General features: G+C 74.3%; 54 protein-coding genes, 1 tRNA gene and 1 pseudogene (1 of these 56 cut by a window edge). 24 read left to right on the top strand and 32 right to left on the bottom strand.

What is annotated here, in order from left to right; genetic code table 11:
* Positions 1-209, top strand: partial view of a sphingomyelin phosphodiesterase gene (sph, locus tag ACFYZY_RS22850; protein WP_388697098.1) — the 3' end only. 820 nt of this gene lie to the left of the window's left edge; 209 of the gene's 1,029 nt are visible here — the last part of the coding sequence; the start codon falls outside the window, past its left edge; it ends in the stop codon at positions 207-209.
* A gap of 18 nt (positions 210-227) precedes the next feature.
* On the opposite strand, the gene ACFYZY_RS22845 is transcribed toward sph, so the two are convergent.
* A complete protein-coding gene (locus tag ACFYZY_RS22845; protein WP_388697096.1) occupies positions 228-713 on the bottom strand; it encodes a hypothetical protein in 486 nt (161 codons plus the stop codon).
* A 302-nt stretch (positions 714-1,015) separates the two neighbouring features.
* Here ACFYZY_RS22845 and ACFYZY_RS22840 point away from each other — a divergent pair, with 302 nt between their 5' ends.
* The gene (locus ACFYZY_RS22840; RefSeq protein WP_388697093.1) at positions 1,016-1,753 is read left to right on the top strand and encodes a MerR family transcriptional regulator; all 738 of its coding nucleotides are present in this window, start codon (positions 1,016-1,018) and stop codon (positions 1,751-1,753) included.
* A gap of 92 nt (positions 1,754-1,845) precedes the next feature.
* Here the strand turns inward: ACFYZY_RS22840 and ACFYZY_RS22835 are convergent, their stop codons facing one another.
* Genes ACFYZY_RS22835 through ACFYZY_RS22820 form a run of 4 tightly spaced genes read right to left on the bottom strand, consistent with a single transcriptional unit; the run spans position 1,846 to position 7,633 of the window.
* Entirely contained in the window at positions 1,846-4,038 is a 2,193-nt protein-coding gene (locus ACFYZY_RS22835) for a 3-hydroxyacyl-CoA dehydrogenase NAD-binding domain-containing protein (RefSeq protein ID WP_388697090.1), read from the bottom strand.
* A 39-nt stretch (positions 4,039-4,077) separates the two neighbouring features.
* Positions 4,078-5,292, bottom strand: a complete 1,215-nt coding sequence (locus tag ACFYZY_RS22830) for an acetyl-CoA C-acetyltransferase (protein ID WP_388697088.1) — start codon at positions 5,290-5,292, stop codon at positions 4,078-4,080.
* Positions 5,293-5,348: 56 nt separating this feature from the next.
* On the bottom strand, positions 5,349-6,491 hold the full coding sequence (locus tag ACFYZY_RS22825) for an acyl-CoA dehydrogenase family protein (protein ID WP_388697086.1): 1,143 nt from the start codon (positions 6,489-6,491) through the stop codon (positions 5,349-5,351).
* Positions 6,488-7,633, bottom strand: a complete 1,146-nt coding sequence (locus ACFYZY_RS22820; RefSeq protein WP_388697083.1) for a CaiB/BaiF CoA transferase family protein — start codon at positions 7,631-7,633, stop codon at positions 6,488-6,490. The genes ACFYZY_RS22825 and ACFYZY_RS22820 overlap by 4 nt, the downstream gene beginning before the upstream one ends.
* Positions 7,634-7,811: 178 nt before the next feature.
* Here ACFYZY_RS22820 and ACFYZY_RS22815 point away from each other — a divergent pair, with 178 nt between their 5' ends.
* Positions 7,812-9,089 carry a saccharopine dehydrogenase family protein gene (locus tag ACFYZY_RS22815; protein WP_388697081.1) on the top strand — a complete coding sequence of 426 codons (1,278 nt, stop codon included), beginning with the start codon at positions 7,812-7,814 and terminating at the stop codon, positions 9,087-9,089.
* Positions 9,090-9,150: 61 nt separating this feature from the next.
* On the opposite strand, the gene ACFYZY_RS22810 is transcribed toward ACFYZY_RS22815, so the two are convergent.
* Positions 9,151-9,519: a VOC family protein gene (locus ACFYZY_RS22810; protein ID WP_388697078.1), complete on the bottom strand. Its 369-nt coding sequence runs from the start codon at positions 9,517-9,519 to the stop codon at positions 9,151-9,153.
* Positions 9,520-9,746: 227 nt separating this feature from the next.
* Positions 9,747-10,451, bottom strand: a complete 705-nt coding sequence (locus tag ACFYZY_RS22805; RefSeq protein ID WP_388697076.1) for an endonuclease V — start codon at positions 10,449-10,451, stop codon at positions 9,747-9,749.
* Positions 10,452-10,531: 80 nt separating this feature from the next.
* Between ACFYZY_RS22805 and ACFYZY_RS22800 the strand changes: the two genes are divergently transcribed.
* Positions 10,532-10,840 (top strand): YciI family protein, encoded by a 309-nt coding sequence (locus tag ACFYZY_RS22800; RefSeq protein ID WP_388697073.1) that lies wholly within the window; start codon positions 10,532-10,534, stop codon positions 10,838-10,840.
* Positions 10,841-10,936: 96 nt separating this feature from the next.
* Here the strand turns inward: ACFYZY_RS22800 and ACFYZY_RS22795 are convergent.
* Together ACFYZY_RS22795 and ACFYZY_RS22790 are read right to left on the bottom strand one after the other, a co-directional pair.
* Positions 10,937-11,344 (bottom strand): annotated as a pseudogene (locus ACFYZY_RS22795) (RidA family protein); the annotation flags it as partial.
* A 78-nt stretch (positions 11,345-11,422) separates the two neighbouring features.
* On the bottom strand, positions 11,423-12,565 hold the full coding sequence (locus ACFYZY_RS22790; RefSeq protein ID WP_388697071.1) for a WD40/YVTN/BNR-like repeat-containing protein: 1,143 nt from the start codon (positions 12,563-12,565) through the stop codon (positions 11,423-11,425).
* Positions 12,566-12,915: 350 nt separating this feature from the next.
* Here ACFYZY_RS22790 and ACFYZY_RS22785 point away from each other — a divergent pair, with 350 nt between their 5' ends.
* The 3 genes from ACFYZY_RS22785 to ACFYZY_RS22775 all read left to right on the top strand — a co-directional run bounded on the left by ACFYZY_RS22785 (position 12,916) and on the right by ACFYZY_RS22775 (position 16,506).
* On the top strand, positions 12,916-13,332 hold the full coding sequence (locus tag ACFYZY_RS22785) for an SsgA family sporulation/cell division regulator (protein WP_388697069.1): 417 nt from the start codon (positions 12,916-12,918) through the stop codon (positions 13,330-13,332).
* A gap of 316 nt (positions 13,333-13,648) precedes the next feature.
* Positions 13,649-15,292 (top strand): ABC-F family ATP-binding cassette domain-containing protein, encoded by a 1,644-nt coding sequence (locus ACFYZY_RS22780; RefSeq protein ID WP_388697066.1) that lies wholly within the window; start codon positions 13,649-13,651, stop codon positions 15,290-15,292.
* A 239-nt stretch (positions 15,293-15,531) separates the two neighbouring features.
* Positions 15,532-16,506 carry an acyl-ACP desaturase gene (locus tag ACFYZY_RS22775; RefSeq protein WP_388697064.1) on the top strand — a complete coding sequence of 325 codons (975 nt, stop codon included), beginning with the start codon at positions 15,532-15,534 and terminating at the stop codon, positions 16,504-16,506.
* Positions 16,507-16,549: 43 nt separating this feature from the next.
* On the opposite strand, the gene ACFYZY_RS22770 is transcribed toward ACFYZY_RS22775, so the two are convergent.
* Positions 16,550-16,807 (bottom strand): WhiB family transcriptional regulator, encoded by a 258-nt coding sequence (locus tag ACFYZY_RS22770; protein ID WP_388697298.1) that lies wholly within the window; start codon positions 16,805-16,807, stop codon positions 16,550-16,552.
* A 579-nt stretch (positions 16,808-17,386) separates the two neighbouring features.
* Here ACFYZY_RS22770 and ACFYZY_RS22765 point away from each other — a divergent pair.
* Positions 17,387-17,581, top strand: a complete 195-nt coding sequence (locus ACFYZY_RS22765; protein ID WP_388697296.1) for a hypothetical protein — start codon at positions 17,387-17,389, stop codon at positions 17,579-17,581.
* A 76-nt stretch (positions 17,582-17,657) separates the two neighbouring features.
* Here ACFYZY_RS22765 and ACFYZY_RS22760 read toward each other — a convergent pair whose 3' ends face one another.
* Complete coding sequence (locus tag ACFYZY_RS22760; RefSeq protein ID WP_388697061.1) at positions 17,658-18,095, bottom strand: YchJ family protein; 438 nt, start codon at positions 18,093-18,095, stop codon at positions 17,658-17,660.
* 110 nt (positions 18,096-18,205) lie between these two features.
* Between ACFYZY_RS22760 and ACFYZY_RS22755 the strand changes: the two genes are divergently transcribed.
* Positions 18,206-19,549, top strand: a complete 1,344-nt coding sequence (locus ACFYZY_RS22755; protein ID WP_388697058.1) for a 6-phospho-beta-glucosidase — start codon at positions 18,206-18,208, stop codon at positions 19,547-19,549.
* A gap of 73 nt (positions 19,550-19,622) precedes the next feature.
* Here ACFYZY_RS22755 and ACFYZY_RS22750 read toward each other — a convergent pair whose 3' ends face one another.
* From ACFYZY_RS22750 to ACFYZY_RS22740, 3 genes are all read right to left on the bottom strand, one after another.
* Positions 19,623-20,441: an SAM-dependent methyltransferase gene (locus ACFYZY_RS22750; protein WP_388697055.1), complete on the bottom strand. Its 819-nt coding sequence runs from the start codon at positions 20,439-20,441 to the stop codon at positions 19,623-19,625.
* A 73-nt stretch (positions 20,442-20,514) separates the two neighbouring features.
* On the bottom strand, positions 20,515-20,751 hold the full coding sequence (locus ACFYZY_RS22745) for a DUF397 domain-containing protein (protein ID WP_030215754.1): 237 nt from the start codon (positions 20,749-20,751) through the stop codon (positions 20,515-20,517).
* The gene (locus ACFYZY_RS22740; RefSeq protein ID WP_388697052.1) at positions 20,752-21,627 is read right to left on the bottom strand and encodes a helix-turn-helix domain-containing protein; all 876 of its coding nucleotides are present in this window, start codon (positions 21,625-21,627) and stop codon (positions 20,752-20,754) included.
* Positions 21,628-21,891: 264 nt separating this feature from the next.
* On the opposite strand from ACFYZY_RS22740, the gene ACFYZY_RS22735 reads away from it, so the two are divergent.
* From ACFYZY_RS22735 to ACFYZY_RS22715, 5 genes are all read left to right on the top strand, one after another.
* Complete coding sequence (locus tag ACFYZY_RS22735) at positions 21,892-22,329, top strand: ATP-binding protein (RefSeq protein WP_388697050.1); 438 nt, start codon at positions 21,892-21,894, stop codon at positions 22,327-22,329.
* Positions 22,330-22,334: 5 nt separating this feature from the next.
* Positions 22,335-22,850: a hypothetical protein gene (locus ACFYZY_RS22730; RefSeq protein ID WP_388697048.1), complete on the top strand. Its 516-nt coding sequence runs from the start codon at positions 22,335-22,337 to the stop codon at positions 22,848-22,850.
* 34 nt (positions 22,851-22,884) lie between these two features.
* A complete protein-coding gene (locus ACFYZY_RS22725) occupies positions 22,885-23,607 on the top strand; it encodes a class I SAM-dependent methyltransferase (RefSeq protein WP_388697047.1) in 723 nt (240 codons plus the stop codon).
* Between the two features lie 206 nt (positions 23,608-23,813).
* Positions 23,814-24,239 carry an ATP-binding protein gene (locus tag ACFYZY_RS22720; RefSeq protein ID WP_388697044.1) on the top strand — a complete coding sequence of 142 codons (426 nt, stop codon included), beginning with the start codon at positions 23,814-23,816 and terminating at the stop codon, positions 24,237-24,239.
* A 199-nt stretch (positions 24,240-24,438) separates the two neighbouring features.
* Positions 24,439-27,978 (top strand): AAA family ATPase, encoded by a 3,540-nt coding sequence (locus ACFYZY_RS22715; RefSeq protein WP_388697041.1) that lies wholly within the window; start codon positions 24,439-24,441, stop codon positions 27,976-27,978.
* Here ACFYZY_RS22715 and ACFYZY_RS22710 read toward each other — a convergent pair whose 3' ends face one another.
* The 8 genes from ACFYZY_RS22710 to ACFYZY_RS22675 all read right to left on the bottom strand — a co-directional run bounded on the left by ACFYZY_RS22710 (position 27,979) and on the right by ACFYZY_RS22675 (position 33,542).
* Complete coding sequence (locus tag ACFYZY_RS22710; RefSeq protein ID WP_388697039.1) at positions 27,979-28,278, bottom strand: NIPSNAP family protein; 300 nt, start codon at positions 28,276-28,278, stop codon at positions 27,979-27,981. It lies immediately after the preceding gene.
* A 59-nt stretch (positions 28,279-28,337) separates the two neighbouring features.
* Positions 28,338-28,472, bottom strand: a complete 135-nt coding sequence (locus ACFYZY_RS22705) for a hypothetical protein (protein ID WP_388697036.1) — start codon at positions 28,470-28,472, stop codon at positions 28,338-28,340.
* Between the two features lie 745 nt (positions 28,473-29,217).
* Positions 29,218-29,305, bottom strand: a tRNA-Leu gene (locus ACFYZY_RS22700).
* 425 nt (positions 29,306-29,730) lie between these two features.
* Positions 29,731-30,381, bottom strand: a complete 651-nt coding sequence (locus ACFYZY_RS22695) for a class F sortase (protein WP_388697034.1) — start codon at positions 30,379-30,381, stop codon at positions 29,731-29,733.
* A 143-nt stretch (positions 30,382-30,524) separates the two neighbouring features.
* Entirely contained in the window at positions 30,525-31,274 is a 750-nt protein-coding gene (locus ACFYZY_RS22690; protein WP_388697033.1) for a hypothetical protein, read from the bottom strand.
* Between the two features lie 164 nt (positions 31,275-31,438).
* Positions 31,439-32,386 carry a beta-ketoacyl-ACP synthase III gene (locus ACFYZY_RS22685; RefSeq protein WP_388697031.1) on the bottom strand — a complete coding sequence of 316 codons (948 nt, stop codon included), beginning with the start codon at positions 32,384-32,386 and terminating at the stop codon, positions 31,439-31,441.
* A 254-nt stretch (positions 32,387-32,640) separates the two neighbouring features.
* Complete coding sequence (locus ACFYZY_RS22680; RefSeq protein WP_388697029.1) at positions 32,641-33,024, bottom strand: (2Fe-2S) ferredoxin domain-containing protein; 384 nt, start codon at positions 33,022-33,024, stop codon at positions 32,641-32,643.
* The gene (locus ACFYZY_RS22675; RefSeq protein ID WP_388697026.1) at positions 33,021-33,542 is read right to left on the bottom strand and encodes an isochorismatase family protein; all 522 of its coding nucleotides are present in this window, start codon (positions 33,540-33,542) and stop codon (positions 33,021-33,023) included. The genes ACFYZY_RS22680 and ACFYZY_RS22675 overlap by 4 nt, the downstream gene beginning before the upstream one ends.
* Positions 33,543-34,074: 532 nt before the next feature.
* Here ACFYZY_RS22675 and ACFYZY_RS22670 point away from each other — a divergent pair.
* Both ACFYZY_RS22670 and ACFYZY_RS22665 read left to right on the top strand, forming a co-directional pair.
* Positions 34,075-35,898, top strand: a complete 1,824-nt coding sequence (locus ACFYZY_RS22670) for an AMP-dependent synthetase/ligase (RefSeq protein WP_388697024.1) — start codon at positions 34,075-34,077, stop codon at positions 35,896-35,898.
* Positions 35,899-36,158: 260 nt separating this feature from the next.
* The gene (locus tag ACFYZY_RS22665; protein ID WP_388697295.1) at positions 36,159-36,953 is read left to right on the top strand and encodes an aldo/keto reductase; all 795 of its coding nucleotides are present in this window, start codon (positions 36,159-36,161) and stop codon (positions 36,951-36,953) included.
* Positions 36,954-37,019: 66 nt separating this feature from the next.
* Here ACFYZY_RS22665 and ACFYZY_RS22660 read toward each other — a convergent pair whose 3' ends face one another.
* The gene (locus ACFYZY_RS22660) at positions 37,020-37,937 is read right to left on the bottom strand and encodes a class I SAM-dependent methyltransferase (RefSeq protein ID WP_388697021.1); all 918 of its coding nucleotides are present in this window, start codon (positions 37,935-37,937) and stop codon (positions 37,020-37,022) included.
* Between the two features lie 105 nt (positions 37,938-38,042).
* Positions 38,043-38,348 (bottom strand): 4a-hydroxytetrahydrobiopterin dehydratase, encoded by a 306-nt coding sequence (locus tag ACFYZY_RS22655; protein WP_388697020.1) that lies wholly within the window; start codon positions 38,346-38,348, stop codon positions 38,043-38,045.
* A 91-nt stretch (positions 38,349-38,439) separates the two neighbouring features.
* Here ACFYZY_RS22655 and ACFYZY_RS22650 point away from each other — a divergent pair, with 91 nt between their 5' ends.
* Complete coding sequence (locus tag ACFYZY_RS22650; protein ID WP_388697018.1) at positions 38,440-39,273, top strand: helix-turn-helix domain-containing protein; 834 nt, start codon at positions 38,440-38,442, stop codon at positions 39,271-39,273.
* On the opposite strand, the gene ACFYZY_RS22645 is transcribed toward ACFYZY_RS22650, so the two are convergent.
* From ACFYZY_RS22645 to ACFYZY_RS22630, 4 genes are all read right to left on the bottom strand, one after another.
* Positions 39,267-39,707 carry a hypothetical protein gene (locus ACFYZY_RS22645; RefSeq protein WP_388697015.1) on the bottom strand — a complete coding sequence of 147 codons (441 nt, stop codon included), beginning with the start codon at positions 39,705-39,707 and terminating at the stop codon, positions 39,267-39,269. The genes ACFYZY_RS22650 and ACFYZY_RS22645 overlap by 7 nt on opposite strands.
* 142 nt (positions 39,708-39,849) lie before the next feature.
* Positions 39,850-41,253: an amino acid permease gene (locus ACFYZY_RS22640; RefSeq protein ID WP_388697014.1), complete on the bottom strand. Its 1,404-nt coding sequence runs from the start codon at positions 41,251-41,253 to the stop codon at positions 39,850-39,852.
* Between the two features lie 65 nt (positions 41,254-41,318).
* The gene (locus ACFYZY_RS22635; RefSeq protein ID WP_388697011.1) at positions 41,319-43,523 is read right to left on the bottom strand and encodes a phage holin family protein; all 2,205 of its coding nucleotides are present in this window, start codon (positions 43,521-43,523) and stop codon (positions 41,319-41,321) included.
* Positions 43,524-43,820: 297 nt separating this feature from the next.
* Positions 43,821-44,225, bottom strand: coding sequence for a hypothetical protein (locus tag ACFYZY_RS22630; RefSeq protein ID WP_388697008.1), 405 nt, complete (start codon positions 44,223-44,225; stop codon positions 43,821-43,823).
* Positions 44,226-44,376: 151 nt separating this feature from the next.
* On the opposite strand from ACFYZY_RS22630, the gene ACFYZY_RS22625 reads away from it, so the two are divergent.
* Entirely contained in the window at positions 44,377-45,156 is a 780-nt protein-coding gene (locus ACFYZY_RS22625; protein ID WP_388697005.1) for an MBL fold metallo-hydrolase, read from the top strand.
* A complete protein-coding gene (locus tag ACFYZY_RS22620) occupies positions 45,153-45,833 on the top strand; it encodes a DedA family protein (RefSeq protein WP_388697003.1) in 681 nt (226 codons plus the stop codon). Before ACFYZY_RS22625 ends, ACFYZY_RS22620 begins: the two co-directional genes overlap by 4 nt.
* Here ACFYZY_RS22620 and ACFYZY_RS22615 read toward each other — a convergent pair.
* The 3 genes from ACFYZY_RS22615 to ACFYZY_RS22605 form a co-directional block, all read right to left on the bottom strand.
* Positions 45,813-46,841 (bottom strand): MBL fold metallo-hydrolase, encoded by a 1,029-nt coding sequence (locus tag ACFYZY_RS22615; RefSeq protein ID WP_388697001.1) that lies wholly within the window; start codon positions 46,839-46,841, stop codon positions 45,813-45,815. The two genes, ACFYZY_RS22620 and ACFYZY_RS22615, sit on opposite strands and share 21 nt — an antisense overlap.
* Positions 46,842-46,867: 26 nt before the next feature.
* Positions 46,868-48,133 (bottom strand): aminotransferase class I/II-fold pyridoxal phosphate-dependent enzyme, encoded by a 1,266-nt coding sequence (locus ACFYZY_RS22610; protein ID WP_388697000.1) that lies wholly within the window; start codon positions 48,131-48,133, stop codon positions 46,868-46,870.
* A 116-nt stretch (positions 48,134-48,249) separates the two neighbouring features.
* Positions 48,250-49,461, bottom strand: coding sequence for a sulfite oxidase (locus tag ACFYZY_RS22605; RefSeq protein ID WP_388696997.1), 1,212 nt, complete (start codon positions 49,459-49,461; stop codon positions 48,250-48,252).
* A gap of 275 nt (positions 49,462-49,736) precedes the next feature.
* Between ACFYZY_RS22605 and ACFYZY_RS22600 the strand changes: the two genes are divergently transcribed.
* From ACFYZY_RS22600 to ACFYZY_RS22590, 3 genes are all read left to right on the top strand, one after another.
* The gene (locus tag ACFYZY_RS22600) at positions 49,737-50,273 is read left to right on the top strand and encodes a GNAT family N-acetyltransferase (protein WP_388696994.1); all 537 of its coding nucleotides are present in this window, start codon (positions 49,737-49,739) and stop codon (positions 50,271-50,273) included.
* A gap of 49 nt (positions 50,274-50,322) precedes the next feature.
* Positions 50,323-51,159: a methyltransferase domain-containing protein gene (locus tag ACFYZY_RS22595; RefSeq protein ID WP_388696991.1), complete on the top strand. Its 837-nt coding sequence runs from the start codon at positions 50,323-50,325 to the stop codon at positions 51,157-51,159.
* 136 nt (positions 51,160-51,295) lie between these two features.
* On the top strand, positions 51,296-51,628 hold the full coding sequence (locus tag ACFYZY_RS22590; protein ID WP_388696988.1) for a DUF6204 family protein: 333 nt from the start codon (positions 51,296-51,298) through the stop codon (positions 51,626-51,628).
* Positions 51,629-51,670: 42 nt separating this feature from the next.
* Here the strand turns inward: ACFYZY_RS22590 and ACFYZY_RS22585 are convergent, their stop codons facing one another.
* Positions 51,671-52,270 carry a GNAT family N-acetyltransferase gene (locus ACFYZY_RS22585; protein ID WP_388696986.1) on the bottom strand — a complete coding sequence of 200 codons (600 nt, stop codon included), beginning with the start codon at positions 52,268-52,270 and terminating at the stop codon, positions 51,671-51,673.
* Between the two features lie 194 nt (positions 52,271-52,464).
* On the opposite strand from ACFYZY_RS22585, the gene ACFYZY_RS22580 reads away from it, so the two are divergent.
* A complete protein-coding gene (locus ACFYZY_RS22580; protein WP_388696983.1) occupies positions 52,465-53,241 on the top strand; it encodes a GntR family transcriptional regulator in 777 nt (258 codons plus the stop codon).
* Between the two features lie 87 nt (positions 53,242-53,328).
* Positions 53,329-54,417: an adenosine deaminase gene (locus ACFYZY_RS22575; protein ID WP_388696980.1), complete on the top strand. Its 1,089-nt coding sequence runs from the start codon at positions 53,329-53,331 to the stop codon at positions 54,415-54,417.
* Positions 54,418-54,508 lie beyond the last annotated feature (91 nt).

The raw sequence follows: 54,508 nt of genomic DNA, 5'->3' as shown, positions 1-54,508 counted from the left end.
CCGAGCTGAACTCGATCGCCTCCGAGCGCTACCCGGACGACCCGCGCGAGGACCTCGACCACGTCCTCTTCCGCGCCGGGAACGCCCGGCCCGCCGGGTGGACCAACCACGTGGTCCTGGAGCAGAGCGCGCCGTGGACGGTCACCAGCTGGGGCACCCGCTCCACGTACACGAACCTGTCCGACCACTACCCGGTCACGGGCTTCTGACCGCCCCGGGGGCGCGGCTCAGTGGCCGCGTCCCCCGAAGAGGCCGTAGAGCCAGGCGCCGAACACCGCGGCGACGCAGAGCATGACGAAGAGGGAGCCGGCGCCGGTGTGCCGCTCCCCGCGGGAACGGCGGCCGGAGCGGGGGGCACGGGTCCCCCGCCCCGGCTTCTCCCGTCTCCCGGCCCTTCCCCCGCGCCCCGGCGCCGGTTCGGCGGCCGCCGCGACGTCGGCGAGCAGACCGCGGCAGACCGCCGCCAGCTCCGCCGTCCCGGCCGTCAGGTCGACGACCACCTCCGTGCGCGCCGGGGCGGTCGTGCCCCCGTCCAGGATCCGCCCGGCCCGCAGCAGCGCCCGGTCCTTGCCCCCGGTCGGCGCCAGGCTGATCCAGCGGCGGACGTGCTCGCCCCGGATCACCACCCCGCCGCCCCGCTCCCGGTAGACGGTGTGCTCCCGCCACAGGATCGCGGCCAACTCGCTCGCCGTCTCCCTGAGTTCCGCGTACATCCGATTCCCCCGCTTCCCGGTCCCCGCCTCGACAGCGGCCGACTCTAGCCCCCGCCGCCGACAGTCCCCGTCGCGCCCCGGGGCCGCGTCCCTTACGCGCCGAAGTCGTACGCCGTGACCGGTATCCCCCGGCCCGCCGGGCGCCGGACGTACGCGACGCCGTTCGCCCCCGCGTTCATGACGATCACGCCACGGACGGGCGCCGACGGAGGAGCAGGACTTTTACACGGCTGGTGAGACAGCAATACTGTTCAAGCGGTCCGGACACGCGGGCCGACGGCTGGGGAAACGAGGCGGCTCGAATGGACGTCCGGAGTGACGGGGAGCGCGGACCGAGCTACACCGTCGACGAGCTGGCCGCGCGGGCCGGGGTGACGGTGCGGACCGTGCGGTTCTACGGGACCCGGGGGCTCCTTCCGCCGCCCGTCATCGGGGCCCGCCGGGTCGGACACTACGGGCCGGAGCACCTCTCCCGGCTCGCCCTCATCGAGGAGCTCCAGCGGCAGGGCATGACGCTCGCCGCCATCGAGCGCTACCTGGAGCAGCTGCCGCCCGACCTCAGCGCGCGGGACCTCGCGATCCACCGGGCCCTGGTGGCCTCGTGGGCGCCCGAGTCCGCCGAGACCATCACCCGGCGCGACCTGGAGCGGCGGACCGGGCGGGCGCTGACCGAACGGGACATCGACCGGTTCGCCGCGATGGGGGTGCTCGACCGGACCGACGACGCCGACACGTACCGGCTCGACGGCTCGCTGCTGCGGCTCGGCGTGGAGATGCTGGACGTGCCCATCGAGCACGAGACGATCCTGGCCTCCCGGGCCGTGCTCCTGGAGCACGCGCGGGCCGCCGCCCAGGAACTCGCCCGGCTCTTCCAGGAGCAGGTGTGGGATCCGTACCGGGAGAGCGGTGAGGACCCGGACCACCTGACGGCGATGAGGTCGCTCTCGGCCCACATGCAGCCGATGGTGATCCAGGCCCTCGTCACGGCCTTCCAGCGCTCGCTGAGCGAGGAGCTGAGGACGGCGTTCCGGAGCCCCTGACCGGGCGGGAAGCCCCGGCCGGGCGGGAAGCCCGACCTGCCGGGGGCCCCGGCCGGTCAGGGGCCCCCGACCGGCCGGGGAGCCGTGCCCGGTCAGGCGTCGGTGAAGACCTCGCCCCGCTCGGCCTTCTCCACCAGGAGGGCGGGCGGGGCGAAGCGCTCGCCGTACGTCTCCGCCAGCTCCCGGGCGCGGGCGACGAAGCCGGCGACCCCGACCCCTCCCCCGGCGCCGCCGTCGTAGCCGTTGATGTACTGCAGGATGCCGCCGGTCCAGGCCGGGAAGCCGATGCCCATGATGGAGCCGATGTTGGCGTCGGCGACCGAGGTCAGGACGCCCTCCTCCAGGAGGCGGACGGTGTCGATGGCCTCGGAGAACAGCATCCGCTCCTGCATGTCGCGGAAGGGGATCTCGTACCCCGGCTTGGTGAAGTGCTCGCGCAGGCCGGTCCAGAGCTTGCCGCGCTTGCCGTTCTCGTCGTACTCGTAGAAGCCGGCGCCGCCGCTGCGGCCGGGGCGCCCGAACTCGTCGACCATGCGGTCGATCACGGCCTCGCCCGGGTGGGTGGCCCAGACGCCGCCCGCCTCCTCGATCGCCCGCTTGGTCTCGTTGCGGATCTTGCGCGGCAGGGTCAGGGTCAGCTCGTCCATCAGGGAGAGGATCTTGGCCGGGTAGCCCGCCTGCGCGGCGGCCTGTTCGATCGAGGCGGGCTCGATGCCCTCGCCGACCATGGCGACGCCCTCGTTGAGGAACTGGCCGATCACCCGCGAGGTGAAGAAGCCGCGCGAGTCGTTGACGACGATCGGCGTCTTGTTGATCTGCCGGACCAGGTCGAAGGCGCGGGCCAGGGCCTCGTCGCTGGTCCGCTCGCCCTTGATGATCTCCACGAGCGGCATCTTGTCGACGGGCGAGAAGAAGTGCAGGCCGATGAAGTCGGCCTGGCGCTCGACGCCCTCGGCGAGGACGGTGATGGGCAGGGTGGAGGTGTTGGAGCAGAGCAGCGCGTCGGGCTCCACGACGGACTGGATCTCCTGGAACACCTTGTGCTTGAGGGCGGTGTCCTCGAAGACGGCCTCGACGACCGCGTCGCAGCCCGCGAGGTCGGCGGCCTCGGCGGTGGGGGTGATGCGGGCGAGGAGGGCGTCGGCCTTCTCCTGGGTGGTGCGGCCGCGCGAGACGGCCTTGGCGCACAGCTTCTCGGAGTACGCCCTGCCCTTGGCGGCGGACTCGGCGGAGACGTCCTTGAGGACGACCTCGATGCCGGCGCGGGCGCAGGAGTAGGCGATGCCGGCGCCCATCATGCCGGCGCCGAGGACGGCGACCTTGCGGACCGTGCGGGGCTCGATCCCCTTGGGGCGGCTGGCGCCGGAGTTGACGGCCTGGAGGTCGAAGAAGAACGCCTGGATCATGTTCTTCGCCGTCTGGCCGGTGACCAGCTCGGTGAAGTAGCGGGACTCGATGACCGAGGCGGTCTCGAAGTCGACCTGGGAGCCCTCGACGGCGGCGGCCATGATGGCGGCCGGCGCCGGGTAGGGGGCGCCGTTGAGCTGCTTGCGCAGGTTGGCCGGGAAGGCCGGCAGGTTGGCGGCGAACTTCGGGTGCGAGGGGGTGCCGCCGGGGATCTTGTGGCCGGGCACGTCCCAGGGCTGGTGCGACTCGGGGTGGGTGTCGATGAAGGCGACCGCCTTCGCGAACATCTCCTCGGGGGTGGCGGCCAGCTCGTGCACCAGTCCGTTGTCCAGAGCCCGCTTGGGGTTGTACTGGGTGCCCTGGAGCAGCACCTTGAGGAGGGCGTCGGTGATGCCCATGAGGCGGACGGTGCGGGTGACGCCGCCGCCGCCCGGCAGCAGACCGAGGGTGACCTCGGGCAGGCCGATCTTGGAACCGGAGACGTCGAGGGCGATCCGGTGGTGGGAGGCGAGGGCGATCTCGTAGCCGCCGCCGAGCGCGGCGCCGTTGATCGCGGCCACGACCGGCTTGCCGAGGGTCTCGATGCGGCGCAGCGCCTTCTTCATCTCCAGGGCGCCCTCGAAGATGTCCCGGGCGTGCTCGGGGCCCGCCTGGATCATGTCCTTGAGGTCGCCGCCCGCGAAGAAGGTCTTCTTCGCGGAGGTGTAGATGATGCCCCGGATGGAGTCCTTCTCGGCCTCCACCCGGTCGGCGATCGCGGCGATCGAGGCCCGGAACGCCTGGTTCATGGTGTTGGCGGACTGGTTCGGGTCGTCGAGGACGAGGGTGACGATCCCGGTCTCGTCCTGCTCCCAGCGGATGGTGGTGCTCTCGCTCATGCTGATGCTTCTCCGTAAGAAGGGGTTCGGACGGGACGGTCAGACGCGTTCGACGACGGTGGCGATGCCCATGCCGCCGCCCACGCAGAGGGTGGCCATGCCGTAGCGCTCGCCCCGGCGCTCCAGCTCGTCGACGAGGGTGCCCAGGATCATCGCGCCGGTGGCGCCGAGCGGGTGGCCGAGCGCGATGGCGCCGCCGTTGACGTTGACCTTGTCCAGCGAGATGCCCATGTCCTTGGCGAAGCGCAGGACGACGGCCGCGAACGCCTCGTTGATCTCGACGAGGTCGATGTCGTCCATGGTCAGACCGGCCTTGGCCAGGGCCTTGCGGGCGGCCGGGGCCGGGCCGGTGAGCATGATGGTCGGCTCGGAGCCGGAGACGGCCACGGAGACGATCCGGGCGCGGGGCGTCAGGCCGTACCGCTCGCCGACCTCCCGGGAGCCGACGGCGACGAGGGCGGCGCCGTCCACGATGCCGGAGGAGTTGCCCGCGTGGTGGACGTGGTCGATCTCCTCGATCCAGTGGTACTTCTGCAGCGCCACCGCGTCGAACCCGCCCAGCTCGCCCATGTCCGCGAAGGACGGCTTGAGCTTCGCGAGGGAGTCGGCGGTGGTGCCGGGGCGCAGGAACTCGTCGTGGTCGAGGACCGTGAGGCCCGCGCGGTCCTTGACGGGGACGACGGAGCGGGCGAACCGGCCGTCCTTCCACGCCTCGGCTGCGCGCTCCTGCGAGAGGGCCGCGTACTCGTCCACGTCGCGCCGCGAGAAGCCCTCGATGGTGGCGATGAGGTCGGCGCCGATGCCCTGGGGGACGAAGTTCGTCTCCAGGTTGGTCATCGGGTCGGCGAACCAGGCGCCGCCGTCGGAGCCCATCGGCACGCGGGACATGGACTCGACGCCGCCGGCCAGGACGAGGTCCTCCCAGCCGGAGCGGACCTTCATGGCGGCCATGTTGACCGCTTCGAGGCCCGAGGCGCAGAAGCGGTTCTCCTGGACGCCCGCGACGGTGTCGGGGAGACCGGCGGCGAGGGCGGAGATGCGGGCGATGTCGGAGCCCTGGTCGCCGACCGGGCCGACGACGCCGAGGACGATGTCGTCGATGGCGGCCGGGTCGAGGCCGGGGTTGCGGCTCTGGATCTCCCGGATCAGGCCGACGACCAGGTCGATCGGCTTGGTGCCGTGCAGGGAGCCGCCGGCCTTGCCACGACCGCGCGGGGTGCGGATCGCGTCGTACACGTACGCTTCGGTGCTCACGGGAAGCCTTTCGCGATGAGGGTGGTGAAGAGGAGCGGGAGGACGGGAGGAGGAGGTCAGCCGAGCAGGGAACGGCCGATGATCTCCTTCATGATCTCGGTGGTGCCGCCGTAGATGGTCTGGATGCGGCCGTCGGTGTAGGCCCTGGCGACCGGGAACTCGTTCATGTAGCCGTACCCGCCGTGCAGCTGCAGACAGCGGTCGGCGACCTTCTTCTGGAGTTCGGTCGCCCACCACTTGGCCATCGAGGCGTGCACGGCGTCGAGGGTGCCGGCGGCGTGCTCCTCGATGCACCGGTCGAGGAAGGAGCGGGTGACGGCGCACTCGGTGGCCATCTCCGCGATCTCGAAGCGGATGTGCTGGAGCCGGGAGAGCGGGCGGCCGAACGCCTGGCGCTCCTTGACGTACGTGGTGGTGATCTCCAGGAGGTGCTCGGCGGCGGCGATGCCGGCGACCGCGATGGCCATCCGCTCCTGGGCGAGGTTGGTCATCAGGTGGATGAAGGCGCCGTTGAGCTCGCCGAGCAGGTTCTCCTTGGGGACGCGGACGTCGTGGAAGAACAGCTCGGCGGTGTCCTGCGACTTCTGGCCGATCTTGTCGAGGTTCCGGCCGCGCTCGAAGCCCTCCGCCCCGCGCTCGACGACGAGGAGGGAGAGGCCGTGGGCGCCGCCCTCGGGGGTGGTGCGGGCGACGACGACCACGAGGTCGGCCAGGATGCCGTTGGAGATGAAGGTCTTGGAACCGTTGAGGATCCAGTGGTCGCCGCGGTCCTCGGCGGTGGTGCGGATGCCCTGGAGGTCGGAGCCCGCCCCCGGCTCGGTCATGGCGATGGCGGTGATGGTCTCGCCGGAGCAGAAGCCGGGCAGCCAGCGCCGCTTCTGCTCGTCGGTGGCGAGGGAGGTGAGGTAGGGGCCGATGATGTCGTTGTGCAGGCCGAGGGCGAGGCCGGGGGTGCCGGCCCGGGTGAACTCCTCGGCCAGGACGGCGGCGTAGCGGAAGTCGGGGTTGCCGCCGCCGCCGTACTCCTCGTCGACGGCGATGCCGAGCAGGCCCTGCCGTCCGGCGGCGAGCCACGCCTCGCGGGAGACGATGCCGTCCTTCTCCCACTGCTCGTAGTGGGGCAGCACCTCCTTCTCCAGGAAGGTGCGCACGACCGCCCGGAAGGCTTCGTGGTCCTCGGTGTAGATCCGACGCTTCATGCGGAAGTCTCCTGGGTGTGCAGGGAGGGTACGGCCCAGTCGCGGGCGACCTCGGCGGTGTCGGCACCGGGCAGGGCGGGGCCCTTGCGCAGGGTGCCGGGGGTGACGGAGAAACGGGGTGCGGGGGCGGGCTGGGTCAGCCCGCCGTGTTCGGTGAAGGTCGCGCGGGCGGCCAGGTGCGGGTGGGACGGGGCCTCGCCCAGGGAGAGGACGGGGGCCACGCAGGCGTCGGAGCCGTCGAAGACGTCCGTCCACTCCCGGCGGGTCCGGCCGAGGAACGCCTTGGCGACGGCGTCGCGCAGTTCGGGCCAGCGGGCGAAGTCGTACCGTCCGGCGGCGGCCTCCCCGATCCCGAGGAGGCGGACGAACTCGGCGTAGAACCGCTCCTCCAGGGCGCCGACCGCCATGTGGCCGCCGTCGGAGGTCTCGTAGACGCCGTAGAAGGGGCAGCCGCCGTCGAGCAGGTTGGTCCCGCGCCGGTCCTGCCAGCTCCCGGCGGCCAGCATGCCCCGGATCATCGTGGTCAGGTGGGCGGTGCCGTCCACGATCGCGGCGTCCACGACCTGGCCCTCGCCGTGGGCGCGCGCGTGCTGGAGCGCGGCGAGGACGCCGATGACGAGGTAGAGGGAGCCGCCGGCGTAGTCGCCGAGCAGGTTGGCGGGGATCACCGGCGGTCCTTCCGGGTCCGGGCCGATCATGCCGAGCGCGCCGGTGATCGCGATGTAGCCGATGTCGTGCCCGGCGGTCGGAGCCAGCGGTCCGTCCTGGCCCCAGCCGGTCATCCGGCCGTAGACCAGGCGCGGGTTGCGGGCGAGGCAGACGTCCGGACCGATGCCGAGGCGCTCGGTCACGCCGGGCCGGTACCCCTCGATCAGGACGTCGGCGCGGGCCACCAGGTCGAGCACGGTCGCGGGGCCGTCCCCGGCCTTGAGGTCGACCAGGACCGAGCGCTTGTTGCGGTTGGTCAGGTCGCGGGCGGGGTCGATGCCGAGGGCGTTGCCGCCGGGGCGGTCGATCCGGACCACGTCCGCACCGAGGTCGGCGAGGAGCATCGCGGCGAAGGGACCGGGCCCGATGCCGGCCAGCTCGACCACGCGCACCCCGGTGAGCGGGCCGTGCCGGTCGGTGTGCGTCGTGCGCATCGCGCCCCCAGAAGTGTGTGACACCAATGATGTAACACCAGTGATGCTAGGAACGTGTTCCACTCCGCACAAGCCCCCTGGCCGAGCGAGCGCGGGGAAGACCGGCGGGAGGCTTCCGCTATCCTCCGCCGACGACAACCGCGCACGGCTGCGCGGTACGGCCGAAGCGAGGGGCTGGATGGCGACAGGGGCGGGCACGGGGCGGGGCGCCGGGGCGGACCGGGGCGGCGGTTCCGGAGCGGGCGGCAGGGCGGGGCCGGAGCGGGGGGCGGGGTCCGGGCGTACGGCCAGGCCGTACGACGTGGTGCTCTTCGGGGCCACGGGATTCGTGGGCGGGCTCACGGCGGAGTACCTGGCCGAACACGCCCCCGAGGGGTGCCGCTGGGCGCTCGCGGGGCGCGACCTCGGCAGGCTGGAGGCCCTGCGGGACCGGCTCGCCTCGGCGCGCCCGCACCTCGCCGGCCTCCCCCTGGTCCTCGCGGACTCCGGCGACCCGGAGTCGCTGCGCGAACTCGCCTCCTCCGCGAGGGTCGTGGCGACGACGGTCGGCCCCTACGTCTGGTACGGCGAAGGGCTCGTCGCCGCCTGCGCGGAGGCCGGCACGGACTACCTGGACCTGACGGGCGAGGCCGAGTTCGTGGACCTGACCTACGTGCGGCACGACGCCCGCGCCCGGGAGACCGGCGCCCGGATCGTGCACGCCTGCGGCTTCGACTCCGTCCCGCACGACCTGGGCGTGCACTTCACCGTGGCGCAGCTCCCGGAGGGCGTGCCGCTGCGCGTGGACGGCTTCGTACGGGCCGGGGCCGCCTTCTCCGGCGGCACCTTCGCCTCCGCGCTGACCGCGCTCGGCCGGGGCCGGAAGGTCCTGCGGGCCGCGCGCGAACGGCGTCTGCACGAACCCCGGCTGGTGGGCCGGCGGTCGCGCGCGCCGCTCGGCGGCCCCCGGTTCAGCCGGGAGACGGGCACCTGGGCACTGCCGCTGCCGACGCTGGATCCGCAGGTCGTGGCGCGTTCGGCGGCGGCCCTGGAGCGGTACGGCCCGGACTTCCGCTACCGGCACTACGCCTCCGTGAAGACGCTCCCGATGGCGCTCGGCGGCACGGCCGCCGTCGGGGCGTGCGCGGCGGCGGCCCAGATCCCGCCGGTACGCGACTGGCTGATGGGGCGTCACCGGGCCGGTACGGGCCCGTCGGCCGAGCGCCGCGCCCGCAGCTGGTTCTCCGTGCGGTTCGTGGGCGAGGGCGGCGGCCGGCGGGTCCTCACGGAGGTCTCGGGCGGCGACCCGGGGTACGACGAGACGGCCAGGATGCTCGCCGAGTCGGCCCTCTGCCTCGCCTTCGACCCGCTGCCGGAGACCGCCGGACAGGTGACGACGGCGGTGGCGATGGGCGACGCCCTCACCGCCCGGCTCCGGGCGGCGGGCATCCGCTTCCGGGTGGCGCACCGGGGCTAGGCGGTACGCCGGAAGGAGCGTCCGGCCCCTGGTCCGGGGCTTCTTCGCGCCGGGGCGGGCCTCAGAGCACGAGGCGGAACGGGTGGCCGGCCGGGTCCGCGTAGACGCGCCGGGCCGGGTCGCCGCCCCCGTCGTCGAGCGGTACGGCCCCGAGCGCGCGGACGGCCTCGTCGGCGGCGGCCAGGTCGTCCACCCGCACGTCGAGGTGGAACTGCTGCTCGGGCGCGCCCCAGACGGGCGGACGGTGGTCGGCGACGCCCTGGAAGGCGAGGACCGGGCCGCAGTCGCCGCGCAGGACGACGCAACCTTCTCCCACGGCCCAGCGGGGGTCGGGGTCCTCGGCCTCGCCGCCGATCAGCGTCCGGTAGAAGGAGGCCAGTTCGGTCGCGTCGGGGCAGTCGAGGACGACGCACCGCAGCCGCCCGATCACGCGGTACCCCGGGCGGTGCGGGGCACGGCGCGGTTCCGGACCGGCGCGGAGGGGCCGGTGGCGGGGAGGACCGGGGCCGGTCCCGGCCCGGGGGAACGCGGCGCGACGGCGGGGGAAGGTGTCATGCGCCCCACTCTGCCCGGCGGAACCGCGGGCCGGCATCCGTACGCGTACTCACGGGCCGGCGTCCGTACCCGTACTCAGCGGGGTCCGGGCGTGCCCCGTGCTCAGCGGGGTCCGGACGTCCCCCGTGCCTCCTCGAGGGCGCGGCGGCACAGGGAGTCGGCGCGGCGGGTGGTCTCGGGGAGGCGGTAGCGCGGGGTCAGGTGGAGGGTGTGGGCACAGGCGCGGGCGAGGGAGACCCGGTGGCCGACGGAGACGAAGACCGGTTTGACCCCGGTCCGGGTGCGCACGGCCCGGCCCACCTCCTCGCCGTCGGCGAGGAGCGGGGCGGAGTCGCCGCGCGCGGGACCGGGCTCTCCGTACGTGAAGGCGAAGGGGTTCTTGGCGACGCCGACGGACGGGTGTCCGGTGAGCACGCCGAGGTGGGAGGCGAGGCCGAAGCGCCGGGGGTGGGCGAGGCCGTAGCCGTCGCAGACCAGGAGGCCGGGGTCGGCGGTCAGGGCGTCGAGCGCGGCGAGGACGGTCGGGATCTCCCGGAAGGCGAGGAGCCCGGGGACGTACGGGAAGGAGACCCGGCCGACCGCCGTCGCCTCCTCGACCACCTCCAGGGTCCGGGCGTCGAGCACGACGGCCGCCGCGGCGACGAGGTCCCGCTCGTCGTCGTAGGCCACGTCGAGTCCCGTGACGTGGCCCTCGCCGGCCTCCGGCCCCGTCTCGTCCCGCACCAGCCGCTCCCGCAGCTCCCGCTGGACGGCGAGGGCGGTGGTCTCGTCGGCGGGCCAGCCCGCCGGAATTCCGATGATCCTCATGATGCGGTCACCCTACGTCCGGCCGGACGCCCGCCCCGGGCCCGGCGGGGCGTCCGGGGGCGGGCGGTAGCCTGGCGATCATGTTCGTACTGGAATTGACCTACACCGCGCCCGTCGAGCGGGTGGACGCGCTGTTCGACGACCACATCGCCTGGCTCGACGAGCAGTACGCCGCCGGCGTGTTCCTGGCGTCGGGGCGGAAGAACCCCCGGGACGGCGGGGTGATCCTGGCCGCCGGGGTCGACCGCGCGCGGATCGAGGAGATCGCGGCGGCCGACCCGTTCAGCACCGGGGGCGTGTGCGCGTACCGGATCACGGAGTTCCACGCGACCAGGACGGCCGAGGGGATCGCCGCGTACCAGGAGCGGCCGCCCTCCCACAGCAGGTGACCACGGCCGCCCCGGGCCGGGTCTCCGGACCGGCGGATCCCCGTGCGGGCCGCCGGGTCCGAGGCGCCGTCCGGCACCCGGTGACGAAGGGGTTCGGTCGGGCAGGGCCACGGTGGGGTCGACCTCGACGAGCTGTCCGGTGAAGCCGAGCTGGGCCACGCCCAACAGCGTGCTGGCGGCGGTGAACGCCGGGCCGAGAGCCGAGTCGGTGAGCCGGCGCCACGCGACGCCCAGGGCGTCCCTGTCCTCGCCGCGCACGTAGATCACCGAGCGGACCACGTGCCGCGGCTCGGCATCCACCGCCGCCAACGCGGCGAGGACGTTCGCGACCACCTGGTCGACCTGTGCTTCGAGCGATCCGGGACCGACGAGGGAACCGCTCCGGTCGAGCGGGCACCGCCCCGCCAGGTAGGCCGCACGCCCGGCTACCACCACGGTGACGTGGTGGTAGCCGGGCGTCTCGTGCAGCTGCTCGGGGTTGACGCGCGTGATCTCCGCGGTCATGCCCGCGAGTGTGCCGGGCATGCCGTCGGCGCGCATCCGGATTTGTCCCGCCGCGCGGCACTCACGGCGGCCGGAAGGTCAGAGAACGGGCCGGTGGCGTGCCAGGTGCGCGACGCGGCCCTGCTCGCCGGAGGCCCAGCAGGCGCCGTCCGGGGCGCAGTCGACCGTGTCGTACGAGCCGGTGTCGACCGTCCGCCAGGTGCGGCCGCCGTCGGTGGTCAGGTCCGTGCCGGTGGGGCCCACGGCGAGCGCGGACGTCCTGTCGTGCGGGAGCCAGGCGACGCCCGAGCGGTAGGCGGGCGGGGGCGCGGCCGAGGCGCGCCAGGTGCGGCCCGCGTCGACGGTGACGGCGGCGGCCCGGGGGGACGGCTGGTCCTTGCGGTAGTCGCCGCCGACCGCGATGCCGTGCGCGCGGTCGCGGAAGGCGAGCCCGAAGACGCCCCGGGCCGGATCGCCGGCCGGGACGGGCGAGTCGGTGGCGGTCCAGGTCAGCCCCCGGTCGGCGGAGTGCAGGACGCGGGCGGTGGCGCCGCCGCCCGTCGCGAGCCACACGTCCCGGGGACCGGCCGACACCAGGCACTGGCCGCTCGCCGCGAAACCGGCTTCGCCGGGGAGCGCGTCCGGCATCCCGGCGTTCGGCAGGACCCGCCAGGACCGGCCGCCGTCCCGGGTCGAGAGGATGCGGTACCTGCCGTCGACCGGGTCGCTCATGGCGAGGCCGTTCCGGTGGTCGAAGAAGGTCATGCAGTCGTAGAAGGCGCGCGGGTCGGTGTTGCGGAAGGACTCGGTCCAGGTGGCGCCGCCGTCCTCGGTGCGCAGCACCCGCGAGGCCTCCCCCTCCCCGATGGCGAGGACGACGGCCCGGCGGGCGTCGAAGGCTTCCACGTCGCGGAACTCCAGTCCCTCCGCGCCCGCCGGGGAAACGTTTCGCCAGCTTCTGCCCCCGTCGCCGGTGCGCAGCACCGTGCCCTTGGAGCCCGCGACCCAGGCGGTCCGGCGGTCGACCGCCGCGAGCCCCCGGAAGCGGGCGTCGGTCCCGGTCGGCGTGAGCCGCCAGCCGGGCCCCGGAGCGGACCGCTCGCCGGCCGCCGGAGCCGCCGGCCGGCCGGCGGCGGTCGCGGGGGGCTCCCCGGCCCCTGCCGGGGCGGTCGGGGTCAGCGCGAGCGCCGCCCCGACGAGTCCCGCCGCCGTCATTCGTCTCGTCTTCCCCATGGACGTCATGGCGCCGGAAGCTAGCGCCCGGGACCGCTCCCCGTCCAGGGTGCCCGGCCGGTCCGCGGGGCACACGGGCGGTGCCGTACGGCCCGGACGCCCTCGGGGACCGGCGGCGTCCGGGCCGCCACCGGCCCGGCGGCGCCCCCGTCCCGAAGCGCTTGCGGACGGGCCGGGACGGCTCCGGCCTGCCCGGACACCTTCCCGGCCTGCCCGGACACCCCCCTGGCGGGTCCGGTGACACAGCTCACGCGCCGCCGGAATGCACGTCCAGGCCCCGACGTCCGTCTTTCCGGGTGTCAGAAGCCCCGGTGTCGGGGAGACGCAGAAGATCCGAAGCCGTACGAGAGGAGCCGGTCTTGTCCGCCGTCATAGAGCAGGCCGTCCAGGCCCGTCTGGTCGCATCCGCTCCCCGGATGGAGACCGTCCCCGCCACCCTGCGGTACGACCGCGAGGATCCGTACGCCGTCAGCATGGCCTTTCCTCCCCCCGCGACCCTGGAGGGCGTCGAGGTCTCCTGGGCCTTCGCGCGCGACCTGCTCGTCCAGGGGGTCGAGCGCCCGGCCGGGGTCGGGGACGTGCGGCTGCGTCCGTACGGGTACGACCGGACCGTGGTGGAGTTCCACGCCCCGGAGGGAGTGGCCATGGTCCACGTCCGGACCTCGGAGCTGCGCCGGTTCCTGGAGCGCTCGCAGCACCTGGTCCCCGAGGGGCGCGAGCACCAGTACCTGGACTGGGACCACGACCTGACGGAGCTGTTCCGCGAGCACCCGTGACGGCCGCCCCGGTCCTCTCCCTCCTTCCCTCTCCTCCTCCGCGGCGGCGAGGCCGTCCCCCGGCCCGGCACCACCGCGCCGTAAATCATTTGCGCCTCCCCGATCGGGGCCGTACGGTCGGTGACGACTCTGCCGTCACCCGATCGGAGAAGGACGTTGCTCGTCTGAGGTTGTGAGACACCGTGCCGCGCGTGCCCCCGTGCCGCGTGTGCCGTTCTCGACCTCGGCGTACGAGCCGTCTTCCCGCTGCCCGCGCCCCGGTGTCTCCCAAGCGTCGCACCCAGTCCACACGCGCTCGCGCCACCGGGAGTCCTCCATGGCACATCACCCCACGTTCATCACCTGCTCCTCGCTCTCCTTCTCCTGGCCGGACGGCACCGAGGTCTTCGACGACCTCCGCCTCGCCGTCGGCCCCGGCCGCACCGGCCTCGTCGGGCTCAACGGCTCCGGCAAGTCCACGCTGCTCAAGCTGATCGCGGGCGAGCTGACGCCCTCCTCCGGCACGGTCCGGGTCACCGGCGAACTCGGCCACCTGCCGCAGAACCTGGTCCTGGACACCTCGCGCCGGGTCGACGAGATCCTCGGCATCGACGCGAAGCGGGCCGCCCTGCACGCCATCGAGGCGGGCGATCCGGCCGAGGAGCACTTCACCGCCCTCGCCGACGACTGGGACGTCGAGGAGCGGGCCCGCGCCACCCTCGACCAGCTCGGTCTGGACGGCATCGGCCTGGACCGGACCGTCGGCGAGATCTCGGGCGGCGAGTCCGTGCTGCTGCGCCTCGCCGCGCTGCTGCTCGCCCGGCCCGACGTCCTGCTGCTCGACGAACCGACCAACAACCTGGACCTGCGCGCCCGCGCGCGCCTCTACGAGGCGGTGGAGAAGTGGTCCGGGGTCCTGGTCGTGGTCAGCCACGACCGCGAACTCCTGGAGCGGGTCGACCAGATCGCCGACCTGCGGGACGGCGAGGTCGCCTGGTACGGCGGCGCCTGGTCGGACTACGAGGCGGCGCTCGCCGCCGAACAGGAGGCGGCGGAACGGATGGTGCGGGTCGCCGAAGCCGACGTGCAGCGACAGAAGCGGGAACTCGCCGACACCCAGGTGAAGTTGGCCCGACGCAAGCGGTACGGGCAGAAGAGCTTCGAGAACAAGGTCGCGTCGAAGCTCGTGGCGAACAGCCAGAAACGCAGCGCCCAGGTCACGGCCGGCAAGCAGCGCACGCTCCACAGCGAGCGCCTCTCGGAGGCCCGGGAGCGGCTCGACGCCGCGGTGGAGGCGGTGCGGGACGACGACGAGATCCGGGTCGAGCTGCCCCGCACCTCGGTGCCGCCGGGCCGCGAGGTGCTGCGCCTGCGGGACCTGGAACTGCGGCACGGGGCCCGCGTGGAGGGCGAGTTCGAGCTGCGCGGGCCGGAGCGGATCGCGCTGGTCGGCCGGAACGGCGCGGGCAAGACGACGCTGCTCCGGACGATCGCCGGAGAGCTGGACCCCCTGTCGGGCGAACTGGAGGCGCGGGTGCCGCTCCGCTTCCTGCCGCAGCGGCTCGACGTCCTGGACGACGGGCTGAGCGTGGTGGACAACGTGGCCCGCTTCGCGCCCGGGGCGACCGCGAACGCCGTCCGGGCCCGGCTCGCCCGGTTCCTGTTCCGGGGGGCGCGGGCGGACCGGGCCGTGGGCACCCTCTCGGGCGGGGAGCGGTTCCGGGCGACGCTCGCGGCCCTGCTCCTCGCGGAGCCGGCCCCGCAGCTGCTGATGCTGGACGAGCCGACGAACAACCTGGACATGGCGTCGGTGCGGAAGCTGACGGCGGCCCTCGACGCCTACGAGGGGGCGCTGGTCGTGGCGAGCCACGACGTGGCGTTCCTGGAGTCGCTCGGGATCACCCGCTGGCTGCTGCTCGACGGCGCGCTGCGCCCGACGACCGCCGAGGAGGTCCGCGAGCCGTTCACGGACGGGGACTGACCGTCCCCCGCGACCCGCCGGGCACCTGCGCTGCGTAGTCGGCCGGGTGCCCGGCGGGCGCCGCGCGGGGTGTGACCTGTGCCTTCCGTTCCCCATGGCGCGGCACTCATGACCGAGCGTGACCGAAAGTGACGGAGGCGGGCTTGGCCGGGGACTTACGGAGGCTTAACCTACGGTTTCGTAACCTACGAATCCGTAAGTACGTCCGCATGTCCCCTCTCCGTCCCCAGGAGTCTCCCGTGACGCTCACCTCTCCCTCCCTCGACAACTCGGCTGGGTGGACCGACGCACGGTTGCTCTACGCCCTGGAAGAGGTCGTGGAGAAGGAACTCAACCGTCACCTGAAGGTCACCAAGGACTGGATGCCGCACGAGTACGTGCCGTGGTCCGACGGCCGCAACTTCCCCGGCTTCTTCGAGGACGGCGAGGCGTGGGACCCGAAGCAGTCCAAGGTGACCGCGATCGGGAAGACCGCCCTCGTCGTCAACCTGCTCACCGAGGACAACCTCCCGAGCTACCACCACGAGATCGCCAGCCTCTTCGGCCGCGACGGCGCCTGGGGCACCTGGGTGCACCGCTGGACCGCCGAGGAGGGCCGGCACGGCATCGTGATGCGCGACTACCTGCTCGCCTCGCGCGCCGTCGACCCGGACGAGCTGGAGCGGTTCCGGATGGCGCACATGAGCGAGGGCTTCGAGTCCGACAACCGGCACTCGATGCTGCACTCCGTGGCGTACGTCGCCTTCCAGGAGCTGGCCACCCGCATCTCGCACCGCAACACCGGCCACCAGTCCGGCGATCCGGTCTGCGACCGGATGCTCGCCCGCATCGCCACCGACGAGAACCTGCACATGGTCTTCTACCGCAACCTGCTGGGTGCGGCCTTCGAGATCGCCCCCGACCCGACCATGCTGGCCGTGCGGGACGTCGTGGTCGGCTTCCGGATGCCCGGCCACGGCATGCCGGGCTTCGAGCGGGCGGCGGCGCAGATGGCGATCGGCGAGATCTACAACATGCGCATCCACCACGACGACGTCCTCCAGCCCGTGCTGCGCTTCCTCAAGGTCCTCCAGATCGACGGCCTGGGGCCCGAGGGGCTGCGCGCCCAGGAGGAGCTGGGCCTGTACATGGAGGGACTGGACGCCGAGGCGAGCAAGTTCGACGAGAAGCTCGCGGCCCGCAAGGCCCGGCTCGCGGCCCGCGCGGCGCGCTGACCGCCGGTTCCGTCACGTGGCGGACGGGTCCGTCCGCCACGCGTCAGCCCCGGCCGTGCTTCAGCCGGAACCGCTCCTTCTCCGAGAGGCCGCCCCAGACGCCGAACCGCTCGTCGTGCTCCAGCGCGTACTCCAGGCAGGCCACGCGCCCCTCGCAGGCCCCGCAGAGCCGTTTCGCCTCGCGGGTGGAGGAGCCGGGGGCGGGGAAGAAGAACTCCGGGCCGGCCTGGGCGCACAGGGCGTCCTCCTGCCAGGACATGTCGGGCTCCGGTGCGGTCAGTACGCTCGTGTGGATCTGCATGCCGTCCACGATGCCGGGGCGTCCTAAACGAGCCATCAACGTTCGATCAACGCGGCGCGCCGGGAGCGGGCGGGGTGCGCGGCGGCCCCGGCGGGAGCCGGACGGCAGCCCCCGACCTTCCCGGACGGGCACCCCGGCGCGATCCCGCCGGAGAGGCGTGAAGGCACGCGTTCCGCCGGACCGGAAGCCGTTCGACGCCCGAGTGAGATGCTTCACATTCTATCGATGATCGATCTTCTTCAGCCTTCCTTCCCCGGAACGCGCGTTCGACAAACCTGCGTCGCCTCCGCAGGAAGGATGCGAAAAGGTCACGCGGCCGCGCACCCCCACACCTGCGGGAACGCCCCCGCCCGCGTCCGGCGCCGACGCGGAGCCGTCCCGTCCGCGTCCGTCCGCCCCCGCGAAGGCGCCCCCGGCCCGTCACCGTTCCGCGACATCTCCGTACCGGAACCCCTACCGCGATCCGGTACCTATGGGGGGACACTCTTCCGTACCCCTTCCGGACCCCCACTAGGACTGCCCGTGATCACCTCGCCCTCGCGTCTCGTCCCCGTCCCGATCCCCGACCGCGTGGCCGCGATGATCGGCTCCTGTCTGCCGCTGCACGTCCTGCAGGCCGAGGTCGACGCGGACTCCGCGGCCCGCGAGGTGTACCGGTTCCGGGGGCCGCTCTGCGCGGAGGACCGGGCGGACCGCGAGCACGCCCTCGCCGCCCTCGCGCGCGCCAACAAGATCCTCGCCAAGCACCACCCCCAACTGCCCGTCACCCCCTGACGGGGGCGCCCGTCCGGCGGCCCCCGCACGCGGGCGGACGGGCTGCCGCGCGCCGGGGCGGGGCGGGCGCGCCGGCCTACTCCGCGACGTCCCCGTCCACGTACACCCACGCCCCCTCGCGGCGGACGAAACGACTCCGTTCGCGCAGCGCGCCCGGTTCCCCGCCGTGGAGGTGGCGGGCCGTGAAGGTGACGGTGCCGTGCTGGTGGAAGGCGGTGCCGCCGGTGGTCTCCTCGATCTCCAGGCCGGTCCAGCGCAGCTCCGGGTCGAAGTCGATCCCGTCCGGACGCGTCTCCGGGGCCCAGGTGCGCAGCAGGTACGCCTCGTCGCGGACGACGAAGGCGCTGTAGCGGGAGCGCATGAGGAGTTCGGCGGTGGGCGCGGTGCCGGCCGTGCCCGGGTGGAAACGGCCGCAGCACTCGCCGTAGGGGGCGTCCCGGCCGCAGGGGCAGGGCGAGTCCGCGGTCACGGCGGGGGCCTGCGGGGTGCGGGGACGGGTCTTGCGTCGGGACATGCCGCCATTGTCCCCCACCCCGCGTCCGGCACCCGGCGCCCCGGGGCGCCCGCGCGGCCGCCCGCCCGGAATCCGGCGGTCCGGGACGGGCGTCCCAGTAGCGTGAGGGCATGAGACTGACGATTCTCGGAGGCGGCGGATTCCGGGTGCCGCTGGTGTACGGCGCCCTCCTCGGCGACCACGCCGAGGGGCGGGTCACCCGGGTCACCCTGTACGACCCGGACGGGGCGCGGCTCTCCGCCGTCGCGCGGGTCCTCGCGGACCAGGCCGAAGGGGTGCCGGACGCGCCGGCGGTGACGGTGACGAGGGACCTCGACGAGGCGCTGCGCGGGGCGGACTTCGTCTTCTCCGCGATCCGGGTCGGCGGCCTGGCGGGCAGGGCGGCGGACGAGCGGATCGCGCTCGCCGAAGGGGTGCTCGGCCAGGAGACGGTGGGGGCGGGCGGGATCGCGTACGGGCTGCGGACCGTGCCCGTCGCGACGGCCGTCGCCCGGAAGGTCGCCGCGCTCGCCCCGGACGCCTGGGTCATCAACTTCACCAATCCGGCGGGCCTGGTCACGGAGGCGATGTCCCGGATCCTGGGCGACCGGGTCGTCGGCATCTGCGACTCCCCCGTGGGCCTCGGCCGCCGGGTCGCCCGCGTCCTGGGCGCCGATCCGGACGAGGCGTGGATCGACTACGTGGGCCTCAACCACCTGGGCTGGCTGCGGGGGTTGCGGATCGGGGGCCGGGACGAGCTGCCCCGGCTGCTCGCCGACGAGGAGGCGCTCGGCTCCTTCGAGGAGGGCAGGCTCTTCGGCCCGGAGTGGCTGCGCTCGCTCGGCGCGGTTCCCAACGAGTACCTGCACTACTACTACTTCAACCGGGAGGCGGTGCGCGCCTACCGGAGTGCCGGGCGGACGCGCGGGGCGTACCTGCGCGACCAACAGGGCTCCTTCTACGAGGAGATGGCCCGGCCGGGCACCGCGGCCCTGGCCGCCTGGCGCCGCACGCTCGCGGACCGGGAGGCCACCTACATGGCCGCCAACCGGGAGGCGGCCGGGGCCGGGGAGCGCGCCGAGGAGGACCTGGAGCCCGGCGGCTACGAGAAGGTGGCGCTCGCCCTGATGCGGGCGATCGCGCGCGACGAGCGGACGACGCTGATCCTCGACGTGCGCAACGGTTCGACGCTCTCCGTGCTCGACGCGGACGCGGTGGTCGAGGTGCCCTGCCTGGTGGACGCGAACGGCGCCCGTCCGGTGGCGGCGGCCCCGCTGCCGTACCACGCCGTCGGCCTGGTGACCGCCGTGAAGGCGGTGGAACGGGAGGTGCTGGCGGCGGCGGAGAGCGGCTCCCGGGAGACGGCGGTGAAGGCGTTCGCGCTGCATCCCCTGGTGGACTCGGTCACGGTCGCCCGCCGGCTCGTGGAGGCGTACGCGGCGGAGCACCCGGGTCTCGCGTACCTGCGGAACTGAGCCGCCGGGGAGGCGGACGGCGGGGACCCGCGGACCGGGAGGCCCGCGGGTCCCGTCACGCCGTTCGCGGGGGTCAGGGCTTGCGGGCCACGCCCGCCCACCCCGGGATGGGCTCGTCGCCCTGGACCGGGACGGGCTCGCCCAGCTCGGGGTGCCACTCGGCGGTGAGCGAGACGCCCGGCTCGACGAGTTCCAGGCCGTCGAAGAACACGGCCAGCTCGTCGCGCGAACGGGGCCGCAGGGTCAGTCCGCGCTCCTTGTACAGGGCGACCGCCTGTGCCGACCCCTCGGGGTTGAAGTCCCCGGTGACGTGGGAGAGGACGAGGTAGCTGCCCGGCGCGAGCTTCTCGACGATCTTGGCGACCAGGTCGTGCGCGCCGTCCTCGTCCCCGATGAAGTGCAGCAGGGCGAGCATCGACAAGGCGATGGGCTGGTCGAAGTCAAGGACCTTTCCGGCCCTTTCGAGGATGACCTCGGGCTCGCGGGCGTCCGCCTGGATGTACTCGGTGGCCCCCTCCGGGGTCGAGCGCAGCAGGGCGGCCGCGTGCGCGAGCACGATCGGGTCGTTGTCGCAGTAGACGATGCGGGACTCCGGCGCGGCCTGCTGCGCGATCTGGTGCAGGTTCGGCTCGGTCGGGATGCCCGTGCCGATGTCCAGGTACTGACGGACGCCGCGGGCGCTGAGCCAGCGGATGGCGCGGTGCATGAAAGCCCTGTTCACGCGGGCCATGTCCCGGCCCCGGGCGTCGAGGGTGAGGAGCTGGCGGGCCATCGCCTCGTCGACCGGGTAGTTGTCCTTGCCGCCCAGGAACCAGTCGTACATGCGCGCCGGATGCGGCTTGCTGGTGTCGATGCGTATCTCGCTCCGCGGGGCGGCGGGGTCCTGGGTCATCGGCTCTCCTGGTCGGGACGAACGAGGTGTACGGGAGCAAGAGTTACGCGATGCGCGGGGTGGGACGGAAGGGTCAGGTGAGCAGGAAATCAGCCTGACCGGATTTTGCCCCCCGGATGAAGGCTTCGATCTCTCCGTGGGTGTAGATGAGCGCGGGTCCCTCGGGGTCTGCGGACTGTCGCACGGCGACCCTGCCGTCGGCCAGTTTCATGGCCTCCACGCAGTTGCCCCCGTTCCCGCCGCTCCACGGCTTGTGCCATCCCTCGGCACCGAGTTCGGCGGCGGGCATGCCGTTGTATATGCGGTCCATTCACAGCTCCTCGCGGAGATTCCGGAGAATCTCCTTCGTGCGTTGTGCAGTCGCGGCCTGCGCCGCCATGCGGTCCATGACCTCCAGGTGGGACGCCACCTCGGGACGCGCGTCGAGGTAGACGGCGCCGGTCAGGTACTCGCTGTAGACCATGTCCGGGAGTTCGGGCACGGCGAAGCGGAAGAGCACGAACGGTCCGTAGGTGCCGGGGTGGTGGCCGGACGCGAACTCCGCGATCTGCAGGGTGACGTTCGGCATCTCGGCCGCCTCCAGCAACCGGTCGATCTGACCGCGCATCACGTCGGGCCCGTCGCCGACCGGCCGGCGGAACACCGTCTCGTCCATGATCACCCAGAACTTGGGGGCGTCCTCCCTGGTCAGCAGGGACTGACGCTCCATCCGCAGGGCCACGTGACGCTCGGTGCCCTCGTCCCCGGCGGTGTCGCCGCCGCCGCCGACCGCCCCGCCGCGCAGGATGGCGCGGGCGTACTCGGCGGTCTGGAGCAGACCCGGGACGAACTGGGGCTCGTACGCCCGGATGAGGCTCGCGGCGCCCTCCAGGCTCACGTACATGGAGAACCAGCCGGGCAGCACGTCGTGGTACCGCTGCCACCAGCCGGGGAGGTTGGCCTCCTCCGCGAGGGCGACGAAGCCCTCCGCCTCGGAGTCCGTGATCCCGTACTCCTTCAGCAGGAGCTGCACGTACGGGATCTTCAGCGCGACTTCGGCGGTCTCCATCCGCCGGACGGTGGCCGGGGCCACCCGGAGGATCTTCGCGGCCTCCTCCCGCTTCATGCCGGCCCGCTCGCGCAGGTCCTGCAGCCGCTTTCCGAGGACGACCTGTCCCACCGTCGGGGCGGACCGCGGCTCGCTCACTGTCAGACCTCCCCGACGCACTGTTTCGACCGAGTGTGCCACGAAGGCGAGGCAGAGAGAACACAGCACTCTGCAATTTTCAGAGTGCCACTTGCCAAGTGTCCGACTCAGGAGGACAGTGTTCCGGTGAACCAGTACACGCTGCCGTCGTGCGTCTCCGCGCCCCGGCGCCGGCGCCGTACGGCAAGTCCTGCCCACTGTTGTGAGGAACCGGTCGTGGCTTCTGGTAACGCGCAGCCTTCAGGTCTCATGAGTCCCCGCGTCATGGCCCAGCGCCCACAGCCCCAGACCGGCACTCCCGCAGTCCGGCGCTTCGCCTTCGAGCTGCCGGCCCTCACCGTGTCGGTCGCGCGGGCCCGGCGGCTCGCGGAGGAACGGCTCATCGTCTGGGGCTGCGGGCCCGACGTACGGGACACGGTGTCCCTCGTCGTGTCGGAGCTGGTCACCAACGCCGTCGTGCACACCGCCAGCGGCCGTTTCGTCTGCGAGCTCCGCGAGGGCGAGGAGAAGCTGCGGATAGCGGTACGGGACGAGGGCGGCCCGGCGGGACCGCGGATACGCGACTGCGGCGAGGACGAACGGGGCCGCGGCCTCCTCATCGTCGACGCGCTGTGCAGCGCCTGGGGCGCCGAGCGCACCGGCCACGGCACGTCGCAGACCGTCTGGGCGGAGCTGGACCACGGCACGGGCGACCCGTGCTGAGGTCGATGGCGACCCGCATGATGCCGCGGGCCCGCAGCAGGTACCCCGAGGCCGGATCCGCCCCGGCCCCCGGACGTCCCGGGGAACTCCGCCTCGACCTGGACGCCCACCACCCTTCCGGAGCCCGGGGCCCGGCCGGCTCCGCCCGCCCCCGGCGGCTGGACGCCACCCGCCTCAGCGTCCCCGCCGGCCTCCGCACCGGCCTCGGCTGCGACGCCGTCGGCGTCCCGGCCCGCTTCGGCTTCAAGATCCTCTCCCGGCTGCCCGCCAAGGGCTGCGTCTACGCCGACTCCGCCTGGTGGTGGTGGCTCGTCCCGGCCGGTTCCGACCTGGACCTCACCTGGCCGCTGCCCGCCTGCTACGCGCCCGGCGCCGAGATCCCGGACCGCCGCCCCCGCCTCGTCCACCGTCCCGACGGCAGCTCGCCCTACACGCCGCCGATCCCCCTGTACCTGCTGACCTGCCAGCTCACGGGCATCGCCCCGGCCTGGTCGGTGCCCCCGGTGCGCAGCGCGCTCTGACGCGCACCGGCCCCCACCGCATAGGGTCGGGTCCATGTCCACTCCGCAGGGCCCCACCCTCCGCGAACTGGCCGTCCAGGCGCTCTCCTCGGTGGAGCACGGCTACGACCTGCTCGCGGACAAGTTCGACGCGACCTCCTTCCGGACCTCCGACCGCCTCCTGGAGGCGGTGACCCGCACCCTGGAGCCCCTGGGCCCCTTCGACACGGGCCTCGACGTCTGCTGCGGCACCGGCGCCGGGCTCGGCGTCCTCCGCTCGGTCTGCGCGGGCCGGGTCACGGGCGTCGACTTCAGCGCGGGCATGCTGGCCGGGGCGCGCCGCGCCCACCCCGACGCCGACCTGGTGCGCGCCGACGCCCTGGCCCTGCCCTTCGCCCCGGCCTTCGACCTGGCGGTCAGCTTCGGCGCCTTCGGCCACTTCCTCCCGGACGACCAGCGGACCCTCTTCTCCCAGGTCCACTCTTCCCTCCGTCCCGGCGGCACCTTCGCCTTCCCCCTCCCGGCCCCGCCGGCCGTCGGCTCGCGCTCCTACTGGGCCCTGTGGGGCTTCGACGCGGCGATGCGGGTCAGGAACGCGGTGCGGCGCCCGCCGTTCGTCATGTACTACCGCACCTTCCGCCTCACGGACGTCCGCACCCGCCTGGAGGAGGCGGGCTTCGGCGTCTCCCTCGTCCCGGTCGAGCCCCTGGGCCGCCGGGAGGACGGGAGCCCCCGGTGCAGGCTGGTGGTGGCGCGGAAGGGCGGGGCGCGTTTTTGACGTCCCACTCCCCCAGAACGGCGATCCTCTCGAGGCGCATACCGACCGCCCGTCACTCTCACCCAGCGTGACGCAGGAACTGCCGTACCGTCCACGGCATGTCCCCGTACGGTGATGCAGCGTACGGACCGTGCGCATGCAACACGCCCCCGCGCACCCGTCACCGTGGCGCCATGAACACGACCGCTCCCCGAGACTCCCCTGCCGTGTGTAGGCTCGCCCAGCTCCTGTCGTCCACCCGGCGCAGGGCCCGGCTCGCCCGGCTGCTCGCCGTCGGACAGCTCCGGTCCTGGGATCTGTCACCCTGTGCCACCGAGCGCGCCGAGCAGACCGTGGCCGAACTCGCCGCCAACACCGCCCTGCACGGCCACGTACACAGCCGTGACTTCCGGCTCGGCCTCACCTCCGACCCCGTGGTCGGCCTCCTGCGCAGCACCGCGTCCGGCGCCCGGGGCGGGTGCCTCCCGACACCGCCCGCGGAATGCACGATGCCACTGGACGCCGAGTCCGGCCGCGGCCCGTTCCTGGTCGCCGCCCTCGCCGACCGCTGGGGCGTCGAGCCGTACCCGCCCGGTGGCAAGACGGTCTGGGCCGATTGCGACTGCGAGGGTCCCGACCCATCGGCCTCCTGATACAGCGTGACCTGCTGTGGCCGGATCCGGCCCATGTCGTTGATCGAGTACTGCCCGCCCCGGAAGATGGTCACGAACCCTCTCGTCCATAGCGAGGGCCGAGGGAACGTGATGCCGGTTCTGCGAGGCCGGTAGATCGGGGGCAGGTCGTGTCGGTGAGCAGTGATGCGGTCGTGAGTGGTGCCGGATGAGACACCGGATGCAGGTGGCGCTTCAGGTCGTGCTGGCGCTGATCGCCTGCTTACTCGGCATCACCACCAACTACGCCACCAGCACGGACGACGCTCCGTGGGCGCTGCAGATCATCCAGCGGTTCTCGGTACCGGCGATCGGGCTGCTGGTGGTGGCCATGGTGGTCGGACAGGTCGTGGTGTACCGGCTGGAGAACCCCGCGCCGCCGCCGGCCGACTGGCCACGCGACCGGGTTCCGTATCCGGGCCTGGACGCGTACGACGAGGACGAGGCGGCCGTCTACTTCGGCCGGGAGGCACAGGCCGCCGAGCTGACGCGCAGGCTGCACGCCACCGCGACGGAACCCTCCGACCGCTTCCTTCTGCTCGCCGGAGCGTCCGGCAGCGGGAAGTCCTCGCTCGTGCGGGCCGGGGTGCTGCCCCGGCTGCGGGAGCGCCGCTGGACCGTCGTCCCGCCCTTCTCGCCCGGGGCGAGTCCGCTCGGCGCTCTGGCCGTGTCTCTCGCGGCCGCCGCCGGAGAGCGGGAGACGACCGGCGCCGTACTGCGGCGGCTGCGTCAGGGGCCGGACGCCCTGCGGGCCGAGCTGGCTCGGCTGCGCGGGGGGCGGTTCCGGCGGACGCTCCTCGTCGTCGACCAGTTCGAGGAACTCGTCACGCTGGCGGGTGAGCGCGAACGGGCCCACTTCCTCGACTCGCTGCGTGCCTGCCTGGAACAGGATCCCTCGATACGAGTACTGGCCACGCTCCGCGTGGACCTCCTGGGGAGGCTCCTCGGCACCGGTCATGCCGAACTCTTCCAACGACCCGTCGCGATCGGCGCCCTGGGCAGGGCGCAGCTCGGCGAGGTGGTGGAGGCGCCGGGTGCTCTGGTGGGTCTCTCCTTCGCTCCCGGCGTGGTCGACATGATCGTGGACGAGACGGGCACCGACGACGCCCTCCCGTTGCTCGCTTACCTCCTCCAGGAGCTTTACTTCACGTCCGGCCCCGGTGGAACGGTCACCGAGGAGCTGTACCAGCGGCTCGGCGGCGTACCGGGTGCGCTGGCGCGGCAGGCCGACAACACCGTGGCCGGCCTCGGTACGAGTGACAGCATCGACTTCGTCCTCCGGGTACTGCTGAAGTTCGTCACCGTGGAGGGGCAGGAGGTCGCCCGCCGCCACGTGCCGCTGTCGGATCTCACCGAGCGGGAGCGGCATGTGGTGGACGCGTTCATCGACGCCCGGCTGCTGCGGTCCGATGTGCGTGGGGACGCGTCCGCCGGCCGAGAACCGTACGCGCAGGTGACGCACGAGGCCCTGTTCCGGCAGTGGGCGCCGCTGCGACAGGAGGTCGAGGCGCGGGCCGAGCGGCTGCGGGAGCGTGCCGAATTGGAGCGGTGGGCCGAGGACTGGGAGAGGTCCGGGCGCAGTACCGACTACCTCCTCACCGGTGAACGGCTCACTGCGGCCCGGCGATGGCTCGAAGTCCTGGACGAGGCCGGGCAGGCGTCGGCGTCCGCCCGGGCGCTCGTCGAGGTTTCGCAGCGCCGGGATCTCGCCTTCCTCAACCGTGTCTCCGACGGCATCGGCCGGCAGGTGCTCGGCAGCGCGGAGGCCGAACCCGAACGTGCCATGCTGCTGTCGCTGGCCGCGCTCGGCGAGTGCGCGCCGACGCCCTCGGCGCGGCGGGGCCTGATGGCGGCGCTGGCCGCCAGCCATCTGCGCACCCGCCTCGACGGGCACACGGACACGGTGCGCGACATCGCCTGGTCGCCGGACGGGCGGCTACTTGCGACGGCGTCCCGGGACGGTACGGCCCGCGTCTACGACGCCCGGTCGGGACGGCCCGTACTGGTCCTGCCGTCCGACGGCGCGATGGTCGAGTCCGTCGCCTGGTCACCCGACTCGGCCCAGGTTGCCACCACGGGCCGGGACCATGTCGTGCGGATCTGGGACGCCGTGACCGGAGAGCCTGTACGGCTGCTCGCCGGGGCCGGGGACATCGGCAGACAGGTGGCCTGGTCGCCCGACGGGCTGCACGTCGCCGCCACGTTCAAGGACCGCGTGGTACGCGTCTGGGAGTCCTCGACCGGTCGGCTCGTACAGGAGCTGCGCGGGCACGGCGACGACGTCTGGGGTGTCGCGTGGTCCCCGAACGGCGGCCTTCTCGCCTCCGCCTCCCACGACCAGACGGTGATCGTGTGGGACCGGGCGACGGGAGCGGCCACCGTGACCCTGACCGGGCACACGGACTTCGTCGAGGGCGTCGCATGGTCCCCGGACGGGCGCCGTATCGCGACGGGTTCCGGTGACCACACTGCCCGCGTTTGGGACGTGGCGACGGGCGAACTCCGGCTTCTGCTGCGTGGGCACACCGACTACGTGTGGAACCTGGCCTGGTCGCCGGTCGGCCGGATGCTGGCCTCCGCCTCCTCCGACCGGACCGTGCGCATCGTCGACGCCGAGGACGCGAAGGTCCTGGCCGTGTTGCGCGGACACACCGACACCGTGTGGGGAGTGGCCTGGTCGCCCACCGGTACGCAGCTCGCCACCGGTTCGGCCGACGGCACCGGGATCGTGTGGGACCTGCGTCCGCGCGGCGCGGAGAGCACGCTCGTCGACGGGCACGAGGGCCCGGTGAACGAGGCCGCCTGGTCCGGTGGCGACAGCCGCGTCGCCACCGCGTCCGACGACGGCAGCGTGCGGATCTGGGACGCGGTGACGGGGGCTCCCGTCGGGCCCGTGGTGAGACTGGAGGACCGCGTGTGGAGCGTGGCCTGCTCCCCGCACGGCGACCGGCTCGCACTCGGCACCAACGACGGGCTGTTCCGGGTCGTGGACGGGACGGGCCGCACACTTCACGAGCGGCGTGGGGAGGTCGTCGAGGGATGCGCCTGGTCCCCGGACGGCCGGCGGATCGCAACCGGCGGGCACGACGGCGCCGTACGCGTCCTGTCTGCGCAGGACGGGACCGAGCTGACGAAATTCGAGGAACACCAGGACTGGGTGGGCCGGGTGGCCTGGTCACCGAGCGGGCGGCTGCTCGCCAGCTGCTCCGACGACCGGACCTGCCGGCTGTGGGACACCGGCGACGGCCGGCAGCTCACCGTCCTGCGGGGACACGACAACTATGTGGAGGACGCCGCCTGGTCCCCGGACGAGGCACGCGTCGCCACGGCCTCGGGCGACTGGACGGCCGCCGTGTGGGACGCGGTCACGGGGCGCCGCATCGACGTCCTGAAGGGGCACGAGGGGCGGGTCCGTGCCGTCGCCTGGTCGCCCGACGGCAGGTACGTCGCCACGGCAGGCGACGACCGCACCGTACGGGTGTGGTCCGCGGCCACCTTCGAGGAGGTCGGTGTCGTCGGCGTCCACCAGGACAAGGTGACGTCGGTGGCATGGTCCCGCGACAGCGCACGGTTGCTGACCGGGTCCGCCGACGGGACGGCCCGGGTGTGGCCCGCGGAGCCGGACTACGACCGGCTGGAGGCGGTCGCGAGGGGGAGGGTCTTCCGCACGCTCACGGAGGAGGAGCGGCGGCACCACATGCTGCCGCTCGACCACCCGTGATCAGTGGACCTGCTCGACCGTACGGTCGTCGGTGTGGACGAGGTAGTCGTCCGGGTCCAGGTTCATCGCCTCGCGCTCGGACGACGACCAGTACAGCGCGTTGCGCTCCTGGAAGGTCTCGGGGCCGTCGTAGGAGATCAGCCACACGAACTGGTTGTGCTCCCGCTCCACCCACGCCCCGCCGATGGTGAAGCCCAACTTCAGTCGTAGCGGCACGATCTCCTGCCGCCAGCGCTCCACCCACTCGTCGAGCATGCCGTCACGAACGGTGTACGTACGCAGTTGCGTGGTCCTGGGCATGGGGACGGCCTCCTGGCGCTCGGTTGTCGTGGCACACAGCCTAGGTAGCCCGATGGCCGTCACGAGACGTTCTCCAGGACGCTCAGTAGGATCAGCGCGTCCGAGGGGGTGCTTGTGGGTGGCGCAAGGCTCAACCGCACGTGCTTGAAGTGCTGCGGCTTCGTCGTGGTCGACCAGGACGGCCACGTGGTCACCCATAACAGGCTGGTGAGTCGCTTCCCCTGTCATGCCTCCGGTCAGCTCGCCGCACCCGTGTCGGTCGAGTGGGGACCCGGACCTCGACGCAGTCGGCAGATCGCGGGAATGGGCAAAGGCCACAGACAGGAAGGCCGAGCACCTCAAGCCCCATGGATGGGTTCCGAGTTATCGGGGCGAGCACCTGCCAACCATCGGATTGCCTGCCGACGGGTGGCTCACTGTCTGGTTTCCGACCCACACGATGTGGGAGCACGAGCGGAAACTCTCCGGTTGGACCGGGAGCGATCGATCGTTCGTTCCGGTGGGACGGCCGCCAGGGATGCTGGACGGTGGCCAGCACTCACTTTCCCGTCTCAGCCGGGAGTTGCTCCACAGGTACCCGAACGTCCTCACCGGCCGCGAGTACAACCCGCATGAAAGGTGCAACTCCTCCTGTCGGAACACCCAAGGTTTCCTGGGCACCTGTTCCTGCCTCGCCAAGTACCACGGCCTCGGGAAATGGCGAAGCGGCTGGAGGACTCCGGGTGAGTTCAGCGGTCGGCGCGAGGGGAAGCTCTGGCACTGGATGGCCGTTGCCGTTGCCGGCCGACCGTTCCGGCGCTCCCTCGCGCAGTGGGGCTGCGCGGCCCTGGAACGCCGCCCCTTACCCCCATCGAGCCGATCAGGGGATTCAAGACCCGGAAACGACGGATGGCCGGCCGAGTCGTACGACTCGGCCGGCCATCCGTCCACTTTTCCTACTGGTGTCCGAGGGGGGACTTGAACCCCCACGCCCGATAAAGGGCACTAGCACCTCAAGCTAGCGCGTCTGCCATTCCGCCACCCGGACAAGGTGTCTGTCGTCCCGGGGTTTCCCCCGCGGCGACAGAGATAACTCTACCAGGGGTTCGGGGCCCCTTTCACCAGCGTTTCCCGTGGTCAGTGGGGTGGCGGGAGGCCGTCGTCCCCGTTCCGGTCCCGCTCGTGCCGCCGCTTCCACGGTGCGCGATCGGACGCGTACCGGACGTGAGGGCGGCCGGAGGGGAGCCCGACGCCCCCCGACGCCGGCTCCGTGGGAGTCACCCTGGCCATCGTGGCCTGGTCCGGGCCAATCCCCCGCCCGGAGTCCGTCAGGTCGGCGCGGGGCCGACGGAGGCGGAGCGGTCCGGGCGGGTGGTGGTCCGGCGCGGGGTCGGCCGGCGGCCGGCGGGCAGCGGGCAGCGGGCGACAGTTCGGCGTAGGGCCGGTCGGCCGGTGGTGGTCGGTCGGCTCGCGTCAGCGGATCCCGGTCAGGCGGGCCGAGACGACCACGTTGCCCTCGTAGCCCTTCTCCCGCGTGAATGTGCCTCCGCAGGTGATCAGGCGTACTTCCGGCACACCGGTGTCGCGGTAGACCCGTTCGGCGGGGAAGCCCTCCTTGGGGACGACCTCCGTCCCGTACACCGTGAAGACGGCGGTCCTGCCGTCGCGGCGGCGGACCTCCACGCGGCTGCCCTTGCCGACGGCGCCGAGGGCGTGGAAGACGGCCGGACCGGACGGGGTGTCGACGTGGCCGACGACGACGGCGGTGCCGCGTTCGCCCGGAGTGACCGCGCCGGTGAACCAGCCGGCGAGCCGGTCCTCCTCCGGGGGAGGGGGCTCGATCCACCCGTCGGCGTCGAGACCGACCCCGGTGACGGGCGCGTCGACGCGGGCGGCCGGGACGCGGACCCGGACCGGAGGCGAGGCGGACAGCGGGCCGGGGGCGGGGACGAGCGCGGCGGTACGGGCGCGGGTGCCGTCGGGGGCGGCGGCCGGGAGGGGCTGCGGCGGGCCGTCCGCCCGGAGCTCCTCCACACCTCCGCGCACGAGGTGCACCCCGACGAGGAGGACGACGGCGACGACGCCCCAGGCGCCGCGCCGGTCCGTGCCCTCCGACCGTCCCACGTCCGCTCTCCTTCGTCGCCTTTCGTCGCCCTTCTCCGTCCGCCCCTGTGCCGCCGCCGTCCGTACGGGAATGGCGCCCCTCCGCCCCGGTCCTCGTCACACCGGGGCGGAGGGGCCGTTTCAGGTCCCCCCGGTTCCGGCCCTCAGGAACGGCCGCCGGTGTCGCGGCGGCGGGCCAGGACGACGGCGGCGCCGAGCGCGCCGACGATGAGCAGGGCGCCCGTCACCACCTCGGCCGTGAGGAACCCGTCGGAGGACTCCGCTCCGGAGGCCGTGGTCCCGTAGCCGGCCTTCACGCCCTTGTGCGCGGCACCGGGGGGCGTGTGGGTGGCCTCGCCGTGCCCGGTCGTGTGTCCCGCCGTGGGCCCGGTCGTGTGTCCCGCCGTGGGTCCGGCGCTGTCGTGTTCCCACGCACCGGCCGTGGGTTCGGCCACGGGCCCGGCGGGGTCATGTTCCCACGCGCCGGCCGTGGGCTCGGGCGTGGGCACGGCGCCCTCCTGGGCCCATGCCTCGCCGGTGTTCCCCGCGGTGCTTCCGCCGCTCTCGCCCTTGGCGACGGTGAGGCCGACGGTGCCCCGTTCGCCCCCGCAGTCGAAGGTGACCTCGTGCCGGGCGCCGGGCTCGGCGTCGGGGTCCACGGTCGCGGTGCCCGGACGGCCCTCGCCGAGGGTCACGGCGTCGAACACCCCGGAGGCGGCCGTCACGGACGGCGATCCGCAGCCCTCGGACGTGAGGGTGACGGTGCCGCCGGGGGCGACCGTCGTCGGGGTGACGGAGAAACCGAACGACGTGACGGCGGTGTCGTCCTCGGCCGCCAGGGCCACGGGGCCCGCCGTCAGCACGGCGGCGGCACCGAACAGGGCGGCGGCGGTGGCGACACGTATCGCGCGCATGGCGGTCCTCCGGATCGGACGAGGGCCCCGCCGCGGAGCGTTTCCACGGCCGGAAGGGGGCGGCCCTCACCGTGTTCGAAGCTAGGTCCGCCCCCGGCCCGCCGCCACCGGGATCCGCCGGACGGGGTACCGCCGCCGTCGCGGTCCGGCGGCCCGCCCCCCGGTCACGGGACCCGGATCACCTGGCCGGCATAGGAGAGGTTGCCGCCGAAGCCGAAGAGCAGGACCGGGGCGCCGGACGGCAGCTCGCCGCGCTCGACCAGTTTGGCCAGGGCGAGCGGGATCGAGGCCGCGGAGGTGTTCCCGGAGTCGACGACGTCGCGGGCGACGATCGCGTGCACGGCGCCGATCTTCGCGGCGAGCGGCTCGATGATCCGCAGGTTGGCCTGGTGCAGGACCACGCCCGCGAGCTCCTCGGGGGCGACCCCGGAGCGTTCGCACGCCTCGCGGGCGAGGGCGGGGAGCCGCTGGGTCGCCCAGCGGTAGACGCTCTGGCCCTCCTGGGCGAAGCGGGGCGGGGTGCCCTCGATGCGGACGGCGTGGCCCATCTCCGGGACGGAGCCCCACAGGACGGGTCCGATGCCCGGCTCCGCGCCGTCCGCGACCGCCTCGACGATCGCGGCGCCCGCGCCGTCGCCGACGAGGACGCAGGTGGTGCGGTCCGTCCAGTCGGTCACGTCGGTCATCTTGTCGGCGCCGATCACCAGGGCGCGGCGGGCCGCGCCCGCCCGTACGGTGTGGTCGGCGGTGGCCAGGGCGTGCGTGAAGCCGGCGCAGACCACGTTGAGGTCCAGGGTGGCGGGCGAGCCCATGCCGAGGCGGGCGGCGACGCGGGCGGCCGTGTTCGGCGAGCGGTCGATCGCGGTGGAGGTGGCGACGAGGACCAGGTCGATGTCGCCGGGGACGAGGCCGGCGGCGGCCAGGGCCTTGCCGGCCGCGTGGGCGGCGAGCTCGTCGACGGGCTCGTCCGGCCCCGCGACGTGCCGGGTGCGGATGCCGACCCGGCTGGTGATCCACGCGTCGTCGGTGTCGACGATGTCGGCGAGGTCGTGGTTGGTCAGCACCCTGGCGGGCTGGTAGTGCCCGAGCGCGGCAATGCGAGTGCCCGTCATGCTCAGGGACCCCCTAGGTGGTTCGTTCGTCCGGCAGGACCACCCAGTCTTGCCAGCGACTGATGGGTAACCGGTGACGTAAACCACCAACGTTCACCCGTGCCGCTTGGACGACCGTGACAAGGGGCCGGACGGGGCACGGACCCCGCCCCGCCTCCTCGTCCGGGCGGAACGGGGCGCGCCCGCGCGGGGCGGGGGCTGCCCCCCGTCTCGGCGAGGCGCCCGACGGGGAGGGCACCCGCGCGGGAAGGGGGTCAGTTCTTCGGCGGGTCGATCAGCTGGAGGGCGAGGGTCGCCGGAGGCGGGGCGATGCCGGGGCCGCCCGCCTCGGTCCAGGCGAGGATGTCGTCGAGGCAGTCGTCGTCCGCGGCGAAGCCGACCCACGCGGCCCGTCCGCCGCGCCGCCGGCCCTCGGTGGAGGGCTGTACGACGACGACGTTGGCCTGGGCGCAGGGGCCGAGGCAGTCGCTGGTGCGGACGATCAGCCGGCCGCCGGAGGCAGCGGCGGCCTCGCGGAACCGGGCGAGCTGGGCGTCGTGGTCGGTGCCGGGGTTCTTGCGGGCGTCGCCGCAGCAGCAGCCCCGGCAGACGACCAGGGAGCAGGGGCGGGCCCCGTACCGTATCGGGAACGGGGTCACTCCGGGCCGTCCAGGGTGATCGCCGCGACGGGGGCGACCGTACCGAGGCGGGGGAAGTCGAGCGCGACGGAGGCGTGGTGCTCGTCGGCGGTGAGGGCGGACATGGCGTCCTCCGCGAAGACGAGGTCGTAACCGAGGTCGCAGGCGGCGCGGGCGGTGGACTCGACGCCGAGGTTGGTGGCGATGCCGCCGAGGACGAGGGTGGTGACGCCGAGGCCGGAGAGCAGTTCGTGGAGACCGGTCTCGTGGAAGCCGCCGACGGTCCGCTTGACGACGACCGGGTCGCCGTCCGCGACGAGGTCGGGGACGAGTTCGCTGCCGGGCGGCTGGACGGCGGTGTTCGGCCGCTCGACGCGGAGGTGGACGACGGGGGCGCCCGCGTCCCGGAAGGTGTCGGCGAGCCGGGCGGAGGCGGCGAGGACGTCGGTTCCGGGGCGGGGGGCGAGGGGCAGCGCGACGATGCGCTCCATCAGGTCCACGAGGAGGAGCGCGGTGCGGCCGGGATCGAGTGCGGGCATGGAAGCACCGTAGCGGCCCGGATGATCATCGGGGGGTGGGCGGGGGTGTGATCCGGCCTACGGACGGGAGGGCGGGCGCGGCCTACGGGCAGGGGAACGGGCGGGGCGCGATCCGGCCTACGGGCAGAGGGACGGACGGGGCCCGATCCGCCCCACGGGCAGAGGGACGGGCGAGGCGCGATCCGGCCTACGGGCGGGGCGGACGGCGGAGTCCGCCGGAACGGGGCGGCCTCCGCCCCGGGGCGGTCCGCCGGCCGTCCGGGCGGTCCGCGTGGGCGGTGCGTACAGATTCCGTGGAGATTCGCGCCCGGAGGGCGCCCCGCGCGGCCCGCGACGGGTGGGCGGCGGTCCCGGAGCGACACTCCCACCCATTCTGACCTGTGCGAACACGAAATGTCCCGGCTTCGTGAAGGTTCTCCCACCGAGTGATGGGGTGGGGTACCGTCACCGGCGCCGTACGGAGCGGAACTACGGGCTTTTCCCGCCAGCGAGCAGCCTTCGGGCAGCCATCGAGCCGTCGAGGAGCAGGTCAGTGCGCGAGTTCACCGTGCCGCCCGTCGAGGCGGCGCCTCAGGTCGGCGGTCTGGCGGACGCCGTGTTCGAGCACGCCCTGGCCGATCCCGGGCGGATCGCCTTCGGCCGCAAGGGCCCGGACGGGAAGTGGCGTGACGTGACGGCCGCCGGGTTCCGGGACGAGGTGCTGGGGCTCGCGAAGGGTCTCGTCGCGGAGGGGGTGCGGTTCGGCGACCGGGTCGCGATCATGGCCCGCACCCGTTACGAGTGGACGCTCTTCGACTTCGCCCTGTGGACGCTGGGCGCGCAGCCCGTGCCGGTGTATCCGACCTCCTCGGCCGAGCAGGTCCTCTGGATGCTGCACGACGCGGAGGTCACGGCGTGCGTGGTGGAGCACGAGGACCACGCCATGACGGTCGGCTCGGTGGTCGACCGGCTGCCCCGGCTGCGGCGGCTGTGGCAGCTCGACGCGGGCGCGGTGGCGGAGGTGACGGCGGCGGGGGCCGGCATCGACGAGGAGGTCGTGCACCGGCACCGGCGGGCGGTGACCCCGGAGACGGTGGCGACGGTCGTCTACACGTCGGGGACGACCGGCCGGCCCAAGGGGTGTGTGATCACCCACGCCAACCTCATGTTCGAGACGGACATGGTGAGGGGCCGCTGGGAGCCGGTGTTCGGGTCCCGGCCGGAGGAGCGGGCCTCGACGCTGCTGTTCCTGCCGCTGGCGCACGTCTTCGGGCGGATGGTGCAGGTCGCGGCGGTCCGGGGCGGGGTGAAGCTGGGGCACCAGCCCGTGATGGCGGCGGCCGGGCTGCTTCCGGACCTGGCGGCCTTCCGGCCGACCTTCGTCCTGGCCGTCCCGTACGTCTTCGAGAAGATCTTCCGGGCGGCACGGCGCGCGGCGGAGAGCGAGGGCAGGGCGGGCCCCTTCGACAAGGCCGTGGAGGTGGCGGTGGCGTACGCGGAGGCGCTGGAGCAGAGGGCGTTCGGGCGCGGGCCGGGTCCGTCGGCGGCGCTGCGCGTGCAGCACCGGTTCTTCGACAAGGCCGTGTACGGGAAGATCCGGGCGTCCCTGGGCGGCCGGGTCCGGCACGCGATGTCGGGCGGCTCGGCCATGGACCGCCGGCTGGGGTTGTTCTTCGCGGGCGCGGGGATCTCGGTCTTCGAGGGGTACGGGCTCACCGAGTCCTCGGCCGCCGCCACGGCGAACCCGCCCGGGCGGGCCAAGTACGGCACGGTCGGGCAGCCGGTCCCGGGCACGACGGTGCACATCGCGGAGGACGGGGAGGTGTGGCTGCACGGCGGCCAGGTCTTCTCGGGCTACCTCAACGACCCGGCGGCGACCGCCGCCGTCCTGAGCGACGGCTGGCTGGCCACCGGGGACCTCGGCTCCCTCGACGAGGACGGTTATCTGACGATCACCGGGCGGAAGAAGGAGATCCTGGTGACGTCGAGCGGCAAGAGCGTCGTCCCCGGGGTCCTGGAGGACCGGGTGCGGGAGCATCCGCTGATCGCCCAGTGCATCGTCGTGGGCAACGACCGGCCGTACGTCGCCGCCCTGGTGACGCTCGACCGGGAAGCGGTGGAGCACTGGCTCGCGGTGCAGGGGCGGGCGCCGCTGGCCCCGGCCGACCTCGTCCGCGACCCTGCCCTGGAGACGGAGGTCCGGCGGGGCGTGGTGGCGGCGAACACGCTGGTCTCGCAGGCCGAGTCGATCCGGACCTTCCGGATACTGGCGCACCCCTTCAGTGAGGAGCACGGCCTGCTCACGCCCTCCCTGAAGCTGAAGAGGAAGGCGATCGAGCGGGCGTACGCGGCGGAGGTCGCGGCGCTGTACGGCTGAGCCGGAGGGGCGGCGCGGGCGGAGGCCGTGGCGCCGTACGGCCGGGCGGGAGCCCGCGGGCGGGGCGTCGGGGTGGGACTGTGACCCGTCGGCCCGTCGGCCCGTCGGCCCGTCGGCCCGTCGGCCGCGTCCGGAATGCGGAGCGGTCCGTGATCGTTGACGCTGGGAGTACCCCGTACGACTCAGAACGACGTAAGGAATCCCCTCACGTGAGCACGGACAGCAAGGTCCCCCCGGTCATCCTGAACAACGGCGTGGCGATGCCGCAGCTGGGATTCGGCGTCTGGCAGGTGCCGGACGACGAGGCGGAGAAGGCCGTGGCGACCGCCCTGGAGGCCGGATACCGCTCGATCGACACCGCCGCCGCCTACGAGAACGAGCGGGGCACGGGCCGTGCCGTCGCCGCTTCCGGCATCCCCCGCGAGGACCTGTTCGTCACCACCAAGCTGTGGAACGGCGACCAGGGTTACGACGCGACGCTGCGCGCCTTCGACGCCTCCCTCGACAAGCTGGGCCTCGACCACGTCGACCTGTACCTGATCCACTGGCCGGTGCCCGCGAAGGACGCGTACGTCGACACGTACCGGGCGTTCGAGAAGATCCACGCGGACGGGCGCGCACGGGCGATCGGCGTCTCGAACTTCCTCCCCGAGCACCTGGAGCGGCTGATCGGCGAGACCTCGGTCGTGCCCGCCGTCAACCAGATCGAGCTGCACCCCCAGCTCTCCCAGCGGGTCTCGCGCGAGGCGCACGCGCGGTACGGCATCGCGACCGAGGCGTGGTCGCCGCTCGGCCAGGGGCAGGGGCTCCTGGAGGTTCCGGCGATCGTCGCGATCGCGCGGAAGCACGACAGGACCCCGGCGCAGGTGGTGCTGCGCTGGCACCTCCAGCTGGGGAACGTGGTGATCCCGAAGTCGGTCACCCCTTCGCGCATCCGCGAGAACATCGACGTCTTCGGCTTCGAGCTGGACGACGAGGACCTGGCCGCGATCGCCGCCCTCGACGAGAACCGGCGGCTGGGCCCGGACCCGGCGGAGTTCAACGTCGGCGCCTGACGGCGCGGGGTCCCGCGGAAGGGGCGCGTCCCGTTGCGGGGCGCGCCCCTTCCCCGCTTCCCGGCGTCAGCCCTTGCGGGCGGTGTGGACCGTGCGGGCCGCGAGGTGGAACAGGTCCGTGCGGTGGTACAGGGACAGCGCGTCGTCCGGGTCGAGGAGCCGGTCGAGCGTCGCCTTGTCGTCCGGGTCGATCCGGGCGCCCAGGCCCTCCCGCAGGCGCTCGTAGTGGGCGACGGCCAGTTCCCGGACGAGCGGGGAGGCGGGGGCGGGGAGGTCGGTGAGGAAGGTGCGGGTGCCGGCCGGGGTGAGGCCGGCGGCGGCGAGGAGGGCCCGCCAGTCGTCCGGCTCGTCCTCGGAGCCGGAGAGGTCCGCGCGCATCTCGCCGAACCGGTCGGTGTGGACCGCGTCGAGCCGGGCCTCCAGGCCGGGCCGTCCGATCCCGATGTGCCGGGGCAGGTACCGGGTGGGCAGGCCGCCCTCGACGAGGACCATCAGACCGCCCGGTTCGAGAAGGCCCGCGAACTCCGCGAGCGCGGCGCTCTGGTCGCCCAGGTGGTGCAGGGAGTTGCCCGCCCAGATGATGTCGGCCCTGCCCAGGGAGCCGATGTCCCCGGGGAGTTCGGCGTGGAGGGTGGAGACCCGGGCGCCGAGTCCGCGTGATCCGGCGCGCTCCAGGGCCCGTTCGAGGAGTTCGGGGGCGCCGTCGACGGCGACGGCCTCGGCGGCCGGGAACGCCTCGGCGAGCAGGGCGGTGACGACGCCCGGACCGCTGCCGACGTCGAGGACCCGGCGGACGGCCTGCGCCGGGACGAGGGTGCCGAGCCAGGCGGCGGCGTCCGCGTAGGCGGGGCTCGCGACCTCCGCCTGCCGCTCCAGGAACGGGGCGATCCGGTTCCAGTCGGGGCGGGCGCCGCCCTGGTGGCCGTGCCCCTCGCCGTGCGCTCCGTGCGGGTGGTCCTGGTGGGGTGCGTGATGCCGGTTCATGGCTCCAGGGTGCGCCGGGGCGGCCGGAAGCGCGAGAAATCTTGCCGGTTCGGCAAGGCGCGGGAGCGTTCGCCCCCGTACGGGCGCGGTGCTCCCTCCGGCGGGTCAGCGGGCGCCGTGGGCCGGGGCGATCCGTTCGACGCGCTCGGCGAGTGCGAAGTCCTTCTCGGTGACGGCGCCGCCGGCGGAGTGGGTGTGCACGGAGAGGGCCACGGAGTCGTAGCCGAGCGTGAGGTCGGAGTGGTGGTCGAGTTCCTGCTGGATCCGGGCGACGTGGACGACGAGGGCGGTCGCCGCGAAGTGGTCGTCGAGGCGGTAGGCGCGGGTGAGGCGGCCGCCCTCGGCGGACCAGCCGGGAAGCTCGCGCAGACGGTCCTCGATCTCCTTCTGCGACAGCGGCTGTGCGGGCACGGCGGTGTTCCCTCCGGTCGGGCGGGGCGGGCGGGACGGGGTCCCGGGGGGGGAAGGCACCCGGGCCCGCCCTCTGGGATACCGTCCGGTCATGACGACTGTCGTGAGCGACACGGGAGTGGGACCGCTGTTGCGCCGCTGGCGTGAGCGGCGGCGGCTGAGCCAGCTGGAGCTGGCGCTGCGGGCGGGTTCCTCGGCGCGGCACGTCTCGTTCGTGGAGACGGGCCGTTCGCGACCGAGCGAGGAGATGGTCCTGCGGCTCGCCGAGCACCTGGAGGTGCCGGTGCGGGAGCGGAACGCGCTGCTGCTCGCCGCCGGGTACGCCCCCCGGTACGCGGAGTCGCCGCTCGACGGCCCGCGCCTGGAGGCGCTGCGGGAGGGCGTCGAGCGGCTGCTGCGGGGGTACGAGCCGTTCCCGGCGCTCGTGGTGGACGGTTCGTACACGGTGGTGGCGGCCAACCGGGGCGTCGAGCTGCTCCTTTCCGGCCTGCCCGGACACCTGCTGACCCCGCCGCTGAACGCGATGCGGATCGCCCTGCACCCGGAGGGCCTGGCTCCCCGGATCAGGAACCTGCGGGAGTGGCGCGGCCACCTGCTGTCCCAGATGGAGCGCCAGATCGCCCTGGTCCGCTCGGACCCGCTGCGCGCGCTGTACGAGGAGGTGGCGGCGTACCCGCCGCCTCCCCGCACCGGGGGCGTCCCGGAGGAGCCGGAACCGGAGCCGTATCCGTACTTCGCGCTGCCGCTGCGGATCGAGCACGGCGGGCGGGTGCTGTCGTTCGTGTCGTCGATCTCGACGTTCAACACCCCGATGGACGTGACGGTCGCCGAGCTGGCCATCGAGACGCTCATGCCGGCCGATCCGGGGACGGCCGCGTACCTGCGGTCGCTCGCGGACGCCCCCGGGGAGGCCGGGGGTCACTGAGGGCGGCGCCCGGTGGCCCGGTGGCCGACCGCCCGCAGCGCGGCCCACTGGAGGGCGGCGAAGCCCGCGACGGTCGCCGCCTGGAGCGGCGTCCACACCAGGCCCGCGGTGGTCGGCTCCAGCCACACGGCCAGGGCGACGAGGCTGAGGACGGCCCACAGGAGGTTGGCGTCGACGACGGTCCCCACGAGGGCCGCCGTGGGCCGCGGGCGGCTCGCGAGCAGGGCGACCCCGGCGGCGAACAGGACCAGGAACAGGCCGAGTCCGAACAGCAGGTCCGCGTCGACCCCGAGGAGTTCCCCGAGGGGGCGGGAGGCGACGGCGTAGGCGAGGCCGTTGGCCCCGGTGACGACGGCGTCCAGGGCGAGGAAGCGGCGGACCGCCAGGTGGGGGCGGGTGCTGCGGGCGAGGCCGGCGAGCAGGGTCCGGGACATGGCGGATCATCCTCCGGGAGGACGTGCGGCGGGTGGTGGACCCGGAGCCCGGACGGAGTGCGCCGCCCGGGTTCCGGTGCCCCGAGCATGCCGGGCGGCGCGGCGCGGGTCGATGACCCGGGAGGTAATGCCGGGGGCGGGCTCACGGCCGGGGCGCCTCGTCCGCCGCCGCGGTGCGCTGCCTGCGGGCCGCCCTCCAGGCGTACACGAGCACGCCCGCGAAGAGGAACAGCACGCCCTGGTAGACGGCGGCGTAGCCGGAGCCGGCGACCAGCCAGAGGGAGAAGCCGAAGGCGGCGAGGGTGAGGACGGCGTCCCGGGCGAGGCGGGGGCCGTGGACCCGGTCGGACCGGCCGGAGAGCAGGAAGTACAGCTGCGCGGCGGTGGAGAGGAGATAGGGGACGGTGGCGGTGAAGGTGGTGACGAGGACCAGGGTCTCGAAGACGCCCTCGGTGCCGGCCGTGTAGTTGTAGACGGTCAGGAGCGAGGCGAGGACGACGGTCACGAGGACGCCCGCCGTCGGGACGCCGCGCCGCTTCCGGGCGAAGACCGCCGGGAAGAGTCCGTCCCGGGCCGCCGCGTACGGGGTCTGGGCGCTGAGGAGCGTCCAGCCGTTGAGGGCGCCGACCATGGAGACGAGGGCCATGCAGGCGACGGCGGTGCCGCCCCAGGAGCCGCCGAACATCAGGTCGACGGCGTCCGTGAAGGGGGCGGTGGAGGCGACGAGCCGTTCGTGCGGGACGGTGCCGAAGACGGACAGGGTGGTGAGGAGGTAGAGCGCGGCGGCGGCGAGGGTGCCGAGGACGGTGGCGCGGCCGACGTTGCGGCGCGGGTCGCGGACCTCGCCGGCGCTGACGGCGGCCGACTCGACGCCGAGGTAGCTGAAGAGCAGAATCGCGGCGGAGGCGGAGACGGCCCCGAGGGCGCTGTCGTCCCCCGCCCGGAAGGGCCCGAGGTTGGCGCTGTCGAAGGAGAACAGTCCGCCGACCGCGACCAGGAGCAGCGGCAGGAACTTGAGCACGGTGGCCACGAGCTGGACGGCGCCCACGTACCGGGTGCCGGCGAGGTTGGCGAGGGCCGGGAGCCACTGGAGGAGGAGCGCGGCGGCGATGGTGGCGGCCTTGGAGCCGTGGACCGGGACCAGGACGTCGAGGTAGCCGACGGCGGCGACGGCGAGGGCCGCGTTGGAGACCCAGGTGGTGATCCAGTACGACCAGGCCGTCAGGAATCCGGCGAAGTCGCCGAACGCCTCGCGGGCGTACACGTAGGGGCCGCCGGTCTTCGGGAGGCGGCGGGCGAGGCGGCCGAAGACGAGGGCGAGGGCGATCGCGCCGAGGGTGAGGACGCCGAAGGCGACGAGGCTGATGGTGCCGTAGGGGGCGACGGAGGCGGGCAGCAGGAAGATGCCTCCGCCGATGATGTTCCCCATGACCAGGGCGGTCGCGACCGGGAGGCCGAAGCTCCGGGCGTGCTTGCTCGGGGAGCCGGTTCCGGTGCCGGGGGCCGGGTCCGGTGCCCGCCGGGGGGTCGTGGGGGCCGTGCTCATGAGGGGTGCGCCTTCCGTCGTGCAGGTCCCGGCCATGGTCCGACGGTGACGCACAAGCGTCCAAATCAGCGCTTTTCGTCCCGCGCGATCGGACCATCGACCGGAAGATGTGATTCCGGAAGGCTCGGGGACGGTGAAATCTCCGTCACCGCCGACCGGGGCTCCACCGGCGCGCGGGCCCCCTCCGTCTCCGCCGCCGGGTACCCCACCGGCACCTGCGGCCCCCCGGACTCCGCCAGCCAGCGCCGCAGCACCCGGTGCACCTGCTCCGCGCCGACCAGTTCCTCCCCCTCCCCCACGGGCGGCGAGAGTTCCGGCGGCGAGAGCAGGAAGGGGCGCGACTGCTCGCCGCCGAGGCCGCCGTGCGAGCCGATCTGCTCCTCGAAGGCGTGCACGGTGCCGGTCGCCGGGTCGTACATGGAGTTGACCATGACGTCCGCGACGTGCGGGAAGCCGTCCACGCGCCGTACGGCCGCCGCCGCGCCCGGCCCGAACACCGCCAGCGGCCCGTCGTCGGTGAGGTCGGAGACCGGGACCTCCACGCCGTCGCGGGCCAGGACCACCGAGCCGTGCTCGGCGCTCGCCACCAGCACGAAGCCGATGCCCGGGTGGTCCGCGAGGGTGCGGAGCAGCGCCGGGTGGCGCCGGTCCAGCTCCTCCCGGGTCATCCGGTGCGGCACGTCCGGGAAGGAGATCAGGCCCAGGTTGCCCGAGGCGAGGACCACCGGATCGGAGGACCGGGCGGACGGCTCCCGCGCCGTCTCGTCCCCGTCGGCCGGCGGGCGGTGCAGCGCGCTGCGCAGCGCGTCCCTGGCCGCGTCCCGTGCCTCCGAACCGCTGCGGGTGCGCCGTACCCGGCGCGGCACGGGCAGCCCGCACCCGGCCCTGACGAGGTCCTTGAGCGTCAGGCCGTACGCCGCCTCGAAGGTCTCGCCGGGGCTCTGCCCGTGGTCGGAGAGGAGCACGATCCGGTACGGGCGCGGGGCGTGCTCGGCGACGGTCGCGACGAGCGCGATCGAGCGGTCGAGGCGGCGCAGGACCTGGTCGGTGTCGCGGCCGCGCGGACCGGAGTGGTGCGCCACCTCGTCGTACGCCACCAGGTCGGCGTAGACGACGGTCCGGCCCGCCAGCACGTCGCCCATCACGGCCGAGACCACCACGTCCCGCTCCACGACCGTCGCGAAGGCGCGGACCAGGGGGTACGTGCCGCCGCGCGGGATCCTGGGGGTCTCGCGGCGCAGTCTCGCCCGTGCCGACTGGACCGTCTCGCGGACGCACTCGGCGACGAACGACCCGGCGGTGCGGACGGCGTTGGCCGGGTCGGAGAAGTACGTGAAGTAGCCCGCCCGGGAGCGGTTGCGCCGGCCCCGCCGGGCGGCCACCGAGAGGACCAGGGCGACCTGTTCGGCGCCGCCGCTGAAGAGGTTGCCCCGGGAGGCCCCGTCGAAGGAGAGGAGGCCGTCGTCGCCGGTGCGGCGCACCGCCCGGCGCTGGAGCTCGACGGCGCTGCCGGGCCGGTTCGACACCATGATCCGGCCGGTGTCCTTCTCGTACCAGCGGAAGGCGGGCACGTCCTCGTTGGAGCCGTGCAGGATGCCGAGCTGGCTGGCGCCGGTCTGGCTCGACCAGTCGGTGCGCCAGGGGGTGAGCCGGTGCCCGGCCGCCAGCCGGGCGGCGACGGCCGGCATGAGACCGGCGGCGACGGCGTCCCGCAGCACGTCGTGGCCGACGCCGTCGAGCTGGAGGAAGACCGTGCCGGGGGTGGCGTCGGCCGGGTCGCCGGGGCCGCGGGGCCGGGTGCGGCCGGTGAGCCGGTAGAGGCGGCGGCGGTAGGCGTCGTCGTCGCGGACGGCGAGGGCCGTGGAGGTGCCGGAGGCGACGGCGGACATCACGGCGGCGACCACGACGGCGGTCTCGGGGTCGGCGGCGCCGCGCCCGTCGGGGGTCAGCCGGAGCGCGACGAGCAGCAGCGAGCCGTTGAGGAAGAAGCCGAGCAGACCGAGGACGAGGGCGGGGACGAGCAGCAGGGCCCGGACGATCAGCGGCCACACGAGCGCGCCCAGCAGGCCGAACGCGCCCGTCGCCCAGGCGGCGGTGAGCGCGGTGCGCGTGAGGGTGTCCCCGTCGGGGGACTGGAGCTGGAAGTCGGGGAGCAGTCCCGCGAGGACCAGCAGGGTGAGGGTGGAGACCGCCCACACCCCGATCACGCGCCCCAGCGCGCTCCCGGCGGTCCGCCAGCGCCCGGCGCCGCCCCGTCGCACGTCACCCACGCCCGCCTCGCCTTTCCCGCGTTCCCTGCCCCGGAGCGTGTGTCGAAAGGGGCGTCGTCCGCCCGGAGGGCGGGCCCGGCGGTGTCCGGTGCGTGCGATCGCACGGCGAAGGGTCGCCCCGATACTGGATGTATCGGGGCGATCCCGACAACGCGGCGAGCGTGCGTGCCGGGCGCCGCCGGGCAGACGGGACTTTCGACACACGCTCCAGCCTGTCACAGCGGCCGGAACGGAGGCGCGGGCGGGCGGGGCGGGCCGTGCCGGACGGCGGCGGCCCCGGCGGTGTCCGGCCGCGCGTCAGGACCCGTCGTACCCCGCGGTGGGCATGGAGAGCCTGCGGTGCACCCCGGCCTTGGCCGCCGCGTCGTACGGCGGCTCGTCGCCGGAGACGGTCTCCACCCGCACCCCGCGCCGCTCGCACTCGGCGCGGAAGCCGGCCACGGAGGTCAGCGCGCGGGCGAGGACCCGTTCCCCGGCGGCCACGAAGAGGTCGACCGCGCCCGCCTCCACGTCCGCCCACAGCGCCTCGTGGTCGGGGCGCAGGCCGTAGAACAGCAGCTTGCGGGTGATCACGTATCCCTTGTCCTCGGCCCAGCGGGCGCACACCGCGTGCTGGGCGCGCGTGTCGACGAGGAAGGGTTCGCTGTCGAGCTCTTCGAGGGGGGTGAGGCTGGCGATCACCGCCACCCGGACGTCGTCCATGGGCCGACCCTACTGCGGGAAGGCGGGCCCGGACATCCCCGGTGCCCGCGCGGGACGTCTAACCTCGTCGTGGGGGGTACGGGGGTACGGAGGCACACGGACCGGCCGCGGCGACGGGCCCGGCGGCCGGGGCCCGAGGACGGAAGGCGGCATGCCGGTGGAGGTCACCTGGTGGGGTCACGCGACCTGCACGGTCGAGGACTCCGGGGTCCGGTTCCTCACCGACCCGCTGTTCGCACGGCGCTTCGCCCACCTGCGGCGGCGGCGCGGCGCCCTGCCGCCGCCCGGCGCGGCCGTCGCCGAGGCCGTCCTCGTCTCGCACCTGCACGCCGACCACCTCCACCTGCCGTCGCTGGCCCGGCTCGCGCCCGGGACGCGGCTCCTGGTGCCGCGCGGGGCCCCCGGCGCCGTACCGGGACTGCGCGGCCTCGCACGGAACGGGCTGCGGCTGACCGAGGTGGAGCCGGGCGACGAGGTCGTGGTGGAGGGGGTGACGGTGCGGGCCGTCCCCGCGCTCCACGACGGCCGCCGGCTGCCCATGGGGCCGCGCCGCTCCCCCGCGCTCGGGTACGTGGTCGAGGGCGCGGCGCGGACGTACTTCGCCGGGGACACCGGGCTCTTCGACGGCATGGCGGAGGCGGTGGGGCCGGTGGACGTGGCCCTGCTGCCGGTCGGCGGCTGGGGACCGTACCTGGGGGCGGGCCATCTGGACGCGGGCCGGGCCGCCGAGGCCCTGGCGGAGCTCTCCCCGGCGGCGGCGGTGCCGGTGCACTACGGCACCTACTGGCCGGTCGGGCTCGACGGGGTGCGGCCGCACGAGTTCCACTCCCCGGGGGACGAGTTCGTCCGCCACGCGGCGCGCCTCGCGCCGAAGGTGGCGGTGCACCTGCTCGGCCACGGCGAGCGGGTGCGGCCGGAGGTCGCCCGGTGATCGACGGGATCGCCCGGGTCCTCACGGCGGCGCGGGAGCTGCCGCCGGAGTCCACGCAGCAGGCGGTCGGCTACCCCTCGCTGTTCCTGCTGGTGGCGCTCGGCGCCCTGGTGCCGGTGGTGCCGACGGGCGCGATCGTCAGCTCGGCGGCGGTGGTCGCCCTCCACCGGGGGTCGCCGCTCTCGCTGCTCCTCGTCTTCCTGGTGGCGTCGGCGGCCGCGTGCGCGGGGGACGCCGCGCTGTACTGGCTCGGGCGGCGCGGGGTGCACTCGCGCAACGGCTCCCGGTGGCTGGCCTCGCTGCGCGGCCGGGTCACCCCGGAGCGGCTGGCGCACGCGCGGGAGCGGCTCGACACGCACCAGGTGTCGGTGCTGGTGCTGTCCCGGCTGGTGCCCGCGGGGCGGATTCCGGTGATGCTGGCGTGCCTGCTCGCGGAGACGCCGCTGCGCCGTTTCGTCCGGGGGGACGTGGCGGCCTGTCTGGCGTGGGCGGCGACGTACCAGCTGATCGGGGTCCTGGGCGGTTCGCTCTTCCCGGAGCCGTGGCAGGGCATCGTCGCGGCGGTGGGCCTGACGGTGCTCGTCGGCGCGGTCCCGGCGCTGTGGCGGCGGGTGCGGGGGCCGGCGCGCGGCGGGGCGGCGGAGCGTCCGGGCGCCTCAGGGCACGAGCACCCGTGAGGCGCCGACCGGCAGGTCCCACAGGTCCTCGCGGGGCAGCCCGGCCTTCTCCCAGGCGGCTCTGACGCGGAGGAGCGGTTCGAGGACGGGTTCCGAGGAGAGGGCGAAGGTGGCCCAGTGCATGGGGGCCATCCGCTTCGCCCCCAGGTCGCGGTGGGCGCGGACGGCCTCCTCCGGGTCGGTGTGGACGTCGCTGAGCCACCAGCGCGGGTCGTAGGCGCCGATCGGGAGCAGGGCCAGGTCGATGCCGGGGTACCGGCGGCCGATCTCGGCGAACCAGTGTCCGTAACCGGTGTCCCCGGCGAAGTACACGCGGTGTCCCGAGCGGTCGGTGAGCACCCAGCCGCCCCACAGGGTGCGGCAGGTGTCCGTGAGGGAGCGCTTGGACCAGTGGTGGGCGGGGACGAAGTCGAAGCGCACGCCGTCGAGTTCGGCCGCCTCCCACCAGTCGAGCTCGGTCACCCGGGTGAACCGGCGGCGGGCGAACCAGCGGCCGAGTCCGGCGGGGACGAAGACCGGGGTGTCCCGGGGCAGCCGCCTCAGGGTGGGGGCGTCGAGGTGGTCGAAGTGGTTGTGGCTGATGACGACGGCGTCGACGGGCGGCAGGTCCTCCCAGCGGACCCCGACGGGGGTGAGGCGGGCGGGGGTGCCGAGGATGCGGCGGGACCAGACCGGGTCGGTGAGGACGGTGAGGCCGCCGACGCGCACCACCCAGCTGGCGTGCCCCGCCCAGGTGACGGCGACGGTGCCGGGTCCGGCGGGCGGCAGCGGGCCGGGCTCGAAGGGGAGCAGGGGGACGTCGCGCAGGCCCTCGGGGCGGGGGCGCACGGCGCCCTCGCGGGCGAAGCGGGCCATGGCCCGGAGACCGGGCAGGGGCGCGGTGAGCCGGTCGGCGAAGCTGCGGGGCCAGTCCCGCCGCAGCCGGCCGACGGGGTGGAGGGCGGACGCGGCGGCGGGGGCCGTCGCGGGCCGGGGCTCGTACGTGGCGCTTGCCGTCCGTTCGGTCATCTGCGGGCTCCGTTCCGTTCGGCGCTTCATGGCGGGTCCGTGGGGCGGCGCGCGGCCGGGGTACGGAACTCCGCCAGGGCCGCGCCGAAGTCCGTCAGGGCGCGGGCCACGTGGGGGAGTTCGACGGGGTCCCCGGCCCCGAGGGCCCCGGACCGCTCCTCCCCCGTGGTCCCCAGGAACATGCGCGTGCTGAACCTGACGCGCAGCGCGCCGGTCCCGTCGCCGAAGCGGTGGCCGCCGGGCACCGGGGCGCCGAGCCGCGCGGTGAGGTGGTCCTCCAGTTCCGGGGAGTCGGTGACGCCCCGGGCGGCGAGGCCGGCCCGCAGCGGTCCGAGGTCCGCGTAGAGGTGGCGACCGGCCCTCGGGGGCAGGGCGAGCGCCCCGGCGGCAAGGACGGCGCGGTGCGCGGCACCGGCGAGGCGCCCGTGGACGGCGGCCGCGTGCCGGGCGTCCCCGGTGACGTCCGCGGGTTCGTCGAGGGCGTGGGTGACGGCGGGCACCAGGGGGGCGGGGAGGGCGGCGCCGAGTGCGGTGAGCACGTCGAGGACGCGGGCCCTGGGGTCGGTCCACCGGTCGGCGCGGGCCGGGTCGGCGGGAGGGAAGCGGGCCACGGCGCAGGGCCAGGCGGCCGGGGTGAGGGCCCCGCCGAGGTCGCTCAGGACGGTGACGTCCTGCGGGCACATCTCGGCGGGGCTGAGGAGCACGGTGTCCTGCGGGGGGTGGAGGGTGTCGCGCCAGGTCTCGTCGCTGACGACGTGGACGCCCTCGGCGACGGCGGCCTCGCACGCCTCGCGGACGAGTTCGGGCGGCGGGACGGTGCCGGTGGGGTCGTCGGCGACGGAGAGCAGCAGGACCCGGGGGTCGCCGCCCTCGGCGCGGATCCGCCGGACGGTCTCCAGGAGGGCGTACGGGTCGGGGACGCCGCCGCACTCGGCGGGGGTGGGCACGTGGTACGCGGGCCGGCCGAGGAGCCGGGCCTGCGGGGTCCACCAGGCGGGGCAGGGCCGGGGCAGCAGGAGGTCGCCACCGTGGGCCGCGAGCAGGGCCAGGAGCAGGACGGGGGCGCCGGGGGCGGCCACCACGTCCTCGGGGTGGGTGCGCAGGCCCCGGCGCCACCAGTAGCCGGCGGCGGCCTCGCGCAGGACGGCACCGCCGCCGGGGGGCTCGGGGCCGGTGCGTCCGGCGGAGGCGGAGAGGAGCGCGGTGAGGACGGGCGGGACGGGCAGCCCGGTGTCGGGGGCGGGGGGACCGTAACGCACCGGACCGCGCCCTTCCGGAGCCTTCTGCGGCATGTCCCGCACCTCCTGAGCGCACGGGGCGCCGGGCAGGGCACCCTCATGCCCTTTATACGGATGTTCGGGCGGTTCCGCCGCTTCTGGGGCCGGTCCGGGGGACGGCGCGGGGCGGCTCAGACGACGGTGACGGGGTGGCGTACGACGGCGCCGAAGAGGTAGCCCTGGGTGTTGTGGACGGCCCGCTCGGGCTGGACGTTGCCGGCGGCGTCGGTGGTGCGGGAGAGCAGGGTGACCCGGCCGGCGCGGTGCGGGCGCCAGGGGGCGCTCCAGCGGACCCAGCCGTCGCGCCGGGGGGTGTCGTGGAGCCGGGCCGGGCGCCAGTGGGCGCCGCCGTCGGTGGAGACCTCCACCTTCCGCACGGGGGCGAGGGCGGACCAGGCGCGGCCGGTGAGCCGGTGGACGCGGCCGGCCTCCAGGACGGCGCCGGAGGGGAGCTGGTAGCCGGACTTGAGGGTCTGGCGGCCGAGCGGGGCGCTGCCGCCCCCGGGGTGGGCGTCGCCGAAGAGCCGGTACCAGTCGGTGGACCAGGGCGAGGTGAGCGGGCGGGTGGAGACCTCGATGTCGCCGAGCCACTTGATGGAGGCGATGCCTATCCAGGAGGGCACGACGAGCCGGACGGGGTGGCCGTGGTCGTACGGGAGGGGCTCGCCGTTCATCTCGTACGCGAGGATCACGTCGTCCAGGGCCTTGGCGAGCGGCAGCGGGCGGCGGACCCGGCCGAAGTCGACGCCGCCGGAGACGTACGGGTCGTCGAGGCCGCGCGGCTGGACGGCGACGGCGTCGCGGGCGAGCCCGGCGCGCCGGAGCACGTCGGCGAGGCGGACGCCGCGCCAGCGGGCGGCCCCGACGGCGCCCAGGGTCCAGGCGGTGCCGGTGACGGCCTCGCCCTGCTGGCTCGTGTAGAAGCCGCGGCCGTTGCCGGCGCACTCGACGAGGGCCGTCCGGGTGACGGACGGCAGGTCGCGCAGCTGTCCGTGAGTGAAGTGGACGGGGCGGCGGCCGTGGAGGCCGTCGCCCCAGAGCGTCAGGCGCCAGTCGCGGGCGTCGAGGACGGGGGTGGAGGTGTGGTTGCGGACGAAGAAGCGGTCGGCGGGGGTGAGGTACCCGGTGTCCGCGAAGGCGTCGAACCGCGCCTCGGCGTTGGTGCCCCGGACGGTGAAGTGCTCGGCGGGGAGCGGCTTGACGATCCCGGGCACGGTGGGTCCCGCCGCGGTCGCCGCCCGCGCGGGGGCCGCGCCGGCGAGCCCGCCGAGGGCGGACACCGCCGGGCTCGCGGCGAGCAGCTTCAGCAGGGAGCGTCGGGCGGGCACGGGCGAGTACGTCACGGGACTCCTCGGCGGACGGAAGGGGGAACGGCCGAACGGGCGGCGTGCCGGTCCCGGGCCGTGGTCCGGAAAGGAGCGCCGTCCGCCCGGAGGGCAGGGACCGCGACGTCCGGTGCGTGACATCGCAAGGCGTCGCGGTCCGGGCGGGACTCTACGGACACGGCCCGGGGGCGCGGAACACGTTCGGACGGTCCGTTCACAGACCTGTCACAGAGGGGGTGCGGGGCCCGGTGGACGCGGGGCGGCGGGAGGGCTCCGGGCACAGAATGCACGGCATGCCGATCCGTGAAGCGCTCCCCCGGGACGCGGCCGCCCTCGCCGCCGTGCACGTGCTGTCCTGGCGGGCCGCCTACCGCGACCTGCTCCCCGGTCCGTATCTGGAGGGACTGGACGTGGAGGAGCGTGCCGCCGCCTGGCGCGCCCGCCTCACGGCCCCGGACCGGCCCGCCGTGCTGCTGGCGACGGCGGCGGACGGCCGGCCGGTCGCCTTCTCCTGCTTCCGCCCCTGGCCGGGCGGGGAGTTCGACCCGGCGACCACGGCCGAGCTGTCGACGCTGTACGCCCTGCCGGAGGTGTGGGGCACGGGTGTGGGGCGGGCACTCCTGGCGGCGGCCACCGGGGCGCTCGTGGAGGCCGGTTTCCGCTCGGCGGCGCTGTGGGTGTTCGCCGGGAACGGGCGGGCCCGGAGGTTCTACGAGGCGGCGGGGTGGCGGGAGGAGACGGGCGGCCGGCTCCTGGAGGAACTCCGGTACCGGAGGGCGCTGCCGGACAGGGGCGCGTCCACATCCCAAGACATGGGTCTCACCATGTGAGTGTTCCGCCTACGGTGGGACCACCACCCACACCGAGGGAGCCGGTTCCATGACGCACGCCCCCGTACCGCCCGCGGCCCACGAGACCGCCGTCTACACCCACGGCCACCACGAGTCGGTCCTGCGCTCGCACACCTGGCGGACCGCCGCCAACTCCGCGGCCCACCTGCTGCCCGCGCTGCGGCCCGGACTCGACGTCCTGGACGTGGGGTGCGGGCCCGGGACCATCACCGCCGATCTGGCCGCGCTGGTCGCTCCGGGGCACGTGACCGGGGTCGACGCGGCCGGGGGCGTCCTGGCGGAGGCCCGCTCCGTGGCGGCCGGACGCGGCCTGGAGAACGTCACCTTCGGCGTGGCGGACGTCCACGCCCTGGACTTCCCCGACGACTCCTTCGACGTCGTCCACGCCCACCAGGTGCTGCAGCACGTGGGCGACCCGGTGCGGGCGCTGCGCGAGATGCGGCGGGTGTGCCGTCCCGGCGGGATCGTCGCGGCCCGGGACAGCGACTACGGCTCCTTCGCCTGGTTCCCCGAACGGCCCGCGCTCGACGGCTGGCTGGACCTGTACCGCCGGGTCGCTCGCGCCAACGGCGGCGAGCCGGACGCGGGGCGGCGGCTGCTCTCCTGGGCCCGGCGGGCCGGCTTCACCGAGATCACCACGACCGCCTCCGCCTGGTGCTTCGCCACTCCCGGCGAGCGGGCCTGGTGGAGCGGCCTGTGGGCGGACCGCACGGTGGCCTCCGGCTACGCCGGACTGGCCGTCTCCGGCGGCCACGCGACCGACGGCGAACTGGCGGCGATCGCGGAGGCGTGGCGGGAGTGGGGCGGGCGGGAGGACGCGTGGTTCATGGTCCCGCACGGCGAGATCCTGTGCCGGGTGTCCTGACCCGGCCGCCGGCCGGGTGCGCCGGACCCCGCGGGCGCCCGGATATTCCGGGCGCCGCCGGACCCCGGCGCCGTACCGTGGTGCGTCGGCGCGCCGGTGCGGCGGGCCGGGAGCGGCGACGTGGGGAGTACGGAACATGAGCACGCGGCACACCTACCGGGTCATCGTGCGCGGCACGTTCGACGGTCTGTCGGAGGAGAGCCGGTCCCGGCTGCTGGCCGAGGCGGACGACCACGGGCTGACGGCGATGCGGTTCACGGAGGAGGGTTCGCTCACCTACGACCGGACGCTGAAGCACTTCTCCTACCGGCTGGTCGTCGTCTCCGACGCCGAGGACGGCGAGGAGATGGCGGGCGTGCTCGCGGAGGACCGGGTGGAGACCGCGCTCGGGGAGCTGGGCCACGGGTACAAGGGGCTGCGCTCGACGGTGACCGACCTCGACACGATGAAGGTCAACCGCAAGCGCTGAGGAGGCCGGGACGGGACGCCGGTTCGGACGGGACGCGCCGGCTCAGACGGAGCGCGCCGGTTCAGGCCCCGGCCCCGGCCCCTCCCCCGTCCCCGGCCTCCGCTCCCCGGCCGTGATCGCCCAGCGTTCGTGGTCGCGCCAGGCCCCGTCGATGAAGAGCATCACGGGCGAGAAGCCCTCCAGCCGGAAGCCCGCGCGGCGGACGAGGTCCCGGGAGGCCGTGTTGCCGGGCTGGATGTTCGCCTCCAGCCGGTGCAGCCCCAGCGGACCGAAGGCGTACTCCAGGACGAGGCCCAGGGCCTCGCCGAACAGGCCGCGCCCGGCGGCGTGCGCGAAGGCGCCGTAGCCGAGGGCCCCGCTGAGGAAGCCTCCCCGGACGATGTTGTTGATGTTGACGAATCCGGCGATCCGGCCGCTCTCGTCCCGCTCGCACACCAGGAACCCGGCGCGCGCCGGATCGCCGAGGAGCGTCCCGGCGTAGGAGGCGTACGCCTCGGGCGTGCACGGCGGGAAGAGCCAGGGCCGGTGGAGCTCCCGGCTCTCGCGGGCGCGGGCGGTGAACTCGTCCGCGTCGGCGTACGAGAAGGGACGCAGGCCCACGCGAGGACCGACGGCGAGGTACGGACGGGTTTCGTCGGACACCGGGCCAGATTACGCGGGACCGCCGGGCGGACACCGGGTCCCTCCCCCGGGCGCCGCCGGGGCACGGGGGAGGGGCGGCGCCTCCCGGTGACGGCGAGGAGCGCCGCGCGGGTGACTTGTCAGACAGCGTGACCCGGCTACGGTGGGGGCGGGCACCGGCGCGGAAGAGGCCGGGAACGAGACGAGGAGGGGCCGTGGCAGTCGGCGGACAGCGGCGGCGGCCCGTCGTGGCGCTCTACGAGCGGATCGCGGACGCGGTGCACGACGGCACCTACCCGCCGGGCTCGACGCTCCCCTCCGAGCCGAAGCTCGCCGCCGAGCTGGGCGTGAGCCGGCCCGCCCTGCGGGAGGCGCTGCTGCTGCTCCAGGAGGACGGCGTCCTGACCGTACGGCGCGGGGTCGGCCGGACCGTCAACGACCGCCCGCCCCGGCGCGGGTTCGAACACGTCCAGCCCCTGGAGGAGCTGATCGGCGCGGGGACGGGGGCCCCGCTCCGCGTGCGGGCGCTGCTCCGGACGGTCGAGGAGCCGACCGACTTCACCACCCAGCACCTGCTGGCCCCGGCCCGCGCCGAGCTGCGGTTCTGGGAGTCCGTGCTCACCGGGGAGGGCACGGCGGCGGCCCTGAGCCACGAGTGGGCGGCGGCCGACGCCCTCCTCGACCGGGTGCACCCCGCGTTCGCGCGGGCCCTGCGGGAAACGGACGCCCCCGGGGCGGGGAAGGGTGGGCGCCCGGCGGTCTCCATGCTCTCGGTCCTGGTCGGCGCCTCGCGCGAGACGGCCCTGAGCGCGCACAGCGGCATCACGGCGACGCTGCTCGGGCGGCGGCGCGGGGAACAGCTGGGCCGCCCCGCGGACACCCCCGCCGTCCTGGTCACCCAGGTCGTGCGGGTGGGGGAGGTCCCCGTCCTGGCCGCCAAGCACATGCTGCCGACGGGGGCGCCCGCGCTGCCGGTGACCCAGTCCCACTGAGCCCGGACGGGTCCCGACGCGCCCCGGCGGGGGCCCCACCGGGCACCGCGTGCCGCCCTCCCCGGCCGTGGCGTACACTTCCCCGCCATGCACTTGTCTGACAACTCCGCCCCGTCTGCCGCCGCTCCCGTCTCCGACTGGATCCGGCACGCCCCCAAGGCCGTCCTCCACGACCACCTCGACGGCGGGCTGCGCCCCGCGACCATCGTCGAACTGGCGCATGCCTGCGGCTACACCGGGCTGCCCACCGAGGACCCGGCCGAACTCGCGGTCTGGTTCAGGGACGCCGCCGACTCCGGTTCGCTGGAGCGGTACCTGGAGACCTTCGCCCACACCTGTGCGGTGATGCAGACCCGCGAGGCGCTCACGCGCGTCGCGGCCGAGTGCGCCGAGGACCTGGCGGCGGACGGCGTCGTCTACGCCGAGGTCCGCTACGCCCCCGAGCAGCACCTGGAGGGCGGCCTCACCCTGGACGAGGTGGTCGAGGCGGTCAACGACGGCTTCCGCGAGGGCGAGCGCCGCTCCGGCGGCCGCGTCGTCGTCCGCACCCTGCTCACCGGCATGCGCCACACGGACCGCTCCCTGGAGATCGCGCGGCTCACGGTCGCGCACCGGGACAACGGTGTGGCCGGCTTCGACATCGCGGGAGGCGAGATCGGCAACCCGCCGGCCCGCCACCTCCCCGCCTTCCAGCACCTCAAGCGGGAGAACTGCCACTTCACGATCCACGCGGGCGAGGCCGTGGGCGCGGAGTCGATCCACGAGGCCGTGCAGGTCTGCGGCACCGAGCGGATCGGCCACGGCGTGCGGATCACGGACGACATAGCCGAGGACGGCACGCTGGGCCGGCTCGCCGCGTACGTCCGGGACAACCGGATCGCCCTGGAGGTCTGCCCGACCTCCAACCTCCAGACGGGCGCGGCGAAGGACTACGCCTCGCACCCGATCGACGAGTTGCGCCGCCTCGGCTTCCGGATCACGCTCAACACCGACAACCGCCTGGTCTCCGGCACCACCATGAGCGAGGAGTTCCAGCACATGGTGGACGCCTTCGGGTACGGCCCCGAGGTCTTCGAGGAGTTCACGGTCGCCGCCCTGGAGGCCGCGTTCCTGCCGCTGCCGGAGCGGCGGCGGCTGATCGACGAGGTCGTGCGCCCGGGGTACGCGGCCCTCTAGTAGTGCTTCGTTACGTTGGGTGATCTTGGCTGGTGGTGGGCATCTTCTGGTCATGAGGTTGGGGGGGTGGAACGGCTCCGGGGTGAGATTT

Source organism: Streptomyces sp. NPDC001744, from assembly GCF_042892575.1.
In the GTDB taxonomy this organism is placed as follows: Bacteria; Actinomycetota; Actinomycetes; order Streptomycetales; family Streptomycetaceae; genus Streptomyces.
This window is presented reverse-complemented; position numbering and strand designations above follow the sequence as displayed.

Excerpts from the sequence above, each read along its gene's own strand:
- ACFYZY_RS22845 (WP_388697096.1), bottom strand. The coding sequence starts at position 713 with ATGTACGCGGAACTCAGGGAGACGGCGAGCGAGTTGGCCGCGATCCTG.
- ACFYZY_RS22840 (WP_388697093.1), top strand. The coding sequence starts at position 1,016 with ATGGACGTCCGGAGTGACGGGGAGCGCGGACCGAGCTACACCGTCGAC.
- ACFYZY_RS22835 (WP_388697090.1), bottom strand. The coding sequence starts at position 4,038 with ATGAGCGAGAGCACCACCATCCGCTGGGAGCAGGACGAGACCGGGATC.
- ACFYZY_RS22825 (WP_388697086.1), bottom strand. The coding sequence starts at position 6,491 with ATGAAGCGTCGGATCTACACCGAGGACCACGAAGCCTTCCGGGCGGTC.
- ACFYZY_RS22820 (WP_388697083.1), bottom strand. The coding sequence starts at position 7,633 with ATGCGCACGACGCACACCGACCGGCACGGCCCGCTCACCGGGGTGCGC.
- ACFYZY_RS22815 (WP_388697081.1), top strand. The coding sequence starts at position 7,812 with ATGGCGACAGGGGCGGGCACGGGGCGGGGCGCCGGGGCGGACCGGGGC.
- ACFYZY_RS22805 (WP_388697076.1), bottom strand. The coding sequence starts at position 10,451 with ATGAGGATCATCGGAATTCCGGCGGGCTGGCCCGCCGACGAGACCACC.
- ACFYZY_RS22800 (WP_388697073.1), top strand. The coding sequence starts at position 10,532 with ATGTTCGTACTGGAATTGACCTACACCGCGCCCGTCGAGCGGGTGGAC.
- ACFYZY_RS22790 (WP_388697071.1), bottom strand. The coding sequence starts at position 12,565 with ATGACGTCCATGGGGAAGACGAGACGAATGACGGCGGCGGGACTCGTC.
- ACFYZY_RS22780 (WP_388697066.1), top strand. The coding sequence starts at position 13,649 with ATGGCACATCACCCCACGTTCATCACCTGCTCCTCGCTCTCCTTCTCC.
- ACFYZY_RS22770 (WP_388697298.1), bottom strand. The coding sequence starts at position 16,807 with ATGCAGATCCACACGAGCGTACTGACCGCACCGGAGCCCGACATGTCC.
- ACFYZY_RS22765 (WP_388697296.1), top strand. The coding sequence starts at position 17,387 with ATGATCGGCTCCTGTCTGCCGCTGCACGTCCTGCAGGCCGAGGTCGAC.
- ACFYZY_RS22760 (WP_388697061.1), bottom strand. The coding sequence starts at position 18,095 with ATGTCCCGACGCAAGACCCGTCCCCGCACCCCGCAGGCCCCCGCCGTG.
- ACFYZY_RS22755 (WP_388697058.1), top strand. The coding sequence starts at position 18,206 with ATGAGACTGACGATTCTCGGAGGCGGCGGATTCCGGGTGCCGCTGGTG.
- ACFYZY_RS22750 (WP_388697055.1), bottom strand. The coding sequence starts at position 20,441 with ATGACCCAGGACCCCGCCGCCCCGCGGAGCGAGATACGCATCGACACC.
- ACFYZY_RS22745 (WP_030215754.1), bottom strand. The coding sequence starts at position 20,751 with ATGGACCGCATATACAACGGCATGCCCGCCGCCGAACTCGGTGCCGAG.
- ACFYZY_RS22735 (WP_388697050.1), top strand. The coding sequence starts at position 21,892 with ATGGCCCAGCGCCCACAGCCCCAGACCGGCACTCCCGCAGTCCGGCGC.
- ACFYZY_RS22730 (WP_388697048.1), top strand. The coding sequence starts at position 22,335 with ATGGCGACCCGCATGATGCCGCGGGCCCGCAGCAGGTACCCCGAGGCC.
- ACFYZY_RS22725 (WP_388697047.1), top strand. The coding sequence starts at position 22,885 with ATGTCCACTCCGCAGGGCCCCACCCTCCGCGAACTGGCCGTCCAGGCG.
- ACFYZY_RS22715 (WP_388697041.1), top strand. The coding sequence starts at position 24,439 with ATGCAGGTGGCGCTTCAGGTCGTGCTGGCGCTGATCGCCTGCTTACTC.
- ACFYZY_RS22710 (WP_388697039.1), bottom strand. The coding sequence starts at position 28,278 with ATGCCCAGGACCACGCAACTGCGTACGTACACCGTTCGTGACGGCATG.
- ACFYZY_RS22690 (WP_388697033.1), bottom strand. The coding sequence starts at position 31,274 with ATGCGCGCGATACGTGTCGCCACCGCCGCCGCCCTGTTCGGTGCCGCC.
- ACFYZY_RS22685 (WP_388697031.1), bottom strand. The coding sequence starts at position 32,386 with ATGACGGGCACTCGCATTGCCGCGCTCGGGCACTACCAGCCCGCCAGG.
- ACFYZY_RS22675 (WP_388697026.1), bottom strand. The coding sequence starts at position 33,542 with ATGCCCGCACTCGATCCCGGCCGCACCGCGCTCCTCCTCGTGGACCTG.
- ACFYZY_RS22665 (WP_388697295.1), top strand. The coding sequence starts at position 36,159 with ATGCCGCAGCTGGGATTCGGCGTCTGGCAGGTGCCGGACGACGAGGCG.
- ACFYZY_RS22660 (WP_388697021.1), bottom strand. The coding sequence starts at position 37,937 with ATGAACCGGCATCACGCACCCCACCAGGACCACCCGCACGGAGCGCAC.
- ACFYZY_RS22650 (WP_388697018.1), top strand. The coding sequence starts at position 38,440 with ATGACGACTGTCGTGAGCGACACGGGAGTGGGACCGCTGTTGCGCCGC.
- ACFYZY_RS22645 (WP_388697015.1), bottom strand. The coding sequence starts at position 39,707 with ATGTCCCGGACCCTGCTCGCCGGCCTCGCCCGCAGCACCCGCCCCCAC.
- ACFYZY_RS22640 (WP_388697014.1), bottom strand. The coding sequence starts at position 41,253 with ATGAGCACGGCCCCCACGACCCCCCGGCGGGCACCGGACCCGGCCCCC.
- ACFYZY_RS22630 (WP_388697008.1), bottom strand. The coding sequence starts at position 44,225 with ATGGACGACGTCCGGGTGGCGGTGATCGCCAGCCTCACCCCCCTCGAA.
- ACFYZY_RS22625 (WP_388697005.1), top strand. The coding sequence starts at position 44,377 with ATGCCGGTGGAGGTCACCTGGTGGGGTCACGCGACCTGCACGGTCGAG.
- ACFYZY_RS22615 (WP_388697001.1), bottom strand. The coding sequence starts at position 46,841 with ATGACCGAACGGACGGCAAGCGCCACGTACGAGCCCCGGCCCGCGACG.
- ACFYZY_RS22610 (WP_388697000.1), bottom strand. The coding sequence starts at position 48,133 with ATGCCGCAGAAGGCTCCGGAAGGGCGCGGTCCGGTGCGTTACGGTCCC.
- ACFYZY_RS22600 (WP_388696994.1), top strand. The coding sequence starts at position 49,737 with ATGCCGATCCGTGAAGCGCTCCCCCGGGACGCGGCCGCCCTCGCCGCC.
- ACFYZY_RS22595 (WP_388696991.1), top strand. The coding sequence starts at position 50,323 with ATGACGCACGCCCCCGTACCGCCCGCGGCCCACGAGACCGCCGTCTAC.
- ACFYZY_RS22590 (WP_388696988.1), top strand. The coding sequence starts at position 51,296 with ATGAGCACGCGGCACACCTACCGGGTCATCGTGCGCGGCACGTTCGAC.
- ACFYZY_RS22575 (WP_388696980.1), top strand. The coding sequence starts at position 53,329 with ATGCACTTGTCTGACAACTCCGCCCCGTCTGCCGCCGCTCCCGTCTCC.